The organism is Xanthobacter aminoxidans, from assembly GCF_043193615.1.
Taxonomy (GTDB): domain Bacteria; phylum Pseudomonadota; class Alphaproteobacteria; order Rhizobiales; family Xanthobacteraceae; genus Xanthobacter; species Xanthobacter aminoxidans.
Genome location: NZ_JBAFUS010000001.1, coordinates 1,638,183 through 1,694,906 on the forward strand (window position 1 = coordinate 1,638,183; position 56,724 = coordinate 1,694,906).

The 56,724-nt window shown below is 68.9% G+C and carries 48 protein-coding genes (2 of these 48 running past the window's edge); 20 read left to right on the forward strand and 28 right to left on the reverse strand.

Translation table 11 applies throughout. The annotated features are described in order from the left end of the window. Positions 1 to 1,181: the 5' portion of an MFS transporter gene (locus V5F74_RS07520; RefSeq protein ID WP_245279267.1), read on the reverse strand. Its footprint begins 160 nt before the window's first position; only the first 1,181 of its 1,341 coding nucleotides appear in the window; its start codon is at positions 1,179 to 1,181; its stop codon lies off the left edge, out of view. 160 nt (positions 1,182 to 1,341) lie between these two features. On the opposite strand from V5F74_RS07520, the gene fabI reads away from it, so the two are divergent. The 3 genes from fabI (at position 1,342) to V5F74_RS07535 (ending at position 4,154) form a co-directional block, all read left to right on the forward strand. Further along, positions 1,342 to 2,106 carry an enoyl-ACP reductase FabI gene (gene fabI / locus V5F74_RS07525; RefSeq protein WP_029555462.1) on the forward strand — a complete coding sequence of 255 codons (765 nt, stop codon included), beginning with the start codon at positions 1,342 to 1,344 and terminating at the stop codon, positions 2,104 to 2,106. A gap of 218 nt (positions 2,107 to 2,324) precedes the next feature. Continuing rightward, positions 2,325 to 3,698, forward strand: a complete 1,374-nt coding sequence (locus V5F74_RS07530; RefSeq protein WP_394007136.1) for an NAD(P)H-dependent oxidoreductase — start codon at positions 2,325 to 2,327, stop codon at positions 3,696 to 3,698. A gap of 180 nt (positions 3,699 to 3,878) precedes the next feature. Further along, positions 3,879 to 4,154: a hypothetical protein gene (locus V5F74_RS07535; protein ID WP_024280562.1), complete on the forward strand. Its 276-nt coding sequence runs from the start codon at positions 3,879 to 3,881 to the stop codon at positions 4,152 to 4,154. A 92-nt stretch (positions 4,155 to 4,246) separates the two neighbouring features. Here V5F74_RS07535 and V5F74_RS07540 read toward each other — a convergent pair whose 3' ends face one another. The 5 genes from V5F74_RS07540 to paaN all read right to left on the reverse strand — a co-directional run bounded on the left by V5F74_RS07540 (position 4,247) and on the right by paaN (position 14,336). Beyond that, entirely contained in the window at positions 4,247 to 6,514 is a 2,268-nt protein-coding gene (locus V5F74_RS07540) for a TonB-dependent receptor (RefSeq protein ID WP_394007138.1), read from the reverse strand. Positions 6,515 to 7,320: 806 nt separating this feature from the next. Beyond that, entirely contained in the window at positions 7,321 to 9,354 is a 2,034-nt protein-coding gene (gene paaZ / locus V5F74_RS07545; RefSeq protein WP_394007140.1) for a phenylacetic acid degradation bifunctional protein PaaZ, read from the reverse strand. Continuing rightward, positions 9,351 to 11,456 carry a 3-hydroxyacyl-CoA dehydrogenase NAD-binding domain-containing protein gene (locus tag V5F74_RS07550; protein ID WP_394007142.1) on the reverse strand — a complete coding sequence of 702 codons (2,106 nt, stop codon included), beginning with the start codon at positions 11,454 to 11,456 and terminating at the stop codon, positions 9,351 to 9,353. The genes paaZ and V5F74_RS07550 overlap by 4 nt, the downstream gene beginning before the upstream one ends. Before the next feature lie 3 nt (positions 11,457 to 11,459). Further along, positions 11,460 to 12,665, reverse strand: coding sequence for a 3-oxoadipyl-CoA thiolase (pcaF, locus tag V5F74_RS07555; RefSeq protein WP_394007144.1), 1,206 nt, complete (start codon positions 12,663 to 12,665; stop codon positions 11,460 to 11,462). 21 nt (positions 12,666 to 12,686) lie between these two features. Continuing rightward, a complete protein-coding gene (paaN, locus tag V5F74_RS07560; RefSeq protein WP_394007146.1) occupies positions 12,687 to 14,336 on the reverse strand; it encodes a phenylacetic acid degradation protein PaaN in 1,650 nt (549 codons plus the stop codon). A gap of 136 nt (positions 14,337 to 14,472) precedes the next feature. Here paaN and paaG point away from each other — a divergent pair, with 136 nt between their 5' ends. The 3 genes from paaG (at position 14,473) to paaK (ending at position 17,116) form a co-directional block, all read left to right on the forward strand. Continuing rightward, positions 14,473 to 15,261, forward strand: a complete 789-nt coding sequence (gene paaG, locus V5F74_RS07565) for a 2-(1,2-epoxy-1,2-dihydrophenyl)acetyl-CoA isomerase PaaG (protein WP_029555470.1) — start codon at positions 14,473 to 14,475, stop codon at positions 15,259 to 15,261. A 65-nt stretch (positions 15,262 to 15,326) separates the two neighbouring features. Then, positions 15,327 to 15,749: a hydroxyphenylacetyl-CoA thioesterase PaaI gene (gene paaI, locus V5F74_RS07570; RefSeq protein WP_197023050.1), complete on the forward strand. Its 423-nt coding sequence runs from the start codon at positions 15,327 to 15,329 to the stop codon at positions 15,747 to 15,749. Between the two features lie 35 nt (positions 15,750 to 15,784). After that, complete coding sequence (paaK, locus tag V5F74_RS07575; RefSeq protein ID WP_394007148.1) at positions 15,785 to 17,116, forward strand: phenylacetate--CoA ligase PaaK; 1,332 nt, start codon at positions 15,785 to 15,787, stop codon at positions 17,114 to 17,116. An 82-nt stretch (positions 17,117 to 17,198) separates the two neighbouring features. Here the strand turns inward: paaK and V5F74_RS07580 are convergent, their stop codons facing one another. From V5F74_RS07580 to V5F74_RS07615, 8 genes are all read right to left on the reverse strand, one after another. Further along, positions 17,199 to 17,954: a Phenylacetic acid catabolic protein gene (locus V5F74_RS07580; protein WP_394007150.1), complete on the reverse strand. Its 756-nt coding sequence runs from the start codon at positions 17,952 to 17,954 to the stop codon at positions 17,199 to 17,201. A gap of 11 nt (positions 17,955 to 17,965) precedes the next feature. Next, a complete protein-coding gene (gene paaE, locus V5F74_RS07585; protein WP_394007152.1) occupies positions 17,966 to 19,042 on the reverse strand; it encodes a 1,2-phenylacetyl-CoA epoxidase subunit PaaE in 1,077 nt (358 codons plus the stop codon). A 28-nt stretch (positions 19,043 to 19,070) separates the two neighbouring features. Continuing rightward, positions 19,071 to 19,595: a 1,2-phenylacetyl-CoA epoxidase subunit PaaD gene (gene paaD / locus V5F74_RS07590; RefSeq protein WP_394007154.1), complete on the reverse strand. Its 525-nt coding sequence runs from the start codon at positions 19,593 to 19,595 to the stop codon at positions 19,071 to 19,073. 9 nt (positions 19,596 to 19,604) lie between these two features. Next, positions 19,605 to 20,381 carry a 1,2-phenylacetyl-CoA epoxidase subunit PaaC gene (gene paaC, locus V5F74_RS07595; RefSeq protein WP_029555476.1) on the reverse strand — a complete coding sequence of 259 codons (777 nt, stop codon included), beginning with the start codon at positions 20,379 to 20,381 and terminating at the stop codon, positions 19,605 to 19,607. Next, positions 20,381 to 20,665: a 1,2-phenylacetyl-CoA epoxidase subunit PaaB gene (paaB, locus tag V5F74_RS07600; RefSeq protein WP_024280576.1), complete on the reverse strand. Its 285-nt coding sequence runs from the start codon at positions 20,663 to 20,665 to the stop codon at positions 20,381 to 20,383. Before paaB ends, paaC begins: the two co-directional genes overlap by 1 nt. A gap of 93 nt (positions 20,666 to 20,758) precedes the next feature. Beyond that, complete coding sequence (gene paaA, locus V5F74_RS07605) at positions 20,759 to 21,757, reverse strand: 1,2-phenylacetyl-CoA epoxidase subunit PaaA (protein WP_374250286.1); 999 nt, start codon at positions 21,755 to 21,757, stop codon at positions 20,759 to 20,761. A gap of 222 nt (positions 21,758 to 21,979) precedes the next feature. Beyond that, entirely contained in the window at positions 21,980 to 22,846 is an 867-nt protein-coding gene (gene paaX / locus V5F74_RS07610; RefSeq protein ID WP_029555480.1) for a phenylacetic acid degradation operon negative regulatory protein PaaX, read from the reverse strand. Between the two features lie 32 nt (positions 22,847 to 22,878). Continuing rightward, positions 22,879 to 23,616 carry a TetR/AcrR family transcriptional regulator gene (locus tag V5F74_RS07615; protein WP_394007157.1) on the reverse strand — a complete coding sequence of 246 codons (738 nt, stop codon included), beginning with the start codon at positions 23,614 to 23,616 and terminating at the stop codon, positions 22,879 to 22,881. A gap of 275 nt (positions 23,617 to 23,891) precedes the next feature. Between V5F74_RS07615 and V5F74_RS07620 the strand changes: the two genes are divergently transcribed. From V5F74_RS07620 to V5F74_RS07640, 5 genes are all read left to right on the forward strand, one after another. Further along, the gene (locus tag V5F74_RS07620) at positions 23,892 to 25,076 is read left to right on the forward strand and encodes an ABC transporter substrate-binding protein (RefSeq protein WP_394007159.1); all 1,185 of its coding nucleotides are present in this window, start codon (positions 23,892 to 23,894) and stop codon (positions 25,074 to 25,076) included. Between the two features lie 69 nt (positions 25,077 to 25,145). Next, positions 25,146 to 26,018, forward strand: a complete 873-nt coding sequence (locus tag V5F74_RS07625; RefSeq protein WP_029555483.1) for a branched-chain amino acid ABC transporter permease — start codon at positions 25,146 to 25,148, stop codon at positions 26,016 to 26,018. Beyond that, a complete protein-coding gene (locus tag V5F74_RS07630; protein WP_394007161.1) occupies positions 26,018 to 26,962 on the forward strand; it encodes a branched-chain amino acid ABC transporter permease in 945 nt (314 codons plus the stop codon). Before V5F74_RS07625 ends, V5F74_RS07630 begins: the two co-directional genes overlap by 1 nt. Next, positions 26,959 to 27,759, forward strand: a complete 801-nt coding sequence (locus V5F74_RS07635) for an ABC transporter ATP-binding protein (RefSeq protein ID WP_394007163.1) — start codon at positions 26,959 to 26,961, stop codon at positions 27,757 to 27,759. The genes V5F74_RS07630 and V5F74_RS07635 overlap by 4 nt, the downstream gene beginning before the upstream one ends. Continuing rightward, a complete protein-coding gene (locus V5F74_RS07640; protein ID WP_394007165.1) occupies positions 27,746 to 28,447 on the forward strand; it encodes an ABC transporter ATP-binding protein in 702 nt (233 codons plus the stop codon). Before V5F74_RS07635 ends, V5F74_RS07640 begins: the two co-directional genes overlap by 14 nt. A 75-nt stretch (positions 28,448 to 28,522) precedes the next feature. Here the strand turns inward: V5F74_RS07640 and cydC are convergent, their stop codons facing one another. The 5 genes from cydC to V5F74_RS07665 all read right to left on the reverse strand — a co-directional run bounded on the left by cydC (position 28,523) and on the right by V5F74_RS07665 (position 34,642). Then, positions 28,523 to 30,316 carry a thiol reductant ABC exporter subunit CydC gene (gene cydC, locus V5F74_RS07645; protein WP_394007167.1) on the reverse strand — a complete coding sequence of 598 codons (1,794 nt, stop codon included), beginning with the start codon at positions 30,314 to 30,316 and terminating at the stop codon, positions 28,523 to 28,525. Beyond that, entirely contained in the window at positions 30,313 to 32,145 is a 1,833-nt protein-coding gene (gene cydD / locus V5F74_RS07650) for a thiol reductant ABC exporter subunit CydD (protein WP_348550895.1), read from the reverse strand. The genes cydC and cydD overlap by 4 nt, the downstream gene beginning before the upstream one ends. 85 nt (positions 32,146 to 32,230) lie before the next feature. Next, the gene (locus V5F74_RS07655; RefSeq protein WP_394007169.1) at positions 32,231 to 32,857 is read right to left on the reverse strand and encodes a DUF4202 domain-containing protein; all 627 of its coding nucleotides are present in this window, start codon (positions 32,855 to 32,857) and stop codon (positions 32,231 to 32,233) included. A gap of 54 nt (positions 32,858 to 32,911) precedes the next feature. Further along, on the reverse strand, positions 32,912 to 33,430 hold the full coding sequence (locus V5F74_RS07660; RefSeq protein WP_250167910.1) for a hypothetical protein: 519 nt from the start codon (positions 33,428 to 33,430) through the stop codon (positions 32,912 to 32,914). Positions 33,431 to 33,559: 129 nt separating this feature from the next. After that, complete coding sequence (locus V5F74_RS07665; protein ID WP_394007171.1) at positions 33,560 to 34,642, reverse strand: LacI family DNA-binding transcriptional regulator; 1,083 nt, start codon at positions 34,640 to 34,642, stop codon at positions 33,560 to 33,562. 169 nt (positions 34,643 to 34,811) lie between these two features. Here V5F74_RS07665 and V5F74_RS07670 point away from each other — a divergent pair, with 169 nt between their 5' ends. Together V5F74_RS07670 and V5F74_RS07675 are read left to right on the forward strand one after the other, a co-directional pair. Further along, positions 34,812 to 35,744: a dihydrodipicolinate synthase family protein gene (locus tag V5F74_RS07670; protein WP_024280590.1), complete on the forward strand. Its 933-nt coding sequence runs from the start codon at positions 34,812 to 34,814 to the stop codon at positions 35,742 to 35,744. 152 nt (positions 35,745 to 35,896) lie between these two features. Then, positions 35,897 to 37,294, forward strand: coding sequence for an MFS transporter (locus V5F74_RS07675; protein WP_394007485.1), 1,398 nt, complete (start codon positions 35,897 to 35,899; stop codon positions 37,292 to 37,294). An 83-nt stretch (positions 37,295 to 37,377) separates the two neighbouring features. Here the strand turns inward: V5F74_RS07675 and V5F74_RS07680 are convergent, their stop codons facing one another. The 4 genes from V5F74_RS07680 to V5F74_RS07695 all read right to left on the reverse strand — a co-directional run bounded on the left by V5F74_RS07680 (position 37,378) and on the right by V5F74_RS07695 (position 39,808). Next, a complete protein-coding gene (locus V5F74_RS07680) occupies positions 37,378 to 38,073 on the reverse strand; it encodes a VIT1/CCC1 transporter family protein (RefSeq protein ID WP_024280592.1) in 696 nt (231 codons plus the stop codon). 208 nt (positions 38,074 to 38,281) lie between these two features. Then, on the reverse strand, positions 38,282 to 38,782 hold the full coding sequence (locus V5F74_RS07685; protein ID WP_394007174.1) for a periplasmic heavy metal sensor: 501 nt from the start codon (positions 38,780 to 38,782) through the stop codon (positions 38,282 to 38,284). A gap of 5 nt (positions 38,783 to 38,787) precedes the next feature. Next, positions 38,788 to 39,258: a hypothetical protein gene (locus tag V5F74_RS07690; protein WP_394007176.1), complete on the reverse strand. Its 471-nt coding sequence runs from the start codon at positions 39,256 to 39,258 to the stop codon at positions 38,788 to 38,790. After that, positions 39,248 to 39,808 (reverse strand): sigma-70 family RNA polymerase sigma factor, encoded by a 561-nt coding sequence (locus V5F74_RS07695; RefSeq protein WP_394007177.1) that lies wholly within the window; start codon positions 39,806 to 39,808, stop codon positions 39,248 to 39,250. The genes V5F74_RS07690 and V5F74_RS07695 overlap by 11 nt, the downstream gene beginning before the upstream one ends. Positions 39,809 to 40,085: 277 nt before the next feature. On the opposite strand from V5F74_RS07695, the gene V5F74_RS07700 reads away from it, so the two are divergent. The 3 genes from V5F74_RS07700 (at position 40,086) to V5F74_RS07710 (ending at position 44,755) form a co-directional block, all read left to right on the forward strand. Then, entirely contained in the window at positions 40,086 to 41,249 is a 1,164-nt protein-coding gene (locus V5F74_RS07700) for an efflux RND transporter periplasmic adaptor subunit (RefSeq protein WP_250167903.1), read from the forward strand. Continuing rightward, positions 41,246 to 44,383: a multidrug efflux RND transporter permease subunit gene (locus V5F74_RS07705; protein WP_394007179.1), complete on the forward strand. Its 3,138-nt coding sequence runs from the start codon at positions 41,246 to 41,248 to the stop codon at positions 44,381 to 44,383. Before V5F74_RS07700 ends, V5F74_RS07705 begins: the two co-directional genes overlap by 4 nt. 72 nt (positions 44,384 to 44,455) lie before the next feature. Further along, positions 44,456 to 44,755: a putative quinol monooxygenase gene (locus tag V5F74_RS07710; RefSeq protein ID WP_029555498.1), complete on the forward strand. Its 300-nt coding sequence runs from the start codon at positions 44,456 to 44,458 to the stop codon at positions 44,753 to 44,755. Between the two features lie 53 nt (positions 44,756 to 44,808). Here the strand turns inward: V5F74_RS07710 and V5F74_RS07715 are convergent, their stop codons facing one another. The 4 genes from V5F74_RS07715 to V5F74_RS07730 form a co-directional block, all read right to left on the reverse strand. Then, positions 44,809 to 45,828, reverse strand: coding sequence for an FUSC family protein (locus tag V5F74_RS07715; protein ID WP_394007181.1), 1,020 nt, complete (start codon positions 45,826 to 45,828; stop codon positions 44,809 to 44,811). Positions 45,829 to 45,955: 127 nt separating this feature from the next. Next, positions 45,956 to 48,592, reverse strand: coding sequence for an AAA family ATPase (locus tag V5F74_RS07720; RefSeq protein ID WP_029555500.1), 2,637 nt, complete (start codon positions 48,590 to 48,592; stop codon positions 45,956 to 45,958). Further along, the gene (locus tag V5F74_RS07725; RefSeq protein ID WP_394007184.1) at positions 48,592 to 49,722 is read right to left on the reverse strand and encodes a metallophosphoesterase family protein; all 1,131 of its coding nucleotides are present in this window, start codon (positions 49,720 to 49,722) and stop codon (positions 48,592 to 48,594) included. Before V5F74_RS07725 ends, V5F74_RS07720 begins: the two co-directional genes overlap by 1 nt. Before the next feature lie 67 nt (positions 49,723 to 49,789). Next, a complete protein-coding gene (locus tag V5F74_RS07730) occupies positions 49,790 to 51,070 on the reverse strand; it encodes a D-amino acid dehydrogenase (RefSeq protein WP_394007185.1) in 1,281 nt (426 codons plus the stop codon). Between the two features lie 447 nt (positions 51,071 to 51,517). On the opposite strand from V5F74_RS07730, the gene V5F74_RS07735 reads away from it, so the two are divergent. From V5F74_RS07735 to ppk2, 3 genes are all read left to right on the forward strand, one after another. Continuing rightward, positions 51,518 to 51,757, forward strand: a complete 240-nt coding sequence (locus V5F74_RS07735; protein ID WP_250167897.1) for a hypothetical protein — start codon at positions 51,518 to 51,520, stop codon at positions 51,755 to 51,757. Positions 51,758 to 51,982: 225 nt separating this feature from the next. Continuing rightward, a complete protein-coding gene (locus V5F74_RS07740) occupies positions 51,983 to 52,465 on the forward strand; it encodes a hypothetical protein (protein WP_029555503.1) in 483 nt (160 codons plus the stop codon). 43 nt (positions 52,466 to 52,508) lie between these two features. Continuing rightward, positions 52,509 to 53,360 (forward strand): polyphosphate kinase 2, encoded by an 852-nt coding sequence (gene ppk2 / locus V5F74_RS07745; protein ID WP_029555504.1) that lies wholly within the window; start codon positions 52,509 to 52,511, stop codon positions 53,358 to 53,360. A gap of 66 nt (positions 53,361 to 53,426) precedes the next feature. Here ppk2 and V5F74_RS07750 read toward each other — a convergent pair whose 3' ends face one another. After that, positions 53,427 to 53,669, reverse strand: a complete 243-nt coding sequence (locus V5F74_RS07750; protein ID WP_024280606.1) for a hypothetical protein — start codon at positions 53,667 to 53,669, stop codon at positions 53,427 to 53,429. 564 nt (positions 53,670 to 54,233) lie between these two features. Here V5F74_RS07750 and treS point away from each other — a divergent pair. Further along, positions 54,234 to 56,724 carry the 5' portion of a maltose alpha-D-glucosyltransferase gene (gene treS, locus V5F74_RS07755; RefSeq protein ID WP_394007188.1) on the forward strand. Its footprint extends 713 nt past the window's final position, so only the first 2,491 of its 3,204 coding nucleotides appear in the window; it begins with the start codon at positions 54,234 to 54,236; its stop codon lies beyond the right edge, outside the window.

Consider the following 56,724-nt stretch of genomic DNA (forward strand, 5'->3'; position numbering starts at 1 on the left):
GGGCCGGCGAAGCCGCCGAGATTGCCGACCGAATTGATGAGCGCGATTCCGGCCGCGGCCGCCGTGCCGCGCAGGAATTGCGGCGGCACCGACCAGAACGGCCCGAGCGCCGCATAGATGCCCATGGATGCGAGGGAGATGGCGGCGATGGCCGCCATATGCGTGGGCGCGACCACGCTGGCGGCCAGCCCCGCCGCTCCGGCGACCGCCGGAACCGCCACATGCAGCACCCGTTCACCGCGCCGGTCGCTGTGGCGGCCCACGGCGAGCATGGCGAGGGCGCTCAGCGCATAAGGGATGATGAGGATCAGCCCCACCTCGTGGGTGGAATAGCCCATGGCACGCACGATCTGCGGCAGCCACAGGCCGATCCCGTAGAGCCCCACCACGAGGCCGAGATAGACGAGACAGAGCACGACGACCCGCGCATCCTTCAGCGCCGGCAGCCAGGCCTCGTGCGTTCCGGAGGGATGGGCGGCCTGATGCGCCGCATCATGTGTGAGGTGGTCGGCATCGAGCCGCGCGGCGATGGCAGCCTTCTCCTCGGCCGTCAGCCAGCGGGCCTGCTCCGGACCATCCGGCAGCAAGGCGAGCACCACGAAGCCGAGCACCACCGCCGGCAGCCCCTCGATGATGAACAGCCATTGCCAGCCGGCGAGGCCGAAGAGGCCGTGGGTGTCGAGGATCCAGGCGGACAAGGGCGCCCCGAGCGCGCTGGAGATGGGCACCGCCGCCATGAACAGCGCCACGTAGCGCGCCCGCACCGACAGCGGGAACCAGTAGCCGAGATAGAGGATCATCCCCGGCAGGAAGCCCGCCTCGGCAGCGCCGAGCAGGAAGCGGGCGATGAAGAAGCCGGTCGCGCCCGTCACGAATGCGGTCGCCGCCGAGATCAGGCCCCACGTCACCATGATGCGGCAGATCCACAGCCGCGCACCCACCTTCTGCAGCACCAGATTGCTCGGCACCTCGAACAGGAAATAGCCGAGGAAGAAGATGCCGGCGCCCCAGCCATAGACCTCGGGCGAGAAACCCAGGTCCGCATTCATGGTCAGCGCCGCGAAGCCCACATTCACGCGATCGAGGAAGCTGACCACATAGAGCACCATCATCAGCGGGATCAGCCGCCGGACCGCCTTGGCGAAGGCGCGCGCCTCCACCGTCTGCCTCTGCGCCACCACGCGCCCCTCCCCCGTCTTTGCGCGGTTTGTGGCGGCGGGCGGCACGGGCGTCAACTGCCCGCGGGCCCGGCAGACCCTTGCGCCGTTTGACTTTCGTCATGTTGACGTCGGCGACCGGGTGCAAAGAGGGTGGAGAACCGCAACGCACGAGGGCGCGCGCATGTTTTCGCTGAAGGGCCAGAAGGCGCTGGTGGTGGGCGTCGCCAATGATCAGTCCATCGCCTGGGGCTGCGCGAAGGCATTTCGCGAGCAGGGTGCCGACGTCGCCGTCACCTATCTCAACGAGCGGGCCGAGGCGCATGTGCGGCCGCTCGCCGAATCCATCGGCGCCGAGATCATCCTGCCACTGGACGTGAGCATTCCCGGCCAGCTCGAAGCCGTATTCGCCGAGATCACCGCACGCTGGGGCCGGCTCGATACCCTGCTCCACTCCATAGCCTTCTGCCCGAGGGAGGATCTGCACGGCCGCGTCGTCGACTGCTCGGCGGAAGGCTTCGCCAAGGCCATGGACGTCTCCGTCCACTCCTTCCTGCGGATGATCCGCCTTGCCGAGCCGCTGATGGGCGCGGGCGGCACCTGCATGACCGTGTCCTTCTACGGCGCGGAGAAGGTGGTCGAGCACTACAACATCATGGGGCCGGTGAAATCGGCGCTCGAATCGGTGGTGCGCTATGCCGCTGCGGAACTCGGCGAGAAGCGCATCTCCGTCCACGCCCTCTCGCCCGGCCCGCTGAAGACCCGCGCGGCCTCCGGCATCGCCGATTTCGACGAACTCCTGAACGAGGCCGCCGCGCGCGCACCGACTCACCTCCTCGCCTCCATCGAGGATGTGGGCGCCTTCGCCGCCTTCCTCGCGAGCCGCGAGGCCGCCAACGTCACCGGTGGCGTCCACCAGATCGACGGCGGCTACAGCATCATCGGCTGAAAGACGCCCGCCCTGACGTAGGGGAGCGCTTCCCTCCGGCTGAAGAGCGCATTACCGTTCTCCCGCGGGCCCCACCCGCCACGGCCGGACAGCAACGATCCGGCCGGAGACAACCGGCGATGGCCGGACGGAGGAACGCTCCAGCGCATCGGCCCGCCCGACGGGCACGCGCGTGCGCACGTCTTCGCCCGGCTTCCGCAAGGAAGGAGAGCGACCCCATGAATCTCGCAGCCAAGCTCCGGGCCCGCGCGGCCGAGGGGCGGCCGGTGCGCGTCGGCCTCATCGGTGCCGGCAAGTTCGGCTCCATGTTCCTGTCGCAGGTGCGCACCACCGTGGGCATGCACCTGATGGGCATCGCCGATCTCTCCGCCGCCCGGGCGAAGGATGCCCTCGCCAACACCGGCTGGCCGGTGGACGAGGCCCTTGCGACCGACTTCGACGATGCGCGCCGCACCGGCCGCACCGTCATCACCGAGGATGCGGAGACGCTCATCAAGGCGGATGGCATCGAGGTGATCGTGGACGCCACCGGCAGCCCCGCGGCGGGCCTCAGGCACGCGCTCCTCGCCATCGCCGAGCGCCGCCACATCGTGATGGTGACGGTGGAGGCGGACGTGCTGGCCGGTCCCCTCGTTGCCCGCAAGGCGGCGGAGGCCGGCGTCGTCTATGCCGCCGCCTATGGCGACCAGCCGGCGCTGGTGTGCGAGATGGTGGACTGGGCGCAGACCTGCGGCTTCAACGTCGTGGCCGCCGGCAAGGGCACGAAATACCTGCCCGCCTACCACGCCTCCACGCCAGACGACGTGTGGCGCAACATCGGCCTCACGCCCGAGCAGGCGGCCATCGGCGGAATGAACCCGCAGATGTTCAACTCTTTCGTGGACGGCACGAAATCCTCCATCGAGATGGCCGCCATCTCCAACGCCACCGGCCTCAAGGCGCCGCGCGACGGGCTTCTCTTCCCGCCCTGCGGCGTGGACGACCTGCCCACCATCCTGCGCCCCCGCGACGCCGGCGGGCTGCTGGAGGAAGCCGGGCAGGTGGAGGTCGTCTCCAGCCTGGAGCGGGACGGACGGCCCGTGTTCCGGGATCTACGCTGGGGCGTCTATGTGGTGATCGAGGCCGATCCCTCGGCGCGCGGCGACTATGCGCGCCGCTGCTTCCGCGAGTACGGCATGGCCACCGACCCGAGCGGTCGTTACACGGCGCTCTACCGCCCGTACCACATGATCGGGCTGGAACTCGGCATCAGCGTCGCCGCAGCGGCGCTCAGGAACGAGGCGACGGGCGCGCCCATCGGCTTCTTCTCCGACGCCGTGGCGGTGGCGAAGAAGGATCTCATGCCCGGCGAGATGCTGGATGGCGAGGGCGGCTATACCGTGTGGGGCCGCATCATGCGGGCGGAGGAGTCCCTTGCCCGCGGTGCCCTGCCCATCGGCCTCGCCCACAAGGTGCGCCTCACCCGGCCCATCGCCCGCGGCGAAGTGGTCGGCTGGGCGGACGTGGAGATCGGCGACAGCGACACCGTGCGCCTGCGCCGGGAGATGGAGCGCCAGTTCGCCGCCCCCGCCTCCCGCTCCGCAGCGGCCTGAGAGGCGCCCCGGCGCCCGGCGCCGGTGGACGTTGACCGTCCGCCGGCGCGGCGCGAGGCCGCACCGGAATGGCCTGCCTGCGGCGAATGGGATTATTGATCCAGATCAAATGTCCGGTGAAGGTTCGGCCTGTCCCGCAGTGCGGGATGAACCTCGATACATGTCACCGGACCCTGCCCCATGCGAACCGCCGCGCGCGCCGTGCTTCACGTCCCCTTCTTCGGCTGGCTTCTCCGCGATGCCATCTATGGACTGCCCGACGCGAAGTATTTTTTCATCGCGAACCTGATTTTCGCCTTCGGCTATCTCACCTATTTCTTCGGTTATGCCTTCATCATCATCTACGCGCTGACGGCGACCGCGCTCGCCCTGACCGCGCTCGTCATCCTCACCGCGTCCGATCTCCTCGCCACCATGGCCAAGCGCAAGGCCGCGCGGCTGGCGCGGGGCCGGTAAGAGGCAGAAACAGCCCCCGCCCCGGCGCACGATGTCGGGTCGGGAACATCAACCGCGGCCGGAAACCGGCCGCGGCTGGACGTGCGTCCCCATCAGAACTGGTACGTCACCCGCGTGTTGAACGAGCGGCCCATGCCGGCCACGGGGAAGCCCCATGCCGCCGACGTGCCCATCATCGACGACACCTGGTAGTTCACCAGGTTCGCGCCACCGAGGGGCAGGTTGTAGTTGGTGCCCAGGATGTTCTCGACGCCGAAGTCGAAGCGGAACTGCTGCAGCTGATAGCTGGTGCGGAAGTTGAGCAGGGCGTAGGCCGAGGTCTCAAGTTCGTTGCGCACCTGGCTCACCAGCACCTTGGCCGCGACCATCTGCAATTCGAGGCTGTTGGTCCAGTTGCCGAGCGTGTGGTCCACCGCGATGACGCCGTTGAGCGGCATCATGTGGTAGAGGTTCACGCCGTCGGTGCGCTGGCCCTGCACGAAATTGAGGTTGCCGCGGAACACGCCCTGCCCCCAGGCGAGATCGTTCCACAGCTCCATCTTGCCGTCGATGTTCACGCCATAGAGCCACGCATCGTGGTTGGCGAACTGCAGGAAGACGAAGTCGTTGGTCACGTAGGGGTTGTTGGGCTTCGACGCGAGGCAGCCCGCCAGCAGGCAGCGGTCGGCGTCAATGTAGTTCACCACATAGCTGTAATAGGGCGAGACGCGCAGCTCCCACGCATTGCGCACCGGATCGTGCCAAGTGGCGGTGAAACTTGCCGTGTGGGCCGCCTCCGGCTCCAGGTTCAGGTTGCCCACATAGCCGTTGCCGTCGCCGAACCACCCGATCATGTCCATGGCCATGGGGTTGGTGGACCAGGCATAGCGCTCGTAGAAATTCGGCGAGCGGGTCTTCCGGGCAAGGCCGAACTCGTAGGTGCTGGCGGCGTTGGCGTCGTAACGCAGGATGGCCGAGGCATCGACGTTGAAGTCGGTGCGGGCGTGGCTCTGCGCGTTGAAGAGCGCGGCGTCGAGGCCGTACATCATGTCGTTGTAGCCATGCACGTCGCCGGTGTTCATCCACACCACGTCGTTGCGCACGCCCAGCACGGCGGTCCAGCGGTCGTCGATGCGCCGCTCCCACTCGCCATAGATGCCGGCGCGCAGCTTCTGGCCGTTGTTGATGCTCTGGAAGGTGTCCGGTCCCATCATCATGGAGCCGGCGACGGGCGGCCACCAGTCGTCGAGGTTGTTGTAGTAGAGTTCATTGCCGATCCGCAGCGTATCGCGGGCGGAGAGCGCCACCGTGCCCTTCAGCGAATAGCCGATGTCGGTCGCCTTCGTATCCATGGGCATGTCGCCGGTCTTGTCCGGCGCGATGAAGCCCATGGTGTGGCGGATCTGGTTGGCAAAGACGTTGCCTTCCAGCTGGCCCCAGTCGAACTCGCCGAGATAGCGGCCGAAGGCGTTGATACTCTTGTTCTCGACGAGGTCCATATACTGGTTGGGATAGCCCTCGTAAGGGATGAACTGTCCGCCGATGCCCACCGTGAACAGCTGGTCGGCGATCTTCTTCGAGATGGTCAGCGCGTGGTTCTGCGTCTCATACATGGTGGACTTGATGGTGGTGCCATCGCCCGCCACATAGTCGCTCGCCTTGGCCCAGCCGCCGGTATAGGTCACGCTGGTGTCGGCATTGGAGACGGTGGCCGTGGCGTCGACGCCGTAGCTGTTGTTGTTGCTCCGATAATAGCCGGAGACGCTGCCCGAGACGGTGAGCTGCTCGCCCTCGGTGAACTTCGGGGGCGCCACCGTCACGTTCACCCGCGCGCCCGTATAGTCGCCGCCGACGCTCACCGGCGCGGTGGCCGTATAGACCTTCACGTTGGCGATCATCGCGGGATTGACGAAGGAAAAGGGCGGATTCATCTGGTTCGGGCAGGCGATGCCGAACAGCATCCCGTTGACCGCGACCTGGACCCGGTCCGCCCCCATGCCGTTCACCGCCGGCAGGCTGGAAACCCCGCCCGCGCCCCACGCCGCGCCGCCGGGGATGCGGCTGAGGAGCGAGCCCGAATCGCTGGTCCACAGCGTTGCGGCCTGCGCCTCGCTGCCGGAGATGAGCGCGATGTCCGCCGGGGAGAAGTTGCCCGAATCCGTCGCCGGTGCGCCGGAGGCCGTCGCGGCCGGCGTGGCGGCCCGCACGGTCACGGGGGGCAGTTCGGTGGCCGGCTGCGGGCTGGTCTGCGCCATGGCGGGCGCGATGAACGCCGGCATCAGGACAAGCGCGAGCGCGGACGGCGCAAAGAGGGCGGTGCTGCGCGCGAAGGTGCCGCGCAGCCGAAACAGGGTCCCGGCGGAGAGAAGGGGGGATGGCATTTGCGTGTCCTCGCGCTCAAAGGCCGGCGGGATGAGGCGCGGCAGAGCGGAATTGTTTTTGGTGCGGTAGACCTTGGCCGCGCCGACGCGCACCCGGCTGCTTGCCCTGCAAGGCGACGGGTCGAAGCATCCCCAGTCGTGAAACGGGAGAACGCACGGGCCGTGGGACGGCGCGCCCGGCCCGCACCGCGTCAGCGGCGAGACCGGACGACTTCAAGCCGCCGCGGGAGGTGCACGCGCCCGGAAGGCGCTCAGGACATGGGTGTGAAGTGGCGCGGAGGGCGCACCGAAATCGAGCCGGAGCGCGCCGGTGAGCGGCGCGAGGTCCGGCACCGGCGGAGGTGGCGGCAGAGCGGGCAGATCGGCCCGCGCGAGACAGGCTTGGCACTGGCGATGCTGCGCCGGGGCGCCGTCATGCCCGCCATCCGAACCTGTCGTGCCGGCGGAAACCGCACTCAGGCACAGGTCCGGATCCATCCCGATGGGGACGGATCCGAGCGCGAAGCCCGAAAGGACCACCTGGAGAAGGAGGACATAGGCGAGAGCCCAGCCAGCAACAGGCGCCGCGACCCGGCCCGCGGCCCTTTCGGCCGCGCGTCGCGCGAATGCGTTGATGCCCCTTCGTCCAGCCATGTGCCGCTCCCGCCACAGGAGTACCATTCCTCACGGGAATGTGTAACGGCGGAATGGGCGGGCGAGCCGAAGGAAGGCCGCCAAGACGCATGGTCCGTTAATACTGTTGCAAACTTGCCGCAGATCTCGCTTGTCGGGAGCGCCGAGGCGCCCCCTGTCGAGGCTGCCCCTGCTCAGATGCGGCTGCTCATAGTCAGCAGCTCGTAGCGGGCCACGGTGTCGCCGTCCTGGTTGAACACCTCCGCATCCCAGCGCACCTCGCCGTATTCCGGCTTGCGGGCGGGCTGCTTGTTCTTGACCGTCAGCCGCACGCGGATGGCGTCCCCCGGCGACACGGGCTTCAGGAAGCGCAGCGAATCCAGCCCGTAATTGGCGAGCAGCGGCCCCGGCGCGGGATCGACGAACAGGCCCGCCGCGAACGACAGGATGAGGTAGCCGTGCGCCACGCGGCCGGGGAAGAAGGGGTTCGCCTTCGCCGCTTCCTCGTCCATGTGCGCGTAGAAGGTGTCGCCGGTGAAATGGGCGAAATGCTCGATGTCCTCCAGCGTGATGGTGCGCGACGCCGTCTCCACCGTGTCGCCCACGCTGAGCGCATCGAACTTGCGCTTGAAGGGATGCTCCGGCGTGACCGGCGCGGGCGCGCCGGAAAGCCAGGTGCGCGTCAAGGCCGAGAGGCGGGCGGGCGAACCCTCGATGGCAGTGCGCTGCATGTAGTGGAACACGCCGCGCAGGCCGCCCATCTCCTCGCCGCCGCCGGCCCGTCCGGGGCCGCCATGGACGAGGCCCGGCAGCGGAGAGCCGTGGCCGGTAGATTCCTTGGCGCAATCACGGTCGATCAGCACGAGGCGGCCGTGATGGGCGGCGATGCCGAACACCAGTTCCTCCGCCACCGCCGGATCGTAGGTATAGACCGAGGCGACGAGGCTGCCCTCGCCCTTGGCCACCAGCGCCAGCGCATCGGCGATGGCTTCATAACCCATCACCGTCGCCACCGGCCCGAAGGCCTCCACCGCGTGCGGTGCCGTGGCCTTGAGCGGTTCGGCACAGCGCAGCAGCACCGGGGCCATGAAGGCGCCGGTGGCGGCATCCGCCCCCACGGGCTCGACCCTATCCGGATCGCCGAACACGATCTCCGCCTCGGCGGCGATCTCCCTCACCGCCTCCTGCGTGGCAATGCGCTGGGCACGGCTGGCGAGCGGACCCATGCGCACATCGTCGCGGCGCGGATCGCCCACGGCGATGGCGGCTAGGCGCGCGGAGAGCGCAGCGATCACCGCGCCTTCCTGCGCCTTCGGCACGATGATGCGGCGGATGGCGGTGCACTTCTGGCCCGCCTTCACCGTCATCTCCCGCACAACCTCGGCGATGAAGAGGTCGAACTCCGGCGTGCCCTCCACGGCGTCTGGGCCGAGCACGGCGGCATTGAGCGAATCCCGCTCGGCGATGAAACGCACCGCATTGCGCGAGACCGCCGGATGGTCGCGCAGCGCCTGCGAGGTCGCGGCCGAGCCGGTGAAGGAGAGCACGTCCTGCCCGGTGAGATGATCGAGCAGGTCGCCCGCCGATCCGGCGACGAACTGAAGCGCCCCGGCGGGCAGGATGTTCGCCTCGACGATGAGCTTCACCACCGCCTCGGCCACGTAGGCGGTGGCGGTGGCGGGCTTGGTGATGACGGGCATGCCCGCGAGGATGGCCGGGGCCAGCTTTTCCAGCATGCCCCAGCAGGGGAAGTTGAAGGCGTTCACGTGCACCGCGACGCCGTGGAGCGGGGTCAACACATGGAGGCCGATGAAGGTGCCGTTCTTGGACAGGGCCTCCGGCGCGCCTTCCACCACGAAGCGCTCGCCCGGCAGTTCGCGCCGCCCGCGGGAGGCGTAGGCGTAGAGGGTGCCGATGCCACCGTCGATGTCGAAGAAATTGTCCCTTTTGGTCGCGCCGGTGTCGGCGGCCAGCACGTAGAGCGCATCCTTGTGGGCGGTGAGATGGGCGCCGAGCGCCTTCAGCATGTCGGACCGCTGATGGAAGGTGAGGCGCCGCAGAGCGGGTCCACCCACCTCGCTCGCATGGCGCACCATGGCCGCGAAATCGAGCCCGCGGGTGGAAGCCCGCGCCACCACACGCCCGTCGATGGCGCTCGGAATGTCCACCAGCCCCGCCTCGGGCGTGAACCAGCGGTCGAGGGCGTAGCTGTCGAGGATATGGGTCAAGTGTTCCCTCCCTTGGGAGCGCTGGCCTTTTGCCAGTCTGCGAATGCCCTGCCCTCTGCCACGAGCTGGGCGAGAAGCGGAGCGGTGTCGGAGCCGGCGCCGCCGGTGGCGTGGGCGGCTTTGATCTCGGTGAGGATGGTGGGAAGGCCGAGGGCCTCGGCGGCGTGCATGGGGCCGCCCTTCAGGCGCGGGAAGCCGTAGCCGTTGACGAAGGCGAGGTCGATGTCGGACGCCCGCAGCGCGATGCCCTCGGCCAGCTCCTTCGCGCCTTCGTTCGCCATCACCGCGAGCAGCCGAAGCTGGATCTGCTCGTGCGTGAAGGAGCGCGGCTGGATGCCCTTGGCCGCGCGGGCCTCCGCGATGATCTGCGTGACAGCCGGATCGCTCGTGCGGTTGCCATTTGCATCGTAGGCATACCAGCCGCCATTGGTCTTGCGGCCCAGCCGGCCCGTTTCCACCAGCATATCGGCGATGGAAACGTAGCGCTCGGCAGGGTCCCGCGTCGCCGCCCGGCGCTTGCGCATGGCATAAGCGATGTCGAGGCCCGACATGTCCGACACCGCGAAGATGCCCATGGCGAAGCCGAACGCCTCCAGCGCCGCATCCACCTGTTCGGGGCTTGCCCCGTCCTCCACCAGATATTCCGCATGGCGCCGGTACACCGCATAGATGCGGTTGCCGATGAAGCCGTCGCAATTGCCCGCAACAACCGGCTGCTTGCCCATGCGCTTCGCCAAAGCGAGGGCGGTCGCCAGCACATCCGGCGCGGTATGGGTGGCTTTCACCACCTCCAGCAGCTTCATGATGTTGGCGGGGGCGAAGAAGTGCAGGCCCACCACGTCCTCAGGCCGGGAGGTCGCGGCAGCGATGGCCTCGAGATCGAGATAGGAGGTGTTGGTGGCGAGCACCGCGCCTTGCTTCGCCACCCCGTCGAGGCGGCGGAAGATGTCGGTCTTCACGCCCATGTCCTCGAAGGCGGCTTCGACGATGAGGTCGGCATCGGCCAGCGCGGCATAGTCGGACGCCGGGAGGAGGCGGGCGAGGCGCTCGGCCTTGTGGGCCTCGTCGATACGGCCGCTCTTCACCTGCCTGCTGTAGAGGGCATCGATGCGCGCGACGCCGGCCTGCGCGGCCTCATCGTCCCGCTCTACGAGGATCACAGGATATCCGGCGTCCAGCAGCGCCACGGCGATGCCCGCGCCCATGGTGCCGGCGCCGATGACGGCGGCTGATGACACCGAGCGTGCCTTCGCCCCTTCCAGCCCCGGCACCTTCACCGCCTCGCGCTCGGCGAGGAAGAGGTGGCGCAGGGCTTTGGCTTCCGGGCTCTCGCGCAGGGCAAGAAAGGCGGCCCGCTCAAGGGCGAGGCCGGAGGCGAAGTCTGCGTCCTTCGACGCGGTGATAACGCGGATGGCTTCGGCGATGGCCGGCACACCCCTGGCGCCCTTGAGCGCCTTGGCCGCTGCCGCTGCCTCTTCGGCCGGATCGCCCACGGGCACCGGCAGGGCCGCAAGCCGGCGCTTCGCCACCGCCGGTGCGCGGGCGATGGCCTCAGTGAGGAGATCGCCCTCCACCACCGCATCGATGAGGCCCACGGCCAGCGCCTCGCCGGCCTTCAGCACCCGCCCCTCGCAGACCAGAGCGATGGCCTGCGCTACGCCCACCAGCCGCACCAGCCGCTGGGTTCCCCCCGCACCGGGGATGATGCCCAGCCGCGTCTCGGTGAGCCCCACCAGCGCCTTCGCCGACCCGAGCCTGAGATCGCACGCCAGCGCGATCTCGCATCCGCCGCCCAGTGCCGCGCCATCCAGCGCGGCGACCACGGGCTTGGTGCAGGCATCGATCGCCCCCACCACCTCGGGCAGGAAAGGCGCATCCGGCGGCAGCGCCATCTCCTTGAGGTCCGCCCCCGCGATGAACCGCCCCGGCCCACCGCTCAGCACCAGCGCCGAGACCGACACATCCGCATCCAGCGACCGCACCGCATCCAGCAACCCCTGACGCACGCCACGAGACAGCGCGTTCACAGGCGCATGGTCGATGTGAACGACCGCGACGGCGCCATGGCGAGTGATCGTGATGGGGGAAACCTGCGCGTCCACCGCTCAGACCCGTTCGATGAGGGCGGCGATGCCCTGGCCGACGCCGATGCACATGGTGGCAACCGCGCGCTTGCCGCCGCGCAGTTCCAGCGCGCTCACCGCCGTCATGGCGAGCCGCGCGCCGGACATGCCGAGCGGATGACCCAGCGCGATGGCGCCGCCATGCGGGTTCACATGCGCCGCATCATCCGGCAGCCCAAGCTGGCGCAGCACCGCCAGCGCCTGCGAGGCGAAGGCCTCGTTCAGCTCGATCAGGTCGATGTCGGAGAGGGAGAGGCCGTTCTTCGTCAGCAGCTTCTGCGTGGCCGGGGCCGGCCCGATACCCATGATGCGCGGCGGCACACCGGCCTGCACCACGCTGACCACGCGGGCGCGAGGCGTGAGGCCATACTTTTTCGCCGCCGCCTCCGACGCGAGGATGAGCGCGCCGGCACCATCGTTGACGCCGGAGGCATTGCCCGCCGTCACCGAGCCGCCCTCCTTGCGGAAGGGCGTCTTCAGCGCCGCTAACTGCTCCACCGTGGTGTCGCCGCGCGGGTGCTCGTCGCGCTCCACCAAGACCGAGGTTTTCTTGCCTTTCACCTCGATGGGAGCGATCTCGCGGGCGAAGAAGCCCTCCTCCTGCGCGGCCTTCGCCCGCTGCTGGGAGCGATACGCGAACAGATCCTGGTCGGCGCGGGAAATGCCGAAGTCGGCGGCCACGTTCTCGCCGGTCTCCGGCATGGAATCGACGCCGTACTGCGCCTTCATCAGCGGGTTGATGAAGCGCCAGCCGATGGTGGTGTCGTAGATCTCCGCCTGACGCGCGAAGGCCTCCGTGGCCTTGCCCTGCACGAAGGGCGCGCGGGTCATGCTCTCCACGCCGCCGGCGATGATGAGGTCCGCGTCGCCGGTCATGATGGCACGGGCGCCGATGCCCACCGCATCAAGGCCGGAGCCGCACAGGCGGTTGACGGTGGTGCCCGGCGCGCTCACCGGCAGGCCGGCGAGGAGCGCGGCCATGCGGGCCACGTCGCGATTGTCCTCGCCCGCCTGATTGGCACAGCCGAGGATCACGTCGTCCACCGCCTCCCAGTCCACGCCGGGATTGCGCGCCTTGAGCACGCGGATGGGATGGGCGGCGAGGTCGTCCGCCCGCACGTCCTTGAGGGCGCCGGCATAGCGGCCGATGGGGGTGCGCGCGAAATCGCAGATGAAGGCGTCAGCCATGGTGATCTCCGGAGAATGGGCTCAGGCGGCGGCCGGGCGGCGCACGCACACGACGCGGAAGCGGCCCGCCACGAAGGCCGCATCGGTGAGGCAGGCATTGCCGGCGGGGTTGGCACCGGAGACGTGGTAGTCGCTGAATGCCGCGCTCTGGTTCACATAGATGCCGCCCGTGAGGTTCACGGAGAGCGCCACGCCGGCGCGGGCATAGGCCGGCACGGCGCGGGCGATCTCGGTATCGTCGGTGGAATAGAGAGCGGCGGTGATGGCGCCCTTCTCGCGCGCAGCACGGGCGGCGCGGGCCACGCCGTCCGCCGCATCGGCCACCGCGACGAGGAAGGCGATGGGGCCGAACCGCTCTTCGAGATAGGCCGCCTCATCGGCAGCATCCACCGCCAGCAGCAGCGGCGTCGCCGTCCGCGCGCCTTCCACCTGAAGGGCGGCGCTGTCGCGCACGATGCGGCCGAGGCTGCGGGCTTCCTCGATGCGGGCGAGGGTCGCCGGATTCTGGATGGCGCCCAGTACTGCGGCCGCGCGGGCGGGCTCGGACAGGAGCGCATCGATGGCCGAGGCGATGCCACCGGCCACCTCGTCGAAGCTCTTATGTCCCGCCTCGGTCTCGATGCCGCCCGCCGGCACGAAGATGACCTGCGGCGCCGTGCACATCTGGCCGCTATAGAGTGAGAGCGAGAAGGCGATGTTCTGGCACATGGGGCCGAACGCGCCGGTGGAGGCGATGACGATGGTGTTGACGCCCGCCTCCTCGGTGAACACCAGCTTGTCCTTCACGTTCGCCCGCAGCCAGCCGCCGAACTGCGACGAGCCGGTAAAGTCCACGATGCCGACGGCCGGGTCGGTCGCCAGTTCCTTGGCGATGGGCGCCTCTGAAGTGTCGGGGGCGAGCTGGATCACGTCCGGATCGAAGCCCTCCTCCGCCAACACTTCGCGGGCGATGCGCACGGTGAGGGCCAGCGGCAGGATGGCAGCGGGATGGGGCTTCACGATCACCGCGTTGCCGGTGACGAGATCGGCGAACAACGCGGGATAGCTGTTCCAGGTGGGGAAGGTGGCGCAGCCGATGACGAGGCCGATGCCGCGCGGCACCACGTGGAAATCCTTGTCGAGACGGATGGCGGAGCGGCCCATGGGCTTCTCCCACAGCACCGCGCCGGGCACACGGGACATCTCCTCATAGGCATAGGCGACCGCCTCCAGCCCGCGATCCTGCGCGTGCGGGCCGCCGGCCTGGAAAGCCATGGGCCCGGCCTGCCCGGTGGTGTGCTCCACCGTTTCCGCGATGAGGAAGCTCGCCGTGTTGAGGCGGACGAGGATTTCCAGCGCGATGCCCGTGCGCCGGGCGATGGAGGCGGCGGCCCATGCGGCGCCGGCGCCCTCCGCGCGAGCGATCAGGTCGTCCACGGCACGGGCGCGATAGGTGATGCCGAGTGCGGGTCCGAAGGGGGAGACCTCGGTGCCGATCAGGGGCGCGGCATCGCCCGCGGCAAGCTCGAACGGATGATCCTTGAGGGCCGCGAACGCCGCCTTGGCTTCGGCCGCGGCACCTTCGGGATAGGCCTTGGGATTTTCCGGGAAGGCCGCCCAGAAGCCCCGCCCGCGCGCTGCGGCAACGGCGGATTCGAGCAGCGCGGCGTGGGCCGCGAACAGGTCAGCCATGGTCCTCTCCCTATGCCGGGACGCTGTGCGATGATGTTGACAAGCCCATCCCTTGCGCTAATGATTAACCGATCGTCCGGTTAATTCAAGAGGCTCCGAAAGAGCCCTGAAGTGGGAGGACCAAGTGGAGGCGCATGTGAACGAAGCCGTGCTGACCGTCACGGACCATGGCGGCTGGACGGAGCTGACGCTCAATCGTCCCGACCGCCTCAATTCCTTCAACGAGGAGATGCACGGCGCGCTTGCGGCCGCACTGGACGACGCCGCCGATGAGAGCTGCCGCGCCGTGCTGCTGACCGGCGCCGGCCGCGGCTTCTGCGCCGGGCAGGATCTCTCCGCCCGCGCCAACGCGGAAGGTCCGCTGGACCTCGGCTCGACCATCGAGGCCTTCTACAACCCGCTCATCCGCCGCATCCGAGGGCTCAACAAGCCCGTCATTTGTGCTGTGAACGGCGTGGCCGCCGGGGCCGGGGCCAACATCGCGCTTGCGTGCGATATCGTTCTGGCTGCGCGTTCCGCCAAGTTCATCCAGGCGTTCTCGAAGATCGGCCTCGTGCCCGATTCGGGCGGCACCTATTTCCTGCCGCGTCTCATCGGCGACGCGCGGGCGCGGGCGCTGATGCTGCTGGCCGAACCGCTCGCGGCCGAGACCGCGGCCGAATGGGGCCTCATCTGGAAGGTGATCGACGACGCCGCGCTCATGGACGAGGCCCGCGCGCTCACCGCCCGCCTCGCCACCCAGCCGACGCAGGGCCTCGCCCTCACCAAGGCGGCGCTCAATGCCTCCGGCGGCAACAGCCTCAACGACCAGCTCGATCTCGAGCGCGATCTGCAGCGCGAGGCCGGCCGCACGCCGGATTATCGCGAGGGCGTGAAGGCCTTCATGGAGAAGCGCACCCCGAACTTCACGGGACGCCGCTCGTGACCGCCGCCGCAGAAACCGTGGCGTCGCTCTCTCCGGAGGAGATCGCCCGCCGCTCCGCCGATGCCATGTGGGCGACCGACCATGCGAGCCAGGGGCTCGGCATGGAGATCGTCAGCATCAGCCCCGGCAGCGCGACCCTCGCCATGACGCTCACCGAGCGCATGTGCAACGGGTTCGGCATGGGCCATGGCGGCTTCATCTTCGCCCTGGCCGACAGCGCCTTCGCTTTCGCCTGCAATACCTATGACGAGCGCACCGTCGCCCAGCACTGCTCGGTGACGTATCTGCGCCCCGGTACCCGCGGCAAGCGCCTCGTGGCGCGGGCGCGCGAGGTGAGCCGCAGCGGGCGCTCCGGCATTTACGATGTCGAGGTTTCGCAGGACGATGTGGTGATCGCCCAGTTCCGCGGCCATTCCCGCACCATCGGCGGGCGCATCACGCAGACAGACGCCGGGGGCGCGGACGCCCTTGCCAGCAAGAAATCCTGATCTCGCAGAAGATCCATCTGGAGGAGATGATGAACATGGCTCTGCCGGCACTGTCCCCGGGCCGTTCCTTCGAGGGTGGCCTCGATCCCGCCGAGCGCGCCTCGCGCGACGAGATCATGTCGCTGCAGCGCGAGCGTCTCGCCTGGTCGCTGCGCCACGCCTACGAGAACGTGCCGTTCTACCGTCAGGCGTTCGACGCCGCCGGGGTGCACCCCTCCGACCTGCGCGACCTCTCGGACCTCGCCAAATTCCCCTTCACGGTGAAGACCGACCTGCGCGACAACTACCCCTTCGGCCTGTTCGCGGTGCCGAAGGAAAAGCTGATCCGCGTGCACGGCTCGTCCGGCACTACGGGCAAACCCATCGTGGTGGGCTACACCAAGGCCGACATCGACATGTGGGCCGACGTGATGGCCCGCTCCATCCGCGCCGCGGGCGTGCGGCCGGGCATGATGGTACATGTGGCCTATGGCTACGGCCTGTTCACCGGCGGCCTCGGCGCCCATTACGGCGTCGAACGGCTGGGCTGCACCGTGGTGCCCATGTCCGGCGGCATGACCGAGCGCCAGGTGCAGTTGATTCATGACTTCAAGCCCGACGCCATCATGGTGACGCCGAGCTACATGCTCGCCCTCATGGACGGCTTCGCCAAGGCCGGGCTCGACCCGCGCGAGACCTCGCTCAAGTACGGCATCTTCGGCGCCGAGCCCTGGACCAACGCCATGCGCCAGGAGATCGAGCGCGACTTCAACCTCGACGCCACCGACATCTACGGCCTCTCCGAGGTCATCGGCCCCGGCGTCGCGCAGGAGTGCGTGGAGACCAAGGACGGCCTGCACATCTGGGAGGATCATTTCTACCCGGAGGTGATCGACCCCCTCACCGGCGAAGTGCTGCCCGATGGCGCGAAGGGCGAACTCGTTTTCACCTCGCTGACCAAGGAAGCCTTCCCCATCATCCGCTACCGTACCCGCGACCTCACCCGCCTGCTGCCCGGCACGGCGCGGCCGGGCATGCGGCGCATGGAGAAGGTGACGGGCCGGTCCGACGACATGATCATCCTGCGCGGCGTCAACGTCTTCCCGACCCAGATCGAGGAAATCCTGCTGGCGGTGGAGGCCTGCTCCGGCCACTACCAGATCGAGCTGACCCGCGACGGACGCATGGACGAGATGACCGTGCACGCCGAGATCCGCGAGGAGGTCTATGGCGAGGTGGACGTGGACGCCACCGGCAAGCGCATCCTGAAGCGCATCAAGGACACCATCGGCATCACCACGCGCATCTCCCTGCACGAGCCGGGCGGCATCGAGCGCACCGCCACCGGCAAGGCCAAGCGCATCGTGGACCGCCGGCCCAAGGAGTGAGCGGGAGGGCCACACGCCCTCCCCTGCCCCAACAAAAAAGGCCCGGCGCGATGCCGGGCCTTTTTCGTGTTTGTTGCCGATCTCAGTCGAGCCCGAGCGGCGCGAGGCGGTCGGTGACGAGGCGCTCCCACTCCGCCAGCAACACCTCGTTGGGCGTGTGGCGCAGGCCGAGGCGGCGCAGCGTATCGTAGCGGGCGGAACCGGCCACGCCGAACGTCGCTGCGACCCGCGGCCGCCAATAGGCAAGGCTCGCCCGCGCGCCGACCCGCCCGACTTCGGTGGCGGCGATGCGCTCCAGCCCTTCGAGCCCCAGCTCCGCATGGCGCGCCTCGCGCGGGGCGATCTCGCGGAAGACCTCGGCGAGCGGCGCGTAGGACACCCGCGACAGCTCGGCGAGTTGCACGCCGGTGGCAAGACCCATGAGCACGTTCATCGCCACCGCGTCGGTCCATCCCGTGATGGGATAGTGGAAGACGGAGAGCCGCATGTCGGAGCCGTGCCGCACGGCGCCGAGGTCGGCATCGCGCGCCACCCGCGCCGCCCAGTCGTGCTGCGCCTCGTAGCGGTCGGTATCGGTGCCGAAGGCGCCCATCAGGCCGAGCACCCGCTCGGCATGGTCCGCCTTTTCAAGTGTGATACGGCTCGCCGCGATCCGCGCCCTGATGCCGGGCGCGAAATTGATGGAGGCGGCAAAGCCGGCCGAGCCGGCGAGCTGGCTGTCCACAAAGGAGGACATGAGCCGCAGAAGCTCGCCGCGATAGCGCGGCGGCACGTTGTCGGGCGAAGAGAGCACGCCGCCCTGGGCGAGATAGTCGTCGATGGCGATCACGTCGGACATGTGTCTTCCCCTTACTCGTCGTAGGTGACGACGAGTTTTTCGGTGAGCGGGAAGCACTGGCAGGTGAGCACGTAGCCGGCGCGCACCTCGTAATCCTCCAGCGCATGATTGACCGCCATTTCCACCTCGCCCTCCACCACCTTGGCGCGGCAGGTGGAGCACACGCCCGCCTTGCAGGCGTAGGGCGCATCGAGATTGGCGGCGAGCGCTGCGTCGAGCAAGCTCTGGCCCTCGCGCGGCATGTGGAACGTGCGGGTGGCGCCATCCAGCGTCACGGTGGCGGTGGTGCCGGCGCCGTTGGCGGCGACGTTCGCCGAAACCGCCTTGGCCTTCGCCCGGCCGGGCTGGCCGGAGGCGAACAATTCGAACTTGATCTGCGCGTCGCTGAGACCGTGCGCGCGCAATGCGGCGGCGATGGCCAGCATCATGGGCTCGGGGCCGCAGATAAAGGCGGTGTCCACCGACGTCGCGTCGATCCAGTGCTTGAAGAGACCTTCCATCTTCTCCGCATCGACGCGGCCGGTGAACAGGTCGATCTCCTGCGCCTCGCTCTCCAGCACATGCAGCACAGAAAGGCGGCCCAGATAGATGTTCTTCAGGTCCTCCAGCTCCTCGCGGAACATGATGGAGCTGATCTGCCGGTTGGCATAGACGAGGGTGAAGCGGGACCTGGGCTCGCGCGCCAGCACCGTCTTGATGATGGACAGGAGCGGCGTGATGCCCGAACCGCCGGCAAAGCCGAGATAGTGGCGGTCCAGCTCCGGGGCCAGCGGCACGAAGAACTTGCCCATGGGCGGCATGGCTTCGAGGACGTCGCCGGGGGACAGGTTTTCATTGGCCCAGGTGGAGAAGGCACCGCCCTCCACCTTCTTGATGCCCACCTTCAGGTAGCCCTCATCCTTGCCGGCGCAGATGGAATAGCTGCGGCGCAGTTCCTCGCCATCGAAATCGCGGCGGAAGGTGAGATATTGGCCCTGCGTGAAGTCGAACGCCGCGGCGTCCTCGGGGCGGGGCTTGAGGGTGACGACGACGGCATCGCGCGTCTCGCGCCGCACGTCGACCACCTCCAGGGAATGAAACCGTGCCATGCGGCGCTCCTCGGGATTTCTTTGATTTTCAGATGCACTTGAAGTAGTCGAACGGCTCCAGGCACGAGAGGCAGCGATAGCTGGCCTTGCAGGCGGTGGAGCCGAACTGGCTCACCTTCTCAGTCTGCGCCGAGCCGCAGCGCGGGCAGGCCACCGTGAGGTTGGAGCCGGAGGCGAGCCGGCGCGCGAGCGCCAGCGAGCGGCCGTCGGCGGCGGTGTCGTCCACCGGCGGCGCGATGCCGTAGGCGCGCAGCTTCTCGCGGCCCTCGGCGCTCATCCAGTCGGTGGTCCAGGGCGGCGAGAGCCGACGCTCCAGCCGCACCTTGGCGACGCCGCGCGCGTTCAGTTCGCGCTCGATGTCGAGATTGATGATGCCCGTCGCCGGACAGCCGGAATAGGTGGGTGTGACGGTGACGACGAGGGTGTCGTCGTTCCACGCCACCTCGCGGACGATGCCGAGATCGACCAGCGAAAGCACCGGGATTTCCGGGTCCGGCACCTGCGACAGCCAGTGCCAGACCTCGTCAAGGGACGGCAGGGTGGCGGTCGCCATGATCGCCTCCTACCAGGTCGCGCCGGGATAGGCGCGCTGCAGGAACTGCATGTCGGCGAGGATGTAGCCGAGATGCTCGGTATGCACGCCGCGCCGGCCGCCCTTGTGGACGTAAGCCGAGGTCGGCGCCTTCAGCGTCGCCTCGCGCAGCACCTCGGAGACGATGGCCTCCCACTCCGGCTTGAGGCTCGCCGGATCGGGCGCGATGCCCGCCTCCGCCACGACACGATCCGCATCGTCGGCAATGAAGAGTTCGCCCACGTAGGACCACATGTCGTCGAGCGCGCGCTGCATCCGCGCGTGGCTCTCATCGGTGCCATCGCCCAGGCGGATCACAAGATCGCTGGAGCGCTCAAGGTGATAGGCCGCCTCCTTCACCGCCTTGGCGGCGATCTCGGCGACGCGCGGGTCCGCCGATTTGGTCAGCGCCGTCAGCATCACATGGTGCCAGGCATCGAACAGGAACTGCCGCATCAGCGTCTGACCGAAGTCGCCATTGGGGCGCTCCACCAGCAGGCAGTTGCGGAAGGCCGCCGCGTCACGCAGGAAGGCGAGCGCATCGGCATTGCGGCCCTTGCCCTCCACCTCGCCGGCGAGGCCAAGCCAGAGCTGGGTCTGGCCGATGAGGTCCAGCGCGGTGTTGGCGAGGGCGATGTCCTCTTCCAGCACCGGCGCGTGGCCGCACCACTCGGATACGCGATGGCCGAGGATGAGGGTGTTGTCCCCCATCCGGGTGAGGAATTCGAACAGAGCGGCGCGATCGACCGCGATCTCGGCGCTGGCCATCACATGTGCCCCACTTCTTCGGGAATCTGGAAGAAGGTGGGGTGGCGGTAGACCTTGGAGTTGGACGGCTCGAACAGCGGCCCCTTGTCCGAGGGGCTGGAGGCGGTGATATCCACCGACTTCACCACCCAGATGGAAACCCCCTCGTTGCGGCGGGTATAGACGTCGCGGGCGTTCTTGATGGCGAGCTCCGCGTCGGGCGCGTGCAGGCTGCCCACATGGCGATGGTTGAGGCCGTGCTGGCCACGGATGAAGACTTCCCACAAGGGCCATTCGCTGGACATGGTTGTTCCTCCCGTTCCGGGCCGGACGGCCAAGCCGTCCGGAAGATGCGCTGTTGTTATGGTACGCCCTGACCGGCGATTACTTTGGCGAGGCTATTCGGCGGCCACACGGGCGGCGGCGCGACGCGCCTCGGCCTTCTCGGCGTGGGCGAGGAGGCCATCGCGGAACCAGGCCCCGTCTTCCCAGGCCTTCACGCGGGCGCCGAGGCGCTCCTTGTTGCAGGGGCCGTTGCCGGCGATCACCTCGAAGAACTCGGACCAGTCCGGCTCGGAGAAGTCGTAACCCTTCTTCTCCTCGTTCCACGTCAGGTTCGGATCGGGGATCTTGAGGCCGAGATATTCCGCCTGCGGCACCGTCTGGTCGACGAACTTCTGGCGCAGTTCATCATTGGTGTTGATCTTGATCTTCCACGCCATGGACTGGGCGGAATGCACCGAATCCTTGTCGGAGGGACCGAACATCATGAGCGCGGGATACCAGAAGCGGTCGAGGGCATCCTGCGCCATGGCCTTCTGCTCGGCCGTGCCCTGCGCCATCTTCATCATGATGTCGTAGCCCTGCCGCTGGTGGAAGCTCTCCTCCTTGCAGATGCGGATCATCGCGCGGCTGTAGGGGCCGTAGGAGGTCTTCTGCAGCTGAACCTGATTCATGATGGCCGCGCCATCCACCAGCCAGCCCACCGCGCCGATGTCGGCCCAGTTGAGGGTGGGATAGTTGAAGATGGACGAATACTTCATGCTGCCGTCGTGCAGCTTGGCGAGCAGCTGGTCGCGGCTGACGCCCAGCGTCTCGGCGGCGCAATAGAGGTAGAGGCCGTGGCCGGCCTCGTCCTGCACCTTGGCGAGCAGGATGGCCTTGCGCTCCAGCGTGGGCGCGCGGGTGATCCAGTTGCCTTCGGGCAGCTGGCCGACAATCTCGGAATGGGCGTGCTGGCCGACCTGGCGGATCAGCGTCTTGCGGTAGCCCTCCGGCATCCACTCCTTCGGCTCGATCTTCTCGCCGCGGTCGATGCGCTCCTGGAAGGCGCGCTCCTCCGGCGAAAGCTCGGCGGCGGACTTCATGCCCTCGGACTTCACGAGCTGTGCGTACATGCTGTGTCCTCCCCGTAAGACCTGTTGGATCGGCCGTCTCATGCGCGGCTTCTGGCGGCGGGTGAAGTCGGCGCTCCGGCCGCTGCCGCCGCTCCTCGCAAGCAGCATGCTGCCCACTGTCCGGCACCTTGCGAACGTTTATATATTACAGAAAAATTAGTTTCAAGTTATTTTCGTAACATTTAAAAGCCAGAGGCTCCGGCCGGACCATCTCCAGATCCTCTAAGCCTTGAATCTGCTCGTGATTTTCGGATGCCCCGGCAGCGGCGCACCGTCCTCGCCCACGGCATTTTCGTCCAGCCAGCGCTCGGACGCCTCCACCAGACGGCCATAGATGTCGGCGCACACGGCGCGGGCGGCAAGGCCCGGCCAGTCCTCCGGCAGGATGGCGGAGGGCAGGATGGGATCGCGCAGCACGATCCGGCGGTAATCATGGATGAGCAGCACGCGGGCGACCATCGCCTCGAGGTCGGTCAAGGCGGCGCCGGCCTGAAGCTCCGCCGCCAGCGGCTCGAAGGTGGCGATGAAGCGCCGGTAGGCCTCCGCCGTCTGCTCCAGCGGCCACGCGCGGGCGGCGAGGGCACGCTGCTCCTCCGCGCTGCCGGAGACATCGAGCCGGAGCGCGGAGGCCGCCTCCTCGGGCACGCCCGTTCCGGCCGGGGCCACGAACACGCCGGGCAGCGGCATGCCGAAACCTGCCGCCTCCAGGGCCGCCCGCGCCCCTTCGCGGGCGCCGGTCTCGATGAGCAGCATGTCGAAATGCCCATGCCACTCGGGCGGACGGTGACGGTAGATATGCTCGGTGGCGCGGGCGAAGGTCTCGCGGCCCTTATCGGCGAGGCGGTAGAAGCTGTTGCGACCTACGCGCGTCCGCGTCAGCCAGCCATCCGCCGCGAGACGCGACATGGCCGTGCGCACCACCCCGTCCGCCACGTCCAGCCCGCGGAAGAAGGCGAGCAACGTGCCGAGCCACACCGAGCCGCCGCGCGGCACGATGGCGTCGCCATAGATGGTGACGATGATGGACCAGGTGCGCGAAGGCTCGGCGCGAACGTGGTCGAGGATGAGGTCGAGGGCGCGGCGCGACATGGCCGTTCCTTAAAGCGTTTTCGGCCGCGATCCTATTCCGCCGGTCGCCGCGCCTTCGCCGCGCGCGGTGCGTCGGCTGCGGTGGGCGTCGTGCGGCGGCGCGGGGTGGAACGAGGCTGCGCGGGCTTGCCCTCCGGCGGCCGGGCATCGACGGCCTTGGCCTCGGGCGCGAACATACCCCGTACCGCCTCCTCCGCCCCCGCCTTGATGAGGCCGGTGACGAGGCGGGCATAGTCGGCGCGGGTCAGGCCCTTGCCGTCGCGAAACCAGAGATACTGCCAGTTGAGCATGCCGAAGGCCGACATGGTCACGGGCTTCAGCATGGGCCCGCGCCCGACCGACGGCACCTCCTCGGCGATGGCGTCGGCAAGCAGCGTGACGAGCTTTCGCTCCAGCGCGCGCAGGGCCTCCTGCCGGTCGCTGTTCAGCAGCTTGAGATTGGCGATCTGCACCTGATGCTCGGCGTCGGCATCCTTGTAGGCATCGAGGAGCGAGGCCGACATGGCGTAGATGCGCCCGCCGTCCGGGGCGTCGGCGATCGCCTTCTCCGCGCCGGCGATCAGCTGCTCCAGATGCGAGGACAGGATGTCGAAGAGCACCGCCTCCTTGTCCGGATAGTAATGGTAGAGCAAGGCCTTGGAAGCGCCGCAGGCGTCCGCGATCATGGTGATCGAGGTGCCGGAATAGCCATATTGCGCAAACAGCTCCGCCGATTTGTGGAGGATGGCCTCCCGTTTGGCCTCGTAATCCTGTGCACGCGTGCGAGCCATCTTGCCTGTCCATCTCGACCGCCGCCCGACACGGGCCTGCTGCGATCATCCGCCATCATCGGGAAGGAGGTTGGGATATCAAATATTGTCCGCCCGGTCGATCAATCATCCCGCGCAAGCGCGCCCTCGGCAAGCGTGCAACGAAGCCGCACGCGATCAATTGACCATCCGGCCGGTTAATTATATGGTTCGGGTCTCGCCGGTCGAATGGCCAGCGAATGGAGGCGGGACAACCCGCTCCTCGGCCCGAAATGGACCTTTAGGAGGAACGCTTCATGGATACGCCCGCACGCCTGCGGCCGATGCTGCGCGCGGCTGCCATCATGGTCGCGACCGCGGTCGCCGGCCCGGCGCTCACCAGCCCCGCCCTTGCCGCCGATCCCATCAAGATCGGTTCGGTGGTCTCTGCCACCGGCCCCGCCGCCTTCCTCGGCGATCCCGAAGCCAAGACGCTCAAGCTCTATGTGGACGAGCTGAACAAGAAGGGCGGCCTCCTCGGCCGGCCCGTCGAGCTGGTGCTCTATGACGACGGCGGCGATGCCAACAAGGCGCGCACCTTCGCCACCCGCCTCGTGGAAGACGACAAGGTCGTCGCCATGGTCGGCGGCACCTCCACCGGCGCCACCATGGCCATGATCCCGGTGTTCGAAGAAGCCGGCATCCCCTTCGTTTCGCTCGCCGGCGGCATCGAGATCATCGAGCCGGTGCGCGCCTTCGTGTTCAAGACGCCGCACACCGACAAGACCGCCTGCCAGAAGATCTTCGAGGACATGAAGGCGCGCGGCATCACCAAGATCGGCATGATCTCGGGCACGGACGGCTTCGGCAAGTCCATGCGCAACCAGTGCCTGAAGGTGATCGGCCAGTACGGCATCACCGTCGTCGCCGACGAGAGCTACGGCGCCACCGATTCCGACATGACGCCCCAGCTCAACAAGATCAAGAACACGGCGGGCGTCGAGGCGGTGCTGAACCCCGGCTTCGGCCAGGGCCCGGCCATCGTGACGCGCAACTATGCGCAGCTCGGCATCAAGCTGCCGCTCTACCAGAGCCACGGCGTCGCCTCGAAGAGCTTCATCGAACTGGCCGGCCCCGCCGCCGAGGGCGTGCGCCTGCCCGCCCCGGCCATCCTGATCGGCGACAAGCTGGCGGACAACGACCCGCAGAAGCCGGTGGTGGCGCAGTACAAATCTTCCTACGAGAAGACCACCGGCCAGCCGGTCTCCACCTTCGGCGGCTACGGCTATGACGGCATCCAACTCGTCGCCCGTGCCATCGAGAGCGCCAAGTCTTCGGACCCGAAGAAGATCCGCGACGCGCTGGAGGCGACCAAGGGCTATGTGGGCGTGACCGGCATCTACACCTTCGCGCCCGCCGACCATCTCGGCCTCGGCACGGATTCGTTCCGCATGCTGGTGATCCGCAACGGCGACTGGGCGATCGAAGCGCCCGCCCGCTGATCGTTTCGCACACCCGATCCCCACCGCGGCGGCGCCACACCGGCGCCGCCGCACAGACGGCGTGAGGACATGTCCGAATTTCTCCAGCTCGCCTTTTCGGGGCTGACGGTGGGCGCCATCTACGCGCTCATCGCCCTCGGCTTCACGCTGATCTACAACGCCTCCGACGTGATCAATTTCGCCCAGGGCGATTTCGTCATGATCGGCGGCATGGGCACCGTCTTCCTCATGGCGGCCGGCCTCGCGCTGCCGGTGGCGGCGCTGATCGCCGTGGTCGCCGCCGTGCTGGTGGGCCTGCTTCTGCACCGCCTCGCCATCGAGCCGGCGCGCGGCGCCTCGCCGGTGACGCTCATCATGATCACCATCGGCGCGTCCATCTTCATCAAGGGCGTGTCGCAGATCATCTTCGACAAGCAGTTCCACTCCCTGCCCGCCTTCTCCGGCGACACGCCCATCCCGGTCGGCGGCGCCACCATCCTGCCGCAGAGCCTGTGGGTGATGGGCACCGCGCTCGCCCTCGTGGTGGCGCTCTACCTGTTCCTGGAGCACACGCTGGTGGGCAAGGCCGTGCTGGCCACTGCCGCCAACCGGCTGGCGGCGAAGCTGGTGGGCATCAATGTCGCCCTCGTGCTCGCCCTCGCCTTCGGCCTCTCGGCCGCCATGGGCGCGCTCGCCGGCGTGGTGGCGACACCCATCACGCTGACCCGCTACGACATCGGCACACTGTTCACCCTCAAGGGCTTCGCCGCCGCCATGCTGGGCGGCATGGGCAATCCCTTGGGCGCGGTGGTGGGGGGGCTCCTCATCGGCCTCATCGAGACCTTCGCGGCGGGCTACCTCTCCTCCACCTACAAGGACGCGGTGGCGTTCCTGATGATCCTCGTCGTCCTGCTGTTCATGCCGCGCGGCCTGTTCGGTAGCCGCACCGTGGAGCGCGTGTGATGAAGGCCGTCCTGCGCTCGCGCATCACCCCGCTCATCGCCCTCGCGCTCATCATGGCGCTGGTGCCGATGATCGCCCCCACCTCCTTCCACCTGCGGGTGGCGGCGCTGGTGTGGATCTTCTCCCTCGCCGCCCTCGGCCTCACCATCCTCATGGGCTACGCGGGTCAGGTGAGCCTCGGCCATGCCGGCTTCCTCGGCATCGGCGCCTATGCGGTGGCGATCGGGCCGGCGCGGCTCGGGCTCGATCCGCTGCTGTGCATCGTCCTCGGGGCGGCGCTCTCCGGCGTCATCGCCTGGCTGGTGGGCCGGCCCATCCTGAAGCTGAAGGGCTATTACCTCGCCATCGCGACGCTCGGCTTCGGCGTCATCGTCGCCCTCATCCTCCACAGCGAGACCGAGCTGACCGGCGGGCCGGACGGCATGTCCGTGTCGCGCATCACGCTGTTCGGCTGGCGGGTGACGGGGGCGCTGAACTGGTACTGGGTCTCGGCCGGGGCGCTGCTCATCGGCGCCCTCATCGCCCTCAACATCGCCGCGAGCCCCACCGGGCGGGCGCTGCGCGCGCTGCACGACAGCGAGGTGGCGGCGGCCGGCGCGGGCATCGACGTTTCCGCCAAGAAGCTCGCCGCTTTCGTGGTGGCGGCGGTCTATGCGGCGGTGGCGGGCGGGCTGCTGGCGGCCATGAACGGCCTCATCACGCCGGAGGCGGCGAGCTTTTCGCACTCGGTGGAACTGGTGGCCATGGTCATCATCGGCGGGCTCGGCTCGGTGTTCGGCACCGTGCTCGGCGCCGCCTTCCTGGTGGTGCTGCCGCAGACGCTCACCGCTTTCCAGGAATACGAGCAGGCGGTGCTCGGCCTCCTCATCATGGTGTTCATGATTTTCCTGCCCCAGGGCATCGTGCCGTCGCTGCGCGCGCTGATCGAGGAGCGCCTGCCGTGACCAGCAAGACACACCTTCTCGACGTGAGCGGCATCGGCATCTCCTTCGGCGGACTCAGGGCCGTGGACGAGGTGAGCTTCAAGGTCGGCGCCGGCGAGGTCTTCTCCATCATCGGGCCGAACGGGGCGGGCAAGACCACCCTGTTCAACCTCGTCACCGGCATCTACCGCCCCTCGCGCGGCTCGGTTCGGCTCGACGGTGCGGACATCACCGCCGTGCCGCCCCACCGGCGCGTCCGAAGCGGCATGGCGCGCACCTTCCAGAACCTGCAGATCTTCTTCCGCATGACCGCGGTAGAGAATGTGATGGTGGGGTGTGCCCTCTCCGAGCGCACCTCGTTCCTCGCCGACATGCTCGGCTTGCCCTCGGTGTTCCGGCAGAACCGCGTCACGCGGGAAAAGGCGCTGGCGCTGCTCGAGCGGGTGGGTCTCGCCGACATCGCCGACGCGCCCGCCGGCGCCCTGCCCTATGGCGCGCTGAAGCGCCTGGAGATCGCCCGTGCCCTCGCCGCCGACCCGAAGATCCTGCTGCTGGACGAGCCGGCAGCCGGCTGCAATGCGGTGGAGACCGAGGCCATCGACCACCTGATCGCCGCCGTCGCGAAGAGCGGCGTGGCGGTGGTGCTGATCGAGCACGACATGAAGCTGGTGATGAAGATTTCCGACCGCGTGCTGGTGCTCGCCCAGGGCCGCCCGCTGGCGGAGGGGCCGCCGCGCGCGGTGCGGGAGAACCCGCAGGTCATCGCCGCCTATCTCGGGGACATCGGATCGCGGGAGGCGGATCGTGCTCACGGTTGAAGCCCTCTCCTCCTCCTACGGCCGCATCATGGCCCTGCGCGAGGTATCGCTGGAGGTGAAGGCCGGCGAGATCGTCGCGCTGGTCGGCTCCAACGGCGCCGGCAAGACCACGCTCCTGCGCGCCATCTCCGGCGTGCAGCCGGTACGCGGCGGGCGCATCGTCTTCGAGGGCGAGGCCATCGAGCGGATGGAGCCGCATTTGCGGGTGGTGCGCGGCATCTCGCAATCGCCGGAGGGCCGGCAGGTGTTCGGCCCGCTCAGCATCGAGGACAATCTGAAGCTCGGTGCCTACCGGCGGCAGGATGCGAAGCGGCAGGCGCGACTCGATCACGTCTACGGCCTGTTCCCCGTGCTCGCCGAGCGGCGCAGGACGCCAGCCATGAGCCTCTCCGGCGGACAACAGCAGATGCTCGCCATCGGTCGCGCGCTGATGGCGGGGCCGAAGCTGCTGTTGCTGGACGAGCCCTCCCTCGGCCTCGCGCCTTTGCTAGTGGACCAGATCCTCTCCGCAGTCACGTCATTGCGCGCCGAGGGCATCACCACCCTGCTGGTGGAGCAGAACGCCTCCGCGGCGCTGGCCATCGCCGACCGCGGCTATGTGCTGGAGACCGGCTACATCGCCATGGAAGGCACGGGCGCGGCCCTGCTCGACGATCCGAAGGTGCGCGCGGCCTATCTCGGCCTGTAGGGGTACTTCCGTAACGAAGCTGGATCGACAGAGCCAACACGAACTGGCTCTAGGTGGTTGTGCAACTCCAGATAATCATGGTGGGGCTTGCTCCAAGCCCTGACCGGAGCCGGCTGATCGGGCGGTGTCCTCCTGGACGCCGCCCGAAATCGTTCCGGGACCGATCGTTCCTGACCCGACGATGGCCAGCATGTCGGCAGGCGCCCCGCGCGCGACGATGCGGCCGCCATCCATCACGATGATCTCGTCCATCGCCTCAAGCCCGGCGCGGCGGTGGGTGATGAACAGAAGCGCCTGATCGCGGGGCGCGCCCAGAAGCGCCTCCAGCACGCGGCGCTCGGTCTCGCCGTCGAGCCCTTCTGTGGGCTCATCGAGGATCAGGATCGGCGCCTCCTTCAGAAGGGCGCGCGCTAGCCCGAGCCGCCGCGCCTCGCCGCCGGAGACTTTCGCCCCATTCGCGCCGAGGAAGGTATCCAGCCCGTCCGGCTGCGCCGCGACGAAGGCGAGGACGCCGGCCCGCTCCAGAGCCGCTTCCAGCTTTGCCGGCGGCGCCTCGGGATCGGCGACAAGCAGATTTTCGCGGATGGTGGCGGCGAAGAGATGATCGTGCTGCGCCAGCACCGCCATGCGCCGCCGCAGGTCATCCGAGCTGAAGTCAGCGATGCTCGAACCGGCGAACGTCACCTCCCCCGGCGCAGGGGAGCGGAACCGGAGCGCCAGGGCGACGAGGCTCGACTTGCCCGAGCCGCTCGACCCGACCACGCCGATGCGCCGGCCCGGGGCCAGCGCGAGATCGATGTCGGTGAGGGCCACGCTCGCCGCACCGGGATAGGTCAGCCCCGCATGGGCGAACGCCAGCGTGCCGGCCTCCGGCACCGGCTTCGGCGCGGCAGGCTCCTCCACCGGCGGCGGACGGTCGATGAGGTTGAAGATGCGGCGGGCCGAGGCGAGCGTCGCCGGCAGGGTCTGAAAGGCGAGCGGCAGCGGCGCCACCGCCTCGAACAAGGAGAGCGCGAGCAGCGCCAGCATGGGCAGGTCGGCGCCCGGCAGCGTGCCCGCCAGCACCCGTGGCGCGCCGATGAGCAGCACCAGCACGAGCGAGGCTTGCGCGAACAGGCCCACGCCCGCGCTGGCAAAGCCGACGATGCCGGCGAGCCGGTGTTCGCAGGCGATGAGCGCGTCGCTGGTCTCATCCAGCGCGGCGCGGTGGCGGCGGTCGGGATCGTAGATGTCGAGCTCCGCCCGCCCTTCCAGATGGTCCACCAGCAGCGCGTTGAGCTGCGCCGTGCCGGCCGTCACCTCCCGCGACGCCCGTGCCCCGAGGCGATGGACGAGAAGCGGCAGGGCGAGCCCGGCAAGCAGCGCGGCGAGGCCGATGCCCACCGCCATTCCACCATCGTGGAGCGCGAGGACGGTGAGCCCGACCGCCAGCACCAGCACCGCGGCAAGACCGGGCGAGAGGATACGCAGGAAGGCGAATTCCAGCCGGTCGATGTCGCCCTTGAGCCGGGCGAGGAGGTCGCCGGAGCGCTGGTCCTCCAGCGCCGCCGGAGCGAGCGGGATCAGCCGCGCGAAGAACCACGGCCGCAGCGCCGCCACGAACTTCAGCGTCGCTTCATGCCCAACGATGCGCTCGCCATAGCGCCCGACGGTGCGGACGACGGCATAGGCGCGGATCGCCGCCGAGGGCGTGAAATAGTTCACGCTCGCCCCGGCCGCGCCGGCCAGCGCCATGGCCGCGATGAACCAACCGGAGGTGGCCATCAAGGCGATATGGGCGAGGGTCGCCAGCGCCGAGACGAGCACGGCCAGCGCCATCCAGCCGGCATGGGGCGCCATCAGGCGCAGGAGGCGCAGCGCGTCCTTCATCGCACCGCCTCCGCGCTTCCGGGAGCCGGGGCCAGATCGGGCACCAGGTCGCCATCGAGCCAGCCATCCAGCCTCCCATGGCGCAGGAGGTCTGCGGGCGTGCCCTCGGCGACGATCCGCCCGCGCGCGAGCACGATGATGCGGTCAGCACCGGCGACGCTCGCCATGCGGTGGGCGGCCACGAGGCCGGTGCGGCCGACGAGAAGACGGGAGAGGGCGGCCTGCACCTCGGCCTCGCTCTTCCGGTCGAGATGGGCGGTGGGCTCGTCGAGCACAACGAAGGGGGCGGCGCGGTAGAAGGCACGGGCCACCGCGAGGCGATGGGCCTGACCGCCGGAGAGGCCAGCGCCGCCTTCACCCACATCCGCAGCGACGCCGCCGGACAGGCCCGCCACCACGTCGGAAAGGCCGGCATCGGCCACCGCCCGGGCCAGACGTGCCGCGTCCGGTGCCGCCTCGCCGGGGGCGATGTTGGCGGCGAGAGTGCCGGCGAACAGGCGGGGACGCTGGGGCACGTAGGCGATGCGGCGCCGCACGTCGGCAAGGTCCAGCTCCGACAGCGGCACCCCATTCACCAGCACCCGGCCGGAGGTGGGGCGCACGAAGCCGAGCGCGAGGCTGAGGATGGAGGACTTGCCAGCGCCGGACGGCCCGACCAGCGCCACCGTTTCCCCCGCACCAATGGTGAAGCTCACACCATCCAGCGCGACGCGCCCGTCCGGGAAAGCGAGGCGCACATCCTCGAAGCGGATGGAGATCGCGTCCGGGACGGGCAGCGGTGCCGTACCGCCACTCTCGGCGAGGGCCGGCATCTCCTCCAGCGCGACGAGGCGCTCGGCGGCGCCGATGGCCTCCATGCGGGCGTGGTAGGCCGTGCCCATGGCGCGCAACGGCGCATAGAATTCCGGCGCCAGCAGCAGCACGAACAGGCCGGGGAAGAAGGCCATCTCGCCCCACAGCAGCCGGAAGCCGATGAAGATGGCGATGAGGGCGATAGAGACAGTCGCGAAGAATTCCAACACCGCCGAGGAGAGGAAGGCGACGCGCAGCACGCCCATGGTGTCGCGCCGGTAATCATCGGCGACGGCGGCCACCTCTGCGACCATGCGGCCGGCCGCATTGAACGCCTTCAACGTCGCGAGCCCCTGCACCGCATCGAGCAGGTGACCTGACATGCGGGCGAGCCGGCGCCACTGCTTCTGGTTCAGCGCCTCCGTGCCCTTGCCGATGAGGATCATGAAGACCGGGATGAAGGGCGCGGTTGCCAAGAGGATGAGGCCGGACACCCAGTCGAACGGGAACACCGCCACCAGCACCGCGACAGGCAGCATCACCGCCAGCACGGAAGCCGGAATGTAGCGCGAATAATAGGGCTCGACCGCCCGCACGCCCTCCGCCAGCGCCGCCACCAGCTCTCCGGTGCGGGCCTCGGCGAGGCCCACGGGGCCGATGGCCTCCACCCGGTCGAGGAGCCGGGTGCGCAAGGCGCGCATCACCTTCGCGGCGGCGGCGAAGCCGAAATGCTCGCTTGCCCATACGGCGCCGAAGCGCAGCAGGATGGCGCCGACAAGGGCGGTAAGCTCGAAAGCGTGCGCGGAGAGCGCCTCGTGGCGGAACAGCACGGCATCGATGATGCGGGCCACGAGAAAGGCCTGCGCGATGACCAGGAGGCCAGTCGCCGCCGATGCCGCGAGGGATCGGCCGAGGTCCGCCCGCGCCGTGCCGCGAAAACCCGACAGGAAGGCGGAGAGGCGCTTGCGATCCGTGGCGATTGCGTCCCCTCCCCTCGTTCGTGGCCGGGCGGCAATCCCGCCGAGGCAGAGGGAGATACCACACGCGCCCGCCGCCCACACTGCGATGAAGGCGCTCAGGCGGGGCGCCGGTTGGTGAAGACCCTAAGCGGGCGGCAGACCTTCAGTCTTCCGCATTCGCCCGCGCGGCGAGGCCTTGATCGAGCAGGTCCACCACCTCCTGCGGCAGGTTCAGGGCGAGGGCGGCGGCGTGGCCCTCCTCGGACATCTTGCCCCAGGTCTTGGCGAGGATGCCGGCCACCTTCTCCGGCTCGGGGCGGTGCTTCACGAGGAAGGCGTCCAGCTCGTAGGTGAGGAAGACGAGCACGGCCACGTCCTCCAGCACCTGCATATCGGCATCCTGCTTCAGCCGGTCCTTGCGGACGATCTTGCCCACGCGCTCGGCGAAGTCCGGCGCGAAGCCGAGGCCGCGCAGGATCTCGGAGATGCGCCGCTCGTGGACGTTTTTCAGCTCCGTGCGCCAGCGGAAATAGCCGGCCTTGCCCGCCGGATAGGTCTCGCGCGGAATGGTGAAGCGCTCGATGTGCTGGCCGCGCGCGGCGATCTTGAGCGCGTCGGAAGCATCGGGCCTGAAGCGGGCGAGCACCTGCGTCATCCGTTGCCCGTAGAGCACCGCCGCCGGCACGCTCCGGCCGTCCACCTCCACCTGTGCGGGATCGGCGGCGTTGGCCGCGTCGATGGCGGCGTAAGCCTCCTCCAGCATGGCGGCGGGAATCGCGTCGCTCGTCATCGCGTCTCCTGTGAATACATCTGGCGGCCATCATGGCCGCGGATGCGCCCGTGTCTAGCGCAAGCGCAGCCGCGCCCAGCGCCACAGCGCCCGCACCCGCCGCTTCAGCTCGGCGAGCCTCAACCATTCCGACACCGAGCGATGCACCGAAGCCGCAGTCTCGATGACATAGGCCATCCACCGGACCGTCATCAGCTGGGCCTTGCCGGCAGTGAAGATGCGCTCGATGAGGACGAAACTCACCAGATGCGCCAGCAGGAACAGGAACGTGCCGGTGCGGACATGGCCATTGGCGATGTGGATGAGCGCCAGGAACTTCACCGGCTCCACCACGCCGTAGGGCACGGCGATGAGCACCAGCACGGCATAGGCCGGCAGGCCGCCAACCCACGCCTCGAACCGCTGCACCAGCTTCAGCGCGGCGAGCCAATCCAGCAGCGGCCGATAGAGCGGACGGACCAGCTCGTCGAGCAGGATGACGATCCCGACCACCACCCGGAAAGCAAAGCGCAGGGCGACCCGCAACGGATTGCGCGGGCGGGGCGGACGGGGTGGAACGGAGGAATCGGCCATGCCGCGATGATGCCGGGGAATTCGCGCCCGCGATATGTGCCGCAGCGGCAAGAGGTGTTGGCCGTCGCATCCCCTGGCTTCGCGGAGGCACAGCCCGAGGCCGCCCCTCATCAGGTCGGGACCGGCGCGCTACCGCGCCGATGGTCGGCTTTCCGGACCGCGGCGGCCGGAAGTGCCGGAGCGAGTCTGGGCCGGGGTGGCCGTCGACTGGCGGGGGATCAGGGTGGGGGCGGCGATGCGCAGGCGATCGGCGCGCGTCACGGGGCCTCGCATCAGCAGGTCCAGCGCGTCGGCAGCGATCTGGTCAAACGGCACGCGCACGGAGGTGAGCGGTGTGGGCAAACGGCTGACGATGGGAATATCGTTGTAGCCCACGACCGAGACGTCGCCGGGCACCGAGAGACCGAGCCGGGCGAGCGTCGAGAGGGCACCGATGGCGGTGTTGTCGTTGACCGCGAAGAGCGCCGTGGGCGGCTCGGCCGCGCTCATCAGCCGCTCGGCCGCATCCGCCCCCGAATCGATGCCGAAGGTGGATTCGACCACGAGCGCCGGATCATCGGCGATGCGGGCCTCCGCGAGCGCCTGCCTGTATCCCTCCACGCGTCCCCGGCTGCTGGACGCATAGGCGGGGCCGGCGATGAGACCGATGCGGCGATGGCCGAGATCGATCAGGTGCCGCGTGGCGAGATATCCCCCCAGCCGGTCGTCGCCCACCGAGGCGAGGCTGCGCCCGTCGCTCCGCAGCGCGAGCACATAGGGCACGCCACGGTCGGCGAGTTCCTGGGCGAAATCGTCGCCTTCGCGGGCGGTGGACAGGACGAGGCCGTCGACGCCCCGCTGGAGCAGCGTCTGCGCCGCCTTGCGGTCAGCGCGCGGCTCGTCGTCGGTGGTGGCGACGATGGCAAACTGGCCGGTGCGGGCGCAGGCACGGGCCAGCGCCTCGTAGAGCATGGCCATCACCGTGTCCGTCAGCCGGGGAACGATGACGCCGATGGTGTTGGTCTGGCCACGCCTGAGGCTCGCGGCGGAGACGTCGCGGACATAGCCGAGGCTTTCCGCCACCTGCCTCACCCGCCGGGCGGTCGCGTTCTCCGAGCGCGGCAGGCGCTCGTCGAGGATGCGCGAGACCGTGGACTTGGACACACCTGCCGCCGCCGCCACGTCAAGGATGGTGACGCGTCCCTGCCGCTCGTGCGGTTCGTCATCGTTCAACGGCTTGTGTCCTTCGGTCCGGCATCTGGCGACAGGTTAGCGATTGACAGGAGACGGACACAAGGGCAATTATGGGAACGTTCCCGCTAACGATCCAACAAAAGCTGCGGGTCGGAGGAAGCGGGACCGGATTTTCGGTCTGAACGATCCCAAGGAAGGAACTCGAACCATGGCTATCGACTGGAAGGGCCTGAACCCCGCCCCCGTCACCCTCTTCAAGGCCAACGGCGACGTCGACTTCGACGGCAACGCCCGCCTCGCCAAGTGGCTGGCCGCCATTCCCGGTGTGAAGAGCCTCGTCATCCTCGGCCATGCCGGCGAGGGCACCTTCCTGACCTTCGACGAGCAGATCGAGCTGATCCGCGTCTACAAGGACGCGACCCCGCTCCCCGTCATCGCCGGCATCACCGGTGAAGGCACCAAGGTCGCCGAGATCGAGGCGAAGAAGAAGTTCGACGCCGGCGCGAGCGGCGCGCTCGTGTATCCGAACCACGGCTGGCTGCGCTTCGGCTACCAGAAGGGTGCCCCGCAGGACCGCTACAAGGCCATCGCCCAGTCCGGCCTCGAGTGCATCCTGTTCCAGTACCCGGCCGTGACCAAGGCCAATTACGACCTCGACACCCAGCTCGAGATCGCCGCCATTCCGGGCGTGACCGCCACCAAGAACGGCGTGCGCGACATGAAGCGCTGGTACGATGAAATCCCCGCCCTCAAGAAGGCGTTCCCGAACCTCGCCGTCATGTCCTGCCACGACGAGTGGCTGCTGCCCACCATGTTCGACGTGGACGGCCTTCTGGTCGGCTACGGCAACATGGCACCCGAGCTGCTCATCGAATACCTCAAGGCCGGCAAGGCGCAGGACTACACCCTCGCCCGCAAGTATCACGAGCAGCTCCTGCCCGTGACCCGCGCCGTCTATCATCGCGGCTCGCACATGGAGGGCACCGTCGCCCTCAAGCATGCGCTGCGTGCCCGCGGTCTCATCGACAACGTGAACATCCGCGAGCCCCTGAAGCCCCTCGGCGAGGCGGCCGACGCCGAGATCCGCGCGGCGGTGAAGGCCTCCGGCCTCACCGTGGTCGCCGACGCCCTCGCGGCCTGAGTCTCACGTCCCCGGAGGCGGCCCATGCCGCCTCCGCCCCTAGCGGGTGACAAGCGCGTCCCGGCTCCAGGCCGGGACGCGCCAAATCCGGGCGCCTCTGGCCACCGGCAAAAAGAAAAACCAAGATCATCCCTGGAGGAAACCCAATGCTCATGCAGACGCCGCGGCACCTCGGTGCTAGCGGGGCAACCGACTTGCGCAGAGATGCCGAGCGCCAAGCCGACATCAGCGCCCGCCTCGAACGGCTCCCGATCACCCGACGCGTGTTCTGGACCCGCAACATCATCGGCGCCGCCACCTTCTTCGATGGCTACACCGTCATCGCCATCGCCTATGCCATGCCGGTGCTGGTGCGCGAGTGGGGTCTCAAGCCCGAACAGACGGGCATGATCCTTTCCATGGGCTACCTCGGGCAGCTCATCGGCGCGGTCTTCTTCGGCTGGCTGGCCGAGCGCATCGGCCGCCTCTCCGTGCTGCTCTTCACCATCCTGCTGTTCGTCAGCATGGACATTGCCTGCCTGTTCGCCTGGGGCGCGGCCTCCATGATGGCCTTCCGCTTCATCCAGGGCATCGGCACCGGTGGCGAGGTGCCGGTGGCGAGCGCCTACATCAATGAATATATCGGCTCGAAGGGGCGCGGCCGCTTCTTCCTGCTCTATGAGGTGATGTTCCTGTTCGGCCTCGTCGGGGCCGGCCTCATCGCCCGCGCATTGGTGCCGGTCTATGGCTGGCAGGCCATGTTCCTCGTCGGGATCGTGCCCGCCGCCATCCTCATCCCGCTGCGCTTCTTCATGAAGGAATCGCCGCGCTGGCTCGCCGCCAAGGGCCGCTATGCGGAGGCCGACAGGATCGTGTCGGACCTGGAACACAGCGCCACCGCCCAAGGCCATGTGCTGGCCGAGCCGAAGCCGGTGGCCATGAAGCCAGTCGAGCGTTCGGGCATCCGGGAGCTGTTCTCCGGCATCTATCGCCGGCGCACGCTCACCATCTGGTCCATGTGGTTCTGCTCCTACCTCGTGGCCAACGGCATGATCGCCTGGCTGCCCACCCTCTACCGGCAGACCTTCAACCTGCCGCTCGAAACGGCGCTGCTCTATGGCCTCCTGACCTCGGTGGCCGGCGTGGTGGCGTCCATCGCCTGCGCCCTGCTGATCGACAAGGTCGGCCGCAAGCGCTGGTATACCTTCGCCTTCCTCGCGGCGCCGATCCCGCTGCTGGCCCTGGCGTGGATGGGGGCAACCTCCCCGACCGAGGTCCTGGTCCTCGCCGGCCTCGCCTACGCGATCGTGCAGACCATCACCTTTTCACTCTACCTCTACTCGGCCGAACTCTACCCGACGCGCCTCAGGGCGATCGGCACCGGCCTCGGCAGCGCGTGGCTGCGGCTCGGCTCCTCGGCCGGCCCCATCGTGGTGGGCACCATCATGGGCGCGGCGGGCATCCAGTATGTGTTTGCCACCTTCGCCGGTGTCCTCGTGGTGGGCGCACTCGTCACCATGTTCTTCGCCATCGAGACGAAGGGTCGGGTTCTGGAGGAGCTCTCCCCGTAGGCTGCCCGCCGCATGGCATCACGAGAACAGGCCGCTGGCGGGCGAATAGGCCCGGCAGCGGCACTTGTGCGAGGTCGGTCCGGTCAGACCGCGTGACCCACCAGCGTGCCGATGGCCGCCGTCGCGGCCATGGCGATGGCGCCCCAGAAGGTCACGCGGATGGTCGGCTTCCAGATGTCCGCGCCGCCCGCCCGCGCACCGAGCGCGCCGAGCACCGCAAGGCAGACCAGCGATCCCCCCGAGACGATCGGCGCGATCTGGGCGGTGGGCGCCACCAGCGAGATAATGAGCGGGATCGCCGCGCCGAGCGCGAAGGTCACTGCCGATGTCAGGGCCGCCTGGATGGGGCGCGCAACCACATGCTCGGCCAGCCCCAGTTCGTCACGGGCATGAGCGGTGAAGGCGTCCTTCGCCGTCATCTGCTCGGCCACCTGCCGCGCCAGCGCCGGCTCGACGCCCCGCCGCACATAGATCTGCGTCAGCTCGGCCAGCTCGCTTTCGGGATCCTCGGCCAGTTCGCGCCGCTCCTTCTGCAGGTCGGCATTCTCGGTGTCGGCCTGCGAGCTCACCGAGACGTATTCGCCCGCCGCCATGGACATGGCGCCGGCGACAAGGCTCGCCACGCCCGCGACGAGGATTTCCGATGAATTGGTCGAGGCCGCCGCGACGCCCACCATGAGACTGGCGGTCGAGATGATGCCGTCATTGGCACCGAGGACGGCGGCGCGCAGCCAACCGATGCGTTCGATCAGGTGGTTTTCGCGGTGCAGAGGCTTCATGGCGATACCTTCTGGAAGGAACGGATCGGCGCGCGACAGGCTGCGACGCAGGGGAGCGGGCCGCAGATTGGAGTTGATCTAATCTGTTGCGACGCGCAGGCCAAGCGGCGCTTGGTCGCGTCCCCTTCTGTCGGGGCGACAGGCGGAAAACGTTGCCGGCTCAATGCTTCGTGGCGCTCCCGGGGCCGGCTCGGCTCCCGTACCTGCCCTACCGCGCAGTCTCGTCGGGCGGCACCGGTGGCACCCAGGCAGCGATGCGGGCGCTGCCTTCGGGCGACATCTGCCCGGCCGCGTCGATGATGACGTCGTGAACGATGGACCAGACTTCCCTGCGGGCATCGCGCAGGCCGGACAATGCGGCCCGCGCCGCCGCCGGATCGAAGGGCCTCGCAAGGAAGGTCTCGCGGGCGCGCTCCTGCGCCGCGCGGGAGGCCGCCTCGGCGTCCACCAGCCGTCCGTTGGCGGCGGCGAAGCGGGCCAGCAGAAGGCGGGCGTCGGCCATGGGGAGGGTCGCCGCCAGCCGGTCGATGCGCACCCGCGGACTGCGGTCCTCCACATTGGGGGCGGGCAGGAAGACGGGCTTGTGCGGCGCACGCATCACCACAGCCAGCGCCACGCCCGCGAAGAACAGGTTGAGCGCGAGGGAGGCGATCAGCAGGCGCCGCGGCGCGGAGGCGAGTCCCGAAAAGCCGGATAGCGGGCGCGACAAGGGGCTCACAGCACGCCCTCACCGATGGGTCCCGGCTCGAACACCACCGCGCTGACATCGGTGGTCGCGCCCGCCCGCGCGGCCGGGCCGATGCTGACGAGCGTGTCGCTCGACCCCACCATGAAGCCGAGCAGCGCCATGCCGGCGAGCGTGGCGATGCTCGGCCAGGCCGGCCGCAGGTCGAGTGCGATGAGCCAGTCCGGCAGCCAGAGCACCGGATGGCGGCGGGACTGGCGCGGCAGCGGCGCGTTGGCGAGCGCGAGCGTGACACGCCGCGCCGGCCGCATGTCCGCCTCGCTCGCAAGCCGCGCTGCGCCGGCGAGCCGCCGCTCCAGCGCGATCTCGTCGGCCAGCAGCGACCGTGCCGCCACGTCCGTCGCGAGCAATGCCTCGGCGGCAATGCGGGACGCAGGCGGCCACAGCGCGATATCCGTGCCGTGGCGGATCAAGAGGTGCTCGAATTCCTCACGTGTCATCGCCCTGTCCTTCTTTTCGTGCGGCACCGAGGCTCAGGCGCAGGCTACGCCGGGCGCGGACGAGCAGCGTCTCCACGCCGGAAACCGAGGTGCCGAGAATCTCCGCAGCGTGAGCGTTGGAGAACCCCTCCCAATAGGTAAGCAATATGGCCACCCGCTGCCGTTCGGGAAGCGCAGCGACCGCGGCGAGCAAGGCCCGGTCCTCCTCCTGCCGCTCCATGATGGCGAGCGCGTCGGGCGCCGGATCAGTCCGCTCGCCGGCCACGTCGAGGCCGAAGAACGGCAAGCGGCGGCGGACATTGAGGCACAGATTGATGACGATGCGGTAGAACCAGGTGCCGAAGGCCGCATCCGGCCGCCAGCGGGGCGCCGCCCGCCAGACCCGCAGCAGGGCCTCCTGGGCGATGTCTTCCGCGTCGCTGCTGTTGCCCACGAAGCGCCGGGCGAAGGCGACAGCCCGCACCGCATAGCGCTGGCAGAGCGCGCGGAACGCGGCTTCATCGCCGGCGGCGATGGCCGACATGAGTTCCTCGTCGCTCGGCTCGCGCATGCGCGTCCAACTGCCCGCCTGTGTCCCGGCCCGTTCCGCCCGCAACATGGCACCATGATGCGAACTCCCTTCAAGTCCATCGCCGCCGGATTGTCTGTCGCGGCAGCCTCGGCCGCCGTTCCTCGCTGCCCGGACGCTGGCATTTGAACACCCAAGGCCGGCAAACCCTGCGCTCCGACCAGCTCATCACAGAGACGTGAGCTTTGCTGCAATGCGCGCAGGGTTCCGGCCGTGGGGGTGTTGAAGGGGACATCGACCATTGCCGCAGGACGGCCTGATGCGTGTCTTCCCCTTCGTCATTTCATTGATCGTCGTCGCCGGCGCCGTCGCCTGGCAGCAGGGACTGGTCGGAGCCGCAGCGCAGGCGCCGAAACCCAAGGCACCACCCCCGCCCATCCCGGTCATCGCCACGGCGGTGAAGGTGGAGGACGTGCCGGTCTATGGCGAGGGCATCGGCACGGTGCAGGCCTCCAACACCATCACCGTGAAGGTCCGCGTCGACGGCGAGCTGACCAAGGTGGTGTTCAAGGAGGGGCAGGAGGTGAAGGCGGGCGACATCCTCGCCCAGATCGACCAGCGCCCCTTCGCCGCCGCCCTCGCCCAGGCCAAGGCGGCGCGGGCCAAGGACGAGGCCCTCCTCGCCAACGCCAAGGCGGACTACGACCGATACAAGGTTCTGGTGCCCAAGCAGGCGGCGTCCCAGCAGCAGCTCGATACCCAGAGCGCGCTGGTCGCCCAGTATCAGGCGCAGATCGCGGGCGACGAGGCCGCCATCGACAATGCCCAGATCCAGCTCGACTACACCACCATCCGCGCGCCCATCTCCGGCCGCACCGGCGTGCGGCTGGTGGACGAGGGCAACATCGTCCATGCCAACGACGAGGGCGGGCTGGTGGTCATCACCCAGCTGAAGCCCGTTGCCGTGGTGTTCACCCTGCCGCAGGACCGCTTCGACGACATGCAGGCGGCGCTGGCGCGCGGCCCGGTCTCGGCCCTCGCCTTCCGCCGCGACGGCGTGACGAAGGTGGGCGAAGGCACGGTGGCGCTGATCGACAACCAGATCAGCTCCGACACCGGCACGCTGCGCATCAAGGCCATGTTTCCGAACGACGACCTCAAGCTCTGGCCCGGCGCTTTCGTGAACGTGAAGGTGCTGCTCGACACCCACCACGACGTCGTCACCATTCCCGCGCAGGCGATCCAGCGCGGGCCGGACGGCTTCTATGTCTATGTGGTGAAGCCGGACGACACGGTGGAGAAGCGTGCCGTCACCACGAGCGGGATCAGCGCCGGCACCGCCTCCATCGCCACGGGGCTGGCAGCGGGCGATCAGGTGGTGATCGACGGCCAGTACAAGCTCACCCCCGGCGCCCGCATCACCCTGCGTCCGCCGCCTGCCGCGCCACCTGCGAAGAGCGTGTCGGTGGGAGCGCCGGCATGAACGTCTCAGCGCCCTTCATCCGGCGGCCCATCGCCACCACGCTGCTGATGGCGGCGCTGCTGCTGGTCGGCCTCGTGGCCTATCCGCTGCTGCCCGTGGCACCCCTGCCGCAGGTGGACTTCCCGACCATCCAGGTCTCCGCCAGCCTGCCGGGCGCCAGCCCCGAGACCATGGCATCCTCCGTCGCGACGCCGCTGGAACGACAGTTCAGCCAGATCGCCGGCGTGACGCAGATGACCTCCACCAGCGCGCTGGGCGTCGCCTCCATCACCATCCAGTTCGATCTCGGCCGCAGCATCGATGCCGCCGCGCAGGACGTGCAGTCCGCCATCAACGCGGCGTCTGGCCAGTTGCCCAAGAACCTGCCGAGCCCGCCCACCTTCCGCAAGGTCAATCCGGCAGACGCGCCCATCCTCATCCTGTCCGTCCAGTCGGACCTTCATCCCCTCACCAAGCTCGACGACGCGGCCGACACCATCCTCGCCCAGCAGATGAGCCAGATTCCCGGCATCGCGCAGGTGGCCATCACCGGCGAGCAGAAACCGGCGGTGCGGGTGCAGGTGGACCCCGCCAAGATCGCGGCGCTGGGCATGAGCCTGGAAGACGTGCGCGCGGTGCTCGCCGCCGCGACCGTGGACCAGCCCAAGGGCAGCTTCGACGGGCCGGCGCAGGGCTTCACCATCTATGCCGACGACCAGTTGCTCACTGCCCTGCCCTGGAACGAGGTGGTGGTCGCCTACAAGAACGGCGCGCCGGTGCGCATCCGCGACATCGGCCGCGCGGTGGACGGACCGGAGAATGCCCGCCTCGCCTCCTGGCAGAACGGCAAGCGCGGCATCCAGCTCATCGTCTTCAAGCAGCCCGGTGCCAACGTCATCGACGCGGTGGACCGGGTAAAGGCGGCCATCCCTCGGCTGGAGGCGTCACTCCCCCCCGGCATCACGGTGAAGATCATCGGCGACCGCACCGAGACCATCCGCGCCTCAGTGGATGACGTGCAGCTCACCATGCTCATCACCATCGCGCTGGTGGTGGCGGTGATCTTCGCCTTCCTGCGCAGCCTCTGGGCCACCATCATCCCGAGCGTCACCGTGCCCATGGCGCTCATCGGCACCTTCGCGGTGATGTATGTGGTGGGCTACAGCCTCGACAATCTCTCCCTCATGGCCCTCACCATCGCGGTGGGCTTCGTCGTCGACGATGCCATCGTGATGCTGGAGAACATCTATCGCTACATCGAGGAGGGCATGCGCCCGTTCGATGCGGCGCTGAAGGGGGCGGGCGAGATCGGCTTCACCATCATCTCCATCAGCCTGTCGCTGGTGGCGGTGTTCATCCCCGTGCTGCTCATGGGCGGCATCGTCGGGCGCCTTTTGCGCGAGTTCGCCGTCACCGTCACCATCACCATCCTCGTCTCGGTGGTGGTGTCGCTGACGCTGACGCCCATGATGTGCTCCCTGTTCCTCAAGAACGAGCACGGCGTGAAGCACGGGCGTGCCTACATGGCGGCCGAAGCCTTCTTCGACGGGATGCTGAAGGTCTATGACACCGGCCTCAAATGGGTGCTGAAGCACCAGTTCCTCACCCTGATGAGCCTCCTCGCCACAGTCGCCGCCACCGGCTGGCTCTATGTGGCCATTCCCAAAGGCTTCTTCCCGCAGCAGGACACCGGCTTCATCCAGGGCTTCTCCGAGGCGGCGCAGGACATCTCCTTCTCGGCCATGACAAGCAAGCAGATGGCGCTGCTCGACATCGTGGCGCGCGACCCCGCCATCGAAAACGTCTCCGGCTCGGTGGGCGCCACCGGCGGCTCGCAGACCATCAACACCGGCCGCGTCTGGATCACCCTGAAGCCGCGGAGCGAGCGCGACGTGACCGCCGACGAGGTGATCCACCGCCTCAGGCCCCAGCTCGCGAAGGTGGAGGGCATCGCCCTGTTCCTCCAGGCCTCGCAGGACATCAACGTAGGTGGGCGCGCCTCCCGCACCCAGTATCAATACACATTGCAGGACGCCAATCTCGACGAGCTGAACGCCTGGGGCCCGCGCATGCTGGCCAAGCTGAAATCGCTGCCGGAACTGACCGACGTCGCCACCGACCAGCAGACCAACGCGCCCACCGTCTCCCTCACCATCGATCGCGACACCGCCGCCCGCTTCGGTATCCTGCCGATGGTGATCGACGACACGCTCTATGACGCCTTCGGCCAGCGGCAGGTGGCGCAATACTTCACCCAGCTCTCGCAATACCATGTGATCCTAGAGGTCGATCCCAAGCTCCAGACCGACCCCGGCGCGCTGGACAAGGTCTATGTTCGCTCCCCGCGCACGGGCGAGGAGATCCCGCTCTCCGCCTTCGTGAAGGTGGACAACTCGAAGACCGCCTATCTCTCCATCTCCCACCAGGGCCAGTTCCCGGCGGTGACGCTCTCCTTCAACCTCGCGCCGGGCGTCGCGCTGGGGCAGGCGGTGGACGCCATCAAACAGGCGGAGCTGGAAGCGGGGATGCCGCAGACGCTGATCGGCACCTTCCAGGGCACCGCGCAGGCGTTCCAGAACTCGCTCCGCAGCCAGCCCTACCTGATCCTTGCCGCCATCGTCGCCGTCTACATCATCCTCGGCGTGCTCTATGAGAGCTTCATCCACCCGCTGACCATTCTTTCCAGCCTTCCGTCGGCCGGCGTCGGGGCGCTGCTGGTGCTCTATGTGGCGGGCTATGACCTCTCGGTCATCGCCCTCATCGGCATCCTGCTGCTCATCGGCATCGTGAAGAAGAACGCGATCATGATGATCGACTTCGCGCTGGTGCGGGAGCGCGAGGGCAAGACGCCGGAGGAATCCATCTATGAAGCGTGCCTCATCCGCTTCCGACCCATCATGATGACCACCATGGCCGCGCTGCTCGGCGCCCTGCCGCTGATGCTGGGGACGGGCACCGGCTCGGAGCTGCGCCGTCCGCTCGGCTTCGCCATCGTGGGCGGGCTCATGGTGAGCCAGGTGCTCACGCTCTACACGACGCCGGTGGTCTATCTCTACATGGTCCGGCTCCAGCGCTGGCTCACCCGCAAGCGCGACAAGCCCGCCGCCCCGGTGCGCCTCGCCCCAGTGCCGCATCTCGACGAGGCGGCGGAGTAGCGGAGCCCCCTTGACCTTCAGGCCGGAAGGAGGCCCATTTCCGGCCTCTTCCCCCTGAAGGAACCTCCAAAGATGAGCGCGCCGGTCAAGATCGTGGTCCTTCTCTCCGCCCGCCCGGGCAAGGCGGAAGCGTTGCAGGCGCTGCTCACGGGCATGGCGCGCGCCACCCGCGCCGAGCCGGGCAACCGGCGCTGGGACTTCTGGCGCGATCAGGCCGAGCCCACGCGGTTCGTCATCGACGAGCTTTATGTGGACGCCGCGGCCGTCACCGCCCATCGCGAGACGCCGCACTTCGAGAATTACTTCGCGCACATCAACGACCTCGCCGAGCGCACTCCCTTCGTGCTCGATCCGGTCGACGTGGCCGGCTGATTGGACCGAGGCAGAACAGGCCACGCTCAGGCGCTGCGCGGGCTTGACCAGCCTCAGAGCGCCGCCGGCCGCTCCGGTCGCGGACGGCGCGGCGGCCGCGCGATTTCGGCGAGGGCCACGGCGACGAGACCGAACGCACCGCCGATGAGCACGTTCTCCACCCGCTCGGTGGCGATGCCGCTGCCCGTCCCTGCAAACGCAGCCGCGAGCGCGATGAAGAAGCAGCGCGCGCCGAAGCCGATCACGTAGCGCGAAAACGCGATCAGCGTGAGCATGGCTCCGAGCACGCAGAAGGAGTAGCCCACGTCGCTCACCGGCAGCACCAGCCCGATCAGCAGCCCGAGCGGCGCCCCCACCAGCGCGCCCATGGCCCGCAGCTTGAGCTTGCCAGTGGAGGCGGAAAGATCGCCCACCACCACGCTCGCCGCCGACCAGATGAGCCACTGGCCCTCGCGGATGTCGAACATCTCCACCAGCAGCGCCGCCGCGAACACCGCGGCCGCCGTCGCCACCGCCGGCACCAGCCAGTCGCCGGAGGGTGGCCCGAAGATCTCGGATCGCTCCAGCGTCCGCCGCCGCCCGTCTAGCGCCTGTACGGCGCAGACGAGGGCGAGCCCCACCGGGGAGAGCCCGAGCAGCACGCCCGCCTGCCACAGCGCCGCCTCGCCCAGCGCCCCCTCGCGGATGTCCAGCGCCAGGTAGACGGCGGGGATGAACACCCAGTTGCCCAGCGTTCGCATCAGCGTGCCGAAGCGCGTCACGGCCGCGGCCATGAAGCCGGTGACGGCCGACAGCACCACGAACAAGGGTGGGATCGGCGCCGCCAGGAACAGCAGCGCGAAGGTGGCGACGATGACGAGATATTGCACGATCACCGCCGCCGGGCTGAGCCGCAGCTTCAGCGCCGGGATCAGCAGGGAGACGGTGAGCAGGCAGAGATTGACCAGCGCGGGTTCGCCGGAGAGGAGATAGGCGATCACCAGCGGACCGATCACCACCAGCGCCCGCACGATGGCGCCGAGATGAAGCTCCTGCGCCAGCCACAGGCGCAGTCTCTCGACGGGGCCGCTCACCGGCGCCCCCATGTGTCGCCGCGCGGCTCCCGCGGACGGCCCGCACCCGCGCGCGCTGTGACGATCCCGCCCATTCCTGTGCCCTTCCCGCCCCCATCCTACAATGGTCGCGAGAGGTGCGGGAGTATCACGCAGGACGGATGGAGAGGCGCGTCGCCGCCATGGCCCGGTAGGCCGAGGCGCGGCAGCTCAGCACCAGCACCTGCATGCGGCCGGAGGCTTCGGAGAGGATTTCCATCATGGTGTCGAAGCGGTCGTCGTCGGCGAAGACGAGGGCATCGTCCAGCACCAGCGAGGCGGGCTGGCCCTTGTCGATGAGGAGATCGGCGAAGGCGAGGCGGGTCAGGATGGCGATCTGCTCCTGCGTGCCCTTGCTGAGCATCTCCGCCGCCTCCTCGCGGCCGGCGCGGGTGAGGAGCTGGGGCTTGAGGTCCTCGCCGAAGGAGAGGCTGGCGGAGGGCAGGAGGCGCCGCACATAGGGCTCGATGCGCCGGGTGACGGGGGCGAGATAGCGCCGCGCCGCATCCTGCTGCGCCTCCTTGAGCACCTTCAGCAGCAGCGCCAGCGTGTCCGCCTCGCTTTTCAGCCGGGCGTGGGCGGCGGCGGCGGCCTCGGCCTCCTCGTCGGCGGCGGCCTTGCGGCTGGCGGGACCTTCCCCTCCCAGCGTGCGCGCCTGCTCCTCCAGCCGCGCCACCGCGCCGGCCAGCTCCGGCAGCTGGGATTGCAGCGTGTCGCGCTTCTTGCGCAGCGTGTCGCGGCGGCGGATGAAGCCGTCCGCGTCCAGCCCTTCGGCGGCGCGGCGGGCGGTGTCGCAATCCACCAGCGCGCGGGCCTCGGCGGCCCGCGCGTCCTCCAGGGCGGCGGCGAGATCTTCGTCCGCGAGCGCGGCGCGGTCGGCCGCAAGGTCGGCGGCGAGCCGCGCCCGCTCGGCCTCGGCCCGCTCCAGCGCGGCGGCGAGGGCGACTTCCTTGAGTTCGCCCGCCTTCAGGCTCTCCAGCGCCGCCTCGCGGCGCGCAGCGGCCTCCGTCTCGGCGGCGCGGGCGGCGCGATAGGGCGTCTCCACGTCGGCGGCGGGGAATGCGGCATCCTTGGCTTCCGGAAACGGCCGCTCCACGCCGGCGAGCGCGCCGCGCAGGGGATCGAGGCCAGCGGGAATGCCGAGGGCGGCATCGGCCGGGCATTCGGCCTTGAGCCGTGTGCGAAGCCCCAGAAGCTCGGCCTCATCAATGGCCCGCGCCCGGCCCGCGGTGCGGGCGGCCTGCGGCGTATCGTGGCCCACGCCCGCGAGGAAATCGGCGAGATCGCGCCGCGCCGCCCGCAGCCGCGCCAGCGCCGGCTCGCCCGAAGGCGGCGGGGCGAAGGCGATGGTGCCGACGCCGGGAATGGCAAGGGTGCGCGGCCGGCTGAGGCGGATGGCGCCCTCGGTCAGCGGCGTGCCATCGAGGAGGATCTGCGGTGCGCCGGGCTCCAGGGTCACGGTCAGCGTGGCGGCGCCGGCCTCCGCCTGGGCCCGCGCGGCGCTCTCCGCATCTTCCAATTGGCGCAGGCGATCCACGGCAGCGGCATCCATGCGCGAGGCCGCGATGCGCGTTTCCCGCTCGCGAATGTTCGCGGCATGGGCCTCGGCACGGTCGAGCCGGGCGAAGGCAGCGGCCAGCGCAAAGCGGCGCTCGGCGGCGGCGCGCTCGGCGACGGACTGGTCGCGCCGGGTCTCCGCCTCGCGCAGGGCTGTTCGGGCCGCCTCCAGCGCCAGGGCCGCCGCCCTTTCGCTGGAGCGGACGCGACTGATCACCTCGGCATGGGTGCTCACGGCCTCCGTGGCACCCGCCACCTTTGCCTCAGCGGCCTGAAGCTGGGTCGCGAGCTTCTCGCGCCCGGCGCGGCGCTCCTCCAGCGCGCTGCGGCGGGCGGACTGCTCGCGCACGGCGAGGGTGGCGATCTCCAGTGCCTGTCCGGCGGCGCGGGCGCGGGCGATGTCCTCGTCCAGCTTCTTCAGATCGGCGTCGGTCTGCGGGTCCTCGATGTCGCGCACGAGCCGGCGGCGCTCGTTGCGCTTGTATTCGAGCTGCTCCAGCACGCCCTCGAACTGCTCCAGCTCCCGCGCCCGCTCGGTGGCGGCAAGGCGCGCAGCCTCGGCCGCCTCCATCGCCTGCTTCAGCCGCTTGGTTGGCTTGCCACCGGGAGTGAGGAAATCCTCCAGCGCCTTCTCCACCTGCGCCACCACCGCCTTGGCGCGACGGCCGCCGGTGACGGCGCCGATCTCGCCGGCCAGAGCCTCCTCCAGCGTGCGGCGGGCGGTCTCGCCCGGACTGCCGAGGAGGAAGGACTGGCCCTGCTCCACCCAGAGCAGACCGAGCGCGCCGCGGCTGTCGTCATCGGCGCCGCGGTTTCCGGCGCGGGCGAATCCGAGGAGGCCCTGCAGTTTTTCCTCGGCCGCATCGGAGGCGAACCGCCCTTCCGGCCCCTCCAGCGTCACGGAGGGCGAGAGCAGGAAGCGCTTGGTGAGGCGCCATTCCTCGCCGTTCACGTCGAAGGCCAGCTCCACGCTCGGCGCCACCTCGTCGCCCTGCGGGCGGAAGGAGCGGATGCGGTCGCTCTTGGCGCTGTGGCGCTCGAACAGGGCCGCGCGCAGGGCATCCAGCACGGTGGACTTGCCGGTCTCGTTGGGCTCGCAGACGAGGTTCAGCCCGTCGGTGAAGCCGTCCACCACCACGGGGGCGCGGAACTTGCGGAAATTCTCGATCCTGAGACGACGAACCCGCATCACGCTTCCCCCGCCCTTTGGGCGCGCATCTGCTCCACATAGAGGCGTTCCAGCGCCTGGGCGGCGAGCCGCCCCTCGGCCCCGCCCTCGCCCATCATCGCCCGCAGGCGCACGGCGGCTGTATGCAGCTCGCCCTGGGCGTCGATCTCGGAGAGGTCGGTGTCGGTGGGCCGGGTCACGAGATCGTCGGCGATGAGGTCCAGCCAGCGCACCTCATGGGCCAGCTCGTCCTCCAGACGGCGGCGTACCGCCACCCGCTCAGCCAGCGTGACGAGGCCGGAGAGCCGGAGCCGGCAGACGAGATCCTGCCGCGCCACGCCTGGCGCGAGGCCGGCGATGCGCGCGTCGAGATCGTCCGCGCCGGAGAGAGACCAGCCCTCCTCCAGCCAGTGGTGGCGTCCGATGGGCAGCTCCGTCACCTCAGGCGTGGCATTGCCGGAGACGTCCACCAGCAGCGCGACGCCCGTCACCTCGCGGCCGAAATCGTCTGGCTCGGGCGTGCCGCTGTAATAGGTGCGCTCATCGATCCTGATGCGGCCGTGCCAGTCGCCCAGCGCGAGATAGGCAAGGCCGGCGCGGCGGGCGCGGTCGACCGCGACGAGGTTGGGGTCGGCATCGCCGCCGAAGGTCTGCACCGAGCCGTGGGCGAGGCCGATGCGCAGGGCGCCCGGAGGCGTCTCCGCCCCATCGAACCATTGGGTGGGGTCAGCCACGCTGCGCTTGTGGGAGAGTGGGGCCGGCAGCAGCACGGCCTGTTCGCCATCTCCGGTGCCGAGGTCCACGGGCAGCGCCTCGGTGAGGGCCGCGACATTGGCCGGCGTATCGGCGGCAAGCCGGCTCCACAGGCCGTCGGCGCGCAACGGATCATGGTTGCCGGGCAGCAGCAGGAAGCGCACGTCGGCCTGCGCCTTCATGCGGTTGAGCGCCTGCCGATAGACCCGATCTCCCGGCTCCGGACTGTCGAACACGTCGCCGGCCACCAGCACCAGCGGCGCCCCGTTCGCACGGGCCGCGGCGGCGAGGCGGTCGATGGCGTCGAGCCGCGCCTCCCTCAAAACGGTGCGCGCCTCCTCCGGCACGCGGCCGAACGGCTTGCCCAACTGCCAGTCAGACGTGTGAATGAAACGCATGCCCGCCTCCGCGCGCTGGTTTGGCGCAGGCGCGGCGGCGGCGCAAGGTCCGGCATGAGCGGAAGCCTCAGGCGGCCTCGGCGTAACGGGCGACGGAGAGGTCCGACGTGTCGATCTCCGGCGCGCGGCCGCCGATGATGTCGGCGAGCACGCGGCCCGAGCCGCAGGCCATGGTCCAGCCCAAAGTCCCGTGGCCGGTGTTGGTGAAGAGATTGGCGAAGCGCGTGGCGCCGACGATGGGCGTGCCGTCCGGCGTCATGGGGCGCAGGCCGGTCCAGAAGGTCGCCTCCTCGATGTCGCCACCGGCCGGGAAGAGATCCCCCACCGAATAGGCCAGCGTCGCCCGGCGCGGCGCGCGAAGCGAGAGGTTGAAGCCGGCGAGTTCCGCCGTACCGCCCACGCGGATGCGGTCGCCGAGGCGGGTGATGGCCACCTTGTAGGTCTCGTCCATCACGGTCGAGCGCGGCGCCGCGTCCGGGTCGGCGATGGGCAGGGTCAGGGAATAGCCCTTTACCGGATAGACCGGCAGGCGGATGCCCAGCGGCGCGAGCAGGGCCGGCGTGTAGCTGCCCATGGCCGCAACATAGGCATCGGCCGTGAGCACCTCGCCGCCCGACACGGCGACGCCGGTGATGCGCCCGCCGTCCTGCCGCAGCGCATCGACGGTGACGCCATAGCGGAAGGTGACGCCCTGGCGCGCGCAGATCTCGGCGAGGCGCTGGGTGAAGAGGTGCGCGTCGCCCGTCTCGTCCCCGGGCAGCCTCAGGCCGCCCACGAACTTGCCGCGGACGCGCGCCAGCGCCGGCTCGGCACGGATGCAGCCTGCGGGATCAAGCAAATCGTAGGGGACGCCGTGGACATCCAGCACCTCGGTGTCGGCGTGCACGTGGTCGAGCTGCTTCTGGGTGCGGAACAGCTGGAGCGTGCCGAGCGTGCGTTCGTCATAGGTGATGCCGGTGTCCTTGCGCAGCTCGTCCAGCGCGTCCCGGCTGAATTCGGCGAGGCGGACCATGCGCGCCTTGTTGCGGCGATAGGCGGCCTCGGTGCAGTTGGCGAGCATCCGCGCCAGCCAGAAATAGAGCTTGGGGTCGAGGCCCGGCCACACCACCAGCGGGCGATGGTGCATGAGCAGCCACTTGACGGCCTTCACCGGAATGCCCGGCCCAGCCCAGGGCGAGGAATAGCCCGGCGAGACCTGCCCCGCATTGGCGAATGAGGTCTCCATGCCGGCCGCCGGCTGGCGGTCGAGCACCGTCACCTCATGTCCGGCCCTGGAGAGATAATAGGCGGATGTCGTGCCGACGACGCCGCTGCCGAGAATCAGAATGCGCATGGCCTTGCACCCCACGCCGCCGGCCGAGGGGGGCGCTGGCCCGGCCGGATGGTTAGCGACAATTCTACGCCGGAAGACGGCGCATTTGCCCTCAGGCTGGCAAGATCCGTGCCCTCGAACAGCGACGAATCCGGGCGCATCCGAGCCCCTTCACAACAACGTGCTGTGTCGCCCGCCCACGACGGCGCGCGCCGTTCCGCCGGCCGGACCACCGCGTGGAATCGGCTGCGGCATTCGGTCTTTCGATACCGACGCACAAAATTTGATCGCGATCAAGGAATGGGCGCCGGCCCCTGCTTAGCGTTTCGGGATTGCGGGGGCTTTCCGGGGCCGGCCGGGTTGCGAGAGACAATCCGGCGGTTCCTCCGGCAGCGGCATCGGGGCGTGTCCGGCGTTTCAGGGCAGGCCTTCGGGAAGGTGCCTGCAGCGCTTTTCTTGATCCCTTCCAGAGGAGACCTTGTGATGAATGCCCTTGCCCAGCCCATCGCGGCGGCCGTCGAAGCTTCCGCCACCGATGACGTGCTGATCCACGTCCGCTTCGCGCCCAACGCCGATATCTTCACCATTGACCGCCTGCCCGTGGGCCAGAGCGGCAAGGCGTGGTTCGACCACCTCTATGCCAACGCCTCGTCCTACTACCGGACCTTTGCCAACGGCCGCGGCTTCTTCCGCATTCCGGCGTCCGTCTTCGCGACGCTCTGAGCGCGCCCCTCAAGACCAGAATCCTCCGGGTTCGACCTTCGGGTCGAAACGAGAGGCCGGCGCCAGCTCTCCGGCGCCGGCCTTTTTGTTTGCCTTGCGCGCCGTTCTGCGCGTCTCGTGGGGGTGTGAACGCGAGCGGGGCCGGAAAGAGTTGATATCGGACAACGACGCCGCTTAGCTCATGGAGAAACTGCGGCCGGACCGCATTTCCAAACGGAGAGACCCATGCCCCAGGCAGCGCAGCAGAATACCACGCTGGGCGACGAGAGCTTCATGAGCGCGGACGACCTGCGCGCGTACATGCAAGAGATCGAAAAGGCCAAGCTGTCCAAGGAATTCTCCGCCATGGACCGGGCCGACAAGGCCCGCGAGGAGCTCATCAAGACGCTGTCCCAGCCGCTCGATCTCACGCCCGAGACGCTGCATGAGATCTCCCAGAATCTCCTCACGAAGATCCGCCTTGCCGCCCAGCGCGGCGAGACCGAGATCATGGTGATGCGCTTTCCCAACGTGCTGTGCAGCGACAAGGGCCGCGCCATCAACAATGCGGAGGAGGGCTGGCCCGACACCCTCACCGGCCGCCCGCGCCAGGCCTACGAACTGTGGCGCGACTACCTCCGGCAGGGCCACTACAAGCTCAAGGCCATGATCGTAGACTGGCCGAACGGCATGCCCGGCGACGTGGGCTTCTTCCTCAGCTGGGCCTGACCCGCCCCGTCTCAACGGAGCGGTTTCAAGGGAGGACGCCGCCATGGCGCACAAGCACAAGAAGAAGCACAAGACCCAGGCGATCCTGCCCCCGTCCGGCACGGACGGCGGCAGCCCTGCGGCCCCGCTCTCGCGCAAGGAATATGAGGCGGAGCTGAAGCACCTGCATGCCGAGCTGGTGAAGCTCCAGCTCTGGGTGAAGCACACGGGCGCGAAGATCTGCATCGTCTTCGAGGGCCGCGATGGCGCCGGCAAGGGCGGCGTCATCAAGGCCATCATGGAGCGGGTGAGCCCGCGCATCTTCCGCGTGGTGGCCCTGCCGCCGCCCACGGAGCGCGAGAAATCGCAGATGTTCATCCAGCGCTACGTGACGCACCTGCCGGCTGGCGGCGAGATCATCATCTTCGACCGCTCCTGGTACAATCGCGCAGGCGTCGACCGCGTGATGGGCTTCTGCACGGAGGAACAGTCGAAGAAGTTTCTGGAAAGCGTGCCCTACGTGGAGCAATCCATCGTCGAGTCGGGCGTGATCCTGCTCAAATACTGGCTTGAAGTATCAGAGGAAGAGCAGACCCGGCGGATGGAAAGCCGCATCGACGACCCGCGCAAGATCTGGAAGCTCTCGCCGATGGATCTGGAATCCTACGCGCGCTGGTTCGACTATTCCCGCGCCCGGGACGCCATGTTCGAGGCGTCCGACACCATGTGGGCACCGTGGTTCGTGGCCTTCTCCGACGACAAGAAGCGCGCGCGCCTCAACATCATCTCCCATCTCCTGTCCCGCATCCCCTACGAGGATGTGCCGCGGGAGAAGATCAAGCTGCCCAAGCGCCAGAAAGACCCCGATTACGTGGAGGCGGACTATGCCCGCCATCGCGTGCCGGAAAGGTTCTGAGGGCGAAGCCGCTCAATCGGGAGGATACTCAGGGCGGCGCTTTCCGCGACCGCCCTGCCTTCCGTGTCACATCATCCGGCGCTGGGCGTCGGGAGACAGGCGCATGGCATCGGCGAAGGTCTCGAACGCCACCCAGGCCCGGCGCTGAAGCTCGGGCAGGCGGGCGGCCTCCATCTGGTCCACCAGCATCTCGGCGTGCTCCCCCACGGGATGGGAGCGCATCAAACCGATGGCGTCGTCCAGCGAGCGCAGGACGATGCAGGAGCCATCGATGCAGATCTTCAGCGGGTGGCGGGCGGCATCGAACATGGGCGGTCCTCCGTATCGGCTGTGGGGCAGCTGGGGCTTCGCGTCAGGTTCTGCCGGCCAACGGCGCTTGGCGCCTCCCGCATATTGGGGAGAGCGGCAAACGCGCGACGCATGACCGGAACGGGGGCGGACTCGTATGAGCCCACACGACCGTCAAAACGCGGTTCGGGCCCAAAGGTTCCATCCCTCGCGAGAAAAAAATTCTCTGTCGGCATCCTTCATTTTCGGGATGCCGGCAGCGCCCCTTCGCGCGAAACAGGACGGGCGCCGATATTGCCACGGCAAACTGACGCGCCAGCCGGACGGCATTCCCCCGCATGCCGTCCGGCTGCCCCAATTGTCCCCTGAACTCTCCCTGACAGACCGGAACCGCCACGCTCCAGCCGCGTTAGGCAAGCGTGGCCACTCACCCGGCGCGTCCGCTGCAAATGCGATGCGCCGGCCGGGTCGCCTGTCCCTCCACGACGGTTCAAGGGAGCACCGTGCCTTTCTGCCCCGCCCCGATCTCGTCCGCCCCGGCCGCCCCGCGTGGCCCAAAGCCCTCCGGAACCGGGAGCCTCGGCCATGCCTGAGCCCGTCACCGCCGGCGACAACCCTCTGTGGTACAAGGACGCCATCGTCTACCAGCTGCATGTGAAGTCGTTCTTCGATGCCAATGACGATGGCATCGGCGACTTCCGCGGGCTGATCTCCAAGCTCGACTACATCGCCGACCTCGGCGCCACCGCCGTGTGGCTCCTGCCCTTCTATCCCTCGCCCCGGCGCGACGACGGCTACGACATCGCGCTCTATGAAGGCGTGTCGCCGGATTACGGCACCATGGACGAAGCGCGGCGCTTCATTGCCGAGGCGCATGCGCGCGGGCTGCGCGTCATCACCGAGCTGGTCATCAACCACACAAGCGACCAGCACCCCTGGTTCCAGGCCGCGCGGCGCGCGCCCAAGGGCAGCCCGGAGCGCAACCTCTATGTCTGGGCGGACGACGACAAGGGCTATCCCGGCGTGCCCATCGTGTTCTGCGACGTGGAGAAATCCAACTGGAGCTGGGACGAGGTGGCTGGCCAGTTCTACTGGCACCGCTTCTATGCCCACCAGCCGGACCTCAACTTCGACAATCCCGAGGTGCTGGAGCGCGTCCTCTCCGTCATGAGCTTCTGGCTGGACATGGGGGTGGACGGCCTGCGGCTCGACGCCGTGCCCTATCTGGTGGAGCGCGAGGGCACCGACTGCGCCAACCTGCCCGAGACCCACGCCATCCTGAAGAAGATCCGCGCCCATCTCGATGCCCACTACAAGGGCCGGATGCTGCTCGCCGAGGCCAATCTCTGGCCGGAGGACACCCAGCAATATTTCGGCCCGAACGCGGATGAATGCCACATGGCATTCCACTTCCCGTTGATGCCGCGCATGTACATGGCCATCGCCAAGGAGGACCGGTTCCCGGTCACCGACATCCTGCGCCAGACGCCGGCCATCCCGGCGACCTGCCAGTGGGCGATCTTCCTGCGCAACCACGACGAGCTGACGCTGGAGACCGTCACCGACGCCGAGCGCGACTATCTCTGGAGCATCTACGCCTCGGACCGGCGCGCCCGCATCAACCTCGGCATCCGCCGCCGCCTCGCCCCGCTGCTGGAGCGGGACCGGCGGCGCATCGAGCTGATGAACTCCCTGCTGCTCACTCTGCCTGGAACGCCCGTGATCTATTACGGCGACGAGATCGGCATGGGCGACAACATCCATCTCGGCGACCGCGACGGCGTGCGCACGCCCATGCAGTGGTCGCCGGACCGCAACGGCGGCTTCTCCAGGGCCGATCCTGAGAAACTGGTACTGCCGGTGATCCAGGATCCGCTCTACGGCTTCCCGGCGGTGAATGTGGAAGCGCAGTCGCGCGATGCTCATTCCATGCTGAACTGGACACGGCGCTTCCTCGCCGTGCGCAAGGAGCAGCCGGCATTCGGGCGCGGCACCTTCCGCCTCGTGTTCCCGCGCAACCGGCGCATCCTCGCCTATCTGCGCGAATTTGAGGGCGAGGCGGTGCTGTGCGTCGCCAACCTCGCCCACACCTTGCAGGGGGTGGAGCTGGACCTCGCCGAGTTCGAGCGGCGGGTGCCGGTGGATCTCGTGAGCGGCACCAGCCTGCCGGCGCTGGACCGCGCGCCCCTCGTGCTCACGCTGCCGCCCTACGGCTTCTACGCCTTCCGTCTGTCCACCACGGCGGCGGAACCCGCCTGGCGCGATCCGGCGCCGGAGATGCTGCCGGAATTTGCCACCCTCGTCGTCCGCGACGGGCTGATGGGTGCCCTCTCCGACGCCCATCGCGCGATCATCGAGACCGAGGCGCTGCCGCAATATCTGGCGCGGCGGCGCTGGTTTCCCGGCACGGCCAAGGACATCGGCGCGGTGCGCATCGGCTGGGTCATGCGCCTGCCGGGCACCGAGCGGGACGTGGCCATGGCAGAGATCGAGGCCGATCTCGCCGGGCGCACTGAGCGCTTCCTCATGTCATTCTGCGTGGCGTGGGAGGACCAGCATCCCCCCGCCATCGCCGAGCAGCTGGCCCTGACCCGCGTGCGGCAGGGCCGGCGCGTGGGCTTTCTCACCGACGCCATGGTGCTGGACGGGCTGCCCGCCGGCGTGCTGCGCGCGCTGCGGCAGGCCGAGCCCGTGCCCCTGCCCGATGGCGGCGCCCTCGTCTTCTCGCCCACCGACCGGCTGGACGGGCTCGACGTGGAGCGTGGGGCGCTGTGCGAGCTCGCCGACGCCGACGAGCCGGCAGCGAGCCTCGTCGTCACCGACAAGGTCGCGGTGAAGCTGTTCCGCCACATGGAGTTCGGCCGTACCGGCGAGATGGAGATGGCGCGCCACCTCACCGCGCTCGACTTCCCCCACGTGCCGCCGCTGATCGGCGCCATCACCCGCACCCGGCCGGAAGGCGGATCAGCGCAGGTGGCGCTCGCCTATGGCTTCGTGCGCAACCAGGGCAATGCCGCTGGCTGGACCCTGGCGCAGGTGCAGCGTGCGCTCGATGCCGCAGCCCTGCCCGATGGCG

What these genes read in the sequence shown, in the direction of transcription:
- V5F74_RS07540 (WP_394007138.1), bottom strand. Translation starts at nt 6,514, where the DNA reads ATGCCATCCCCCCTTCTCTCCGCCGGGACCCTGTTTCGGCTGCGCGGC.
- paaN (WP_394007146.1), bottom strand. Translation starts at nt 14,336, where the DNA reads ATGGCTGACCTGTTCGCGGCCCACGCCGCGCTGCTCGAATCCGCCGTT.
- paaK (WP_394007148.1), top strand. Translation starts at nt 15,785, where the DNA reads ATGGCTCTGCCGGCACTGTCCCCGGGCCGTTCCTTCGAGGGTGGCCTC.
- ppk2 (WP_029555504.1), top strand. Translation starts at nt 52,509, where the DNA reads ATGGCGCACAAGCACAAGAAGAAGCACAAGACCCAGGCGATCCTGCCC.
- V5F74_RS07725 (WP_394007184.1), bottom strand. Translation starts at nt 49,722, where the DNA reads ATGCGTTTCATTCACACGTCTGACTGGCAGTTGGGCAAGCCGTTCGGC.
- V5F74_RS07625 (WP_029555483.1), top strand. Translation starts at nt 25,146, where the DNA reads ATGTCCGAATTTCTCCAGCTCGCCTTTTCGGGGCTGACGGTGGGCGCC.
- V5F74_RS07630 (WP_394007161.1), top strand. Translation starts at nt 26,018, where the DNA reads ATGAAGGCCGTCCTGCGCTCGCGCATCACCCCGCTCATCGCCCTCGCG.
- V5F74_RS07720 (WP_029555500.1), bottom strand. Translation starts at nt 48,592, where the DNA reads ATGCGGGTTCGTCGTCTCAGGATCGAGAATTTCCGCAAGTTCCGCGCC.
- V5F74_RS07680 (WP_024280592.1), bottom strand. Translation starts at nt 38,073, where the DNA reads ATGAAGCCTCTGCACCGCGAAAACCACCTGATCGAACGCATCGGTTGG.
- paaD (WP_394007154.1), bottom strand. Translation starts at nt 19,595, where the DNA reads ATGGCGACCGCCACCCTGCCGTCCCTTGACGAGGTCTGGCACTGGCTG.
- V5F74_RS07615 (WP_394007157.1), bottom strand. Translation starts at nt 23,616, where the DNA reads ATGGCTCGCACGCGTGCACAGGATTACGAGGCCAAACGGGAGGCCATC.
- V5F74_RS07620 (WP_394007159.1), top strand. Translation starts at nt 23,892, where the DNA reads ATGGATACGCCCGCACGCCTGCGGCCGATGCTGCGCGCGGCTGCCATC.
- paaE (WP_394007152.1), bottom strand. Translation starts at nt 19,042, where the DNA reads ATGGCACGGTTTCATTCCCTGGAGGTGGTCGACGTGCGGCGCGAGACG.
- V5F74_RS07670 (WP_024280590.1), top strand. Translation starts at nt 34,812, where the DNA reads ATGGCTATCGACTGGAAGGGCCTGAACCCCGCCCCCGTCACCCTCTTC.
- V5F74_RS07750 (WP_024280606.1), bottom strand. Translation starts at nt 53,669, where the DNA reads ATGTTCGATGCCGCCCGCCACCCGCTGAAGATCTGCATCGATGGCTCC.
- cydC (WP_394007167.1), bottom strand. Translation starts at nt 30,316, where the DNA reads ATGAAGGACGCGCTGCGCCTCCTGCGCCTGATGGCGCCCCATGCCGGC.
- V5F74_RS07705 (WP_394007179.1), top strand. Translation starts at nt 41,246, where the DNA reads ATGAACGTCTCAGCGCCCTTCATCCGGCGGCCCATCGCCACCACGCTG.
- paaB (WP_024280576.1), bottom strand. Translation starts at nt 20,665, where the DNA reads ATGTCCAGCGAATGGCCCTTGTGGGAAGTCTTCATCCGTGGCCAGCAC.
- V5F74_RS07580 (WP_394007150.1), bottom strand. Translation starts at nt 17,954, where the DNA reads ATGTCCGACGTGATCGCCATCGACGACTATCTCGCCCAGGGCGGCGTG.
- V5F74_RS07535 (WP_024280562.1), top strand. Translation starts at nt 3,879, where the DNA reads ATGCGAACCGCCGCGCGCGCCGTGCTTCACGTCCCCTTCTTCGGCTGG.
- V5F74_RS07675 (WP_394007485.1), top strand. Translation starts at nt 35,897, where the DNA reads ATGCAGACGCCGCGGCACCTCGGTGCTAGCGGGGCAACCGACTTGCGC.
- paaI (WP_197023050.1), top strand. Translation starts at nt 15,327, where the DNA reads ATGTGGGCGACCGACCATGCGAGCCAGGGGCTCGGCATGGAGATCGTC.
- paaX (WP_029555480.1), bottom strand. Translation starts at nt 22,846, where the DNA reads ATGTCGCGCCGCGCCCTCGACCTCATCCTCGACCACGTTCGCGCCGAG.
- V5F74_RS07690 (WP_394007176.1), bottom strand. Translation starts at nt 39,258, where the DNA reads ATGACACGTGAGGAATTCGAGCACCTCTTGATCCGCCACGGCACGGAT.
- paaA (WP_374250286.1), bottom strand. Translation starts at nt 21,757, where the DNA reads ATGTACGCACAGCTCGTGAAGTCCGAGGGCATGAAGTCCGCCGCCGAG.
- V5F74_RS07735 (WP_250167897.1), top strand. Translation starts at nt 51,518, where the DNA reads ATGAATGCCCTTGCCCAGCCCATCGCGGCGGCCGTCGAAGCTTCCGCC.
- V5F74_RS07700 (WP_250167903.1), top strand. Translation starts at nt 40,086, where the DNA reads ATGCGTGTCTTCCCCTTCGTCATTTCATTGATCGTCGTCGCCGGCGCC.
- paaC (WP_029555476.1), bottom strand. Translation starts at nt 20,381, where the DNA reads ATGGCCAGCGCCGAGATCGCGGTCGATCGCGCCGCTCTGTTCGAATTC.
- pcaF (WP_394007144.1), bottom strand. Translation starts at nt 12,665, where the DNA reads ATGGCTGACGCCTTCATCTGCGATTTCGCGCGCACCCCCATCGGCCGC.
- V5F74_RS07710 (WP_029555498.1), top strand. Translation starts at nt 44,456, where the DNA reads ATGAGCGCGCCGGTCAAGATCGTGGTCCTTCTCTCCGCCCGCCCGGGC.
- V5F74_RS07655 (WP_394007169.1), bottom strand. Translation starts at nt 32,857, where the DNA reads ATGACGAGCGACGCGATTCCCGCCGCCATGCTGGAGGAGGCTTACGCC.
- V5F74_RS07660 (WP_250167910.1), bottom strand. Translation starts at nt 33,430, where the DNA reads ATGGCCGATTCCTCCGTTCCACCCCGTCCGCCCCGCCCGCGCAATCCG.
- V5F74_RS07530 (WP_394007136.1), top strand. Translation starts at nt 2,325, where the DNA reads ATGAATCTCGCAGCCAAGCTCCGGGCCCGCGCGGCCGAGGGGCGGCCG.
- V5F74_RS07695 (WP_394007177.1), bottom strand. Translation starts at nt 39,808, where the DNA reads ATGCGCGAGCCGAGCGACGAGGAACTCATGTCGGCCATCGCCGCCGGC.
- fabI (WP_029555462.1), top strand. Translation starts at nt 1,342, where the DNA reads ATGTTTTCGCTGAAGGGCCAGAAGGCGCTGGTGGTGGGCGTCGCCAAT.
- V5F74_RS07740 (WP_029555503.1), top strand. Translation starts at nt 51,983, where the DNA reads ATGCCCCAGGCAGCGCAGCAGAATACCACGCTGGGCGACGAGAGCTTC.